Annotated in this window: 62 protein-coding genes (1 of these 62 running past the window's edge); 30 read left to right on the top strand and 32 right to left on the bottom strand. The window is 45.0% G+C overall.

Annotated features, from left to right (window positions below; genetic code table 11):
* The 19 genes from miaB to BUB85_RS08430 form a co-directional block, all read left to right on the top strand.
* Positions 1-634, top strand: partial view of a tRNA (N6-isopentenyl adenosine(37)-C2)-methylthiotransferase MiaB gene (miaB, locus tag BUB85_RS08520; RefSeq protein ID WP_084533968.1) — the 3' end only. The gene continues 815 nt to the left of window position 1, outside the view; only the last 634 of its 1,449 coding nucleotides appear in the window; its start codon lies beyond the left edge, outside the window; the stop codon is at positions 632-634.
* A 63-nt stretch (positions 635-697) separates the two neighbouring features.
* On the top strand, positions 698-1,267 hold the full coding sequence (locus BUB85_RS08515) for a CDP-alcohol phosphatidyltransferase family protein (protein WP_073108518.1): 570 nt from the start codon (positions 698-700) through the stop codon (positions 1,265-1,267).
* A gap of 58 nt (positions 1,268-1,325) precedes the next feature.
* Entirely contained in the window at positions 1,326-3,980 is a 2,655-nt protein-coding gene (gene mutS / locus BUB85_RS08510) for a DNA mismatch repair protein MutS (RefSeq protein ID WP_330392261.1), read from the top strand.
* Positions 3,981-3,992: 12 nt separating this feature from the next.
* Entirely contained in the window at positions 3,993-6,065 is a 2,073-nt protein-coding gene (gene mutL / locus BUB85_RS08505) for a DNA mismatch repair endonuclease MutL (protein WP_073108510.1), read from the top strand.
* Between the two features lie 12 nt (positions 6,066-6,077).
* Positions 6,078-7,049, top strand: coding sequence for a tRNA (adenosine(37)-N6)-dimethylallyltransferase MiaA (gene miaA, locus BUB85_RS08500; RefSeq protein ID WP_073108506.1), 972 nt, complete (start codon positions 6,078-6,080; stop codon positions 7,047-7,049).
* A 120-nt stretch (positions 7,050-7,169) separates the two neighbouring features.
* Positions 7,170-8,453: a methionine gamma-lyase family protein gene (locus BUB85_RS08495; RefSeq protein ID WP_073108501.1), complete on the top strand. Its 1,284-nt coding sequence runs from the start codon at positions 7,170-7,172 to the stop codon at positions 8,451-8,453.
* A 48-nt stretch (positions 8,454-8,501) separates the two neighbouring features.
* Entirely contained in the window at positions 8,502-9,719 is a 1,218-nt protein-coding gene (locus BUB85_RS08490; RefSeq protein WP_073108498.1) for a BaiN/RdsA family NAD(P)/FAD-dependent oxidoreductase, read from the top strand.
* Positions 9,716-11,302, top strand: coding sequence for an NAD(P)/FAD-dependent oxidoreductase (locus tag BUB85_RS08485; protein ID WP_073108495.1), 1,587 nt, complete (start codon positions 9,716-9,718; stop codon positions 11,300-11,302). Before BUB85_RS08490 ends, BUB85_RS08485 begins: the two co-directional genes overlap by 4 nt.
* A gap of 178 nt (positions 11,303-11,480) precedes the next feature.
* Entirely contained in the window at positions 11,481-12,176 is a 696-nt protein-coding gene (gene radC / locus BUB85_RS08480; RefSeq protein ID WP_073108492.1) for a RadC family protein, read from the top strand.
* A gap of 41 nt (positions 12,177-12,217) precedes the next feature.
* Entirely contained in the window at positions 12,218-13,240 is a 1,023-nt protein-coding gene (locus BUB85_RS08475; protein ID WP_073108488.1) for a rod shape-determining protein, read from the top strand.
* Between the two features lies 1 nt (position 13,241).
* Positions 13,242-14,120, top strand: coding sequence for a rod shape-determining protein MreC (gene mreC, locus BUB85_RS08470; protein WP_073108485.1), 879 nt, complete (start codon positions 13,242-13,244; stop codon positions 14,118-14,120).
* 12 nt (positions 14,121-14,132) lie between these two features.
* Positions 14,133-14,651 (top strand): rod shape-determining protein MreD, encoded by a 519-nt coding sequence (mreD, locus tag BUB85_RS08465; RefSeq protein ID WP_073108482.1) that lies wholly within the window; start codon positions 14,133-14,135, stop codon positions 14,649-14,651.
* Positions 14,644-17,508, top strand: coding sequence for a penicillin-binding transpeptidase domain-containing protein (locus BUB85_RS08460; protein ID WP_073108479.1), 2,865 nt, complete (start codon positions 14,644-14,646; stop codon positions 17,506-17,508). The genes mreD and BUB85_RS08460 overlap by 8 nt, the downstream gene beginning before the upstream one ends.
* 16 nt (positions 17,509-17,524) lie before the next feature.
* Positions 17,525-18,169, top strand: a complete 645-nt coding sequence (locus BUB85_RS08455) for a septum site-determining protein MinC (protein ID WP_073108475.1) — start codon at positions 17,525-17,527, stop codon at positions 18,167-18,169.
* A 23-nt stretch (positions 18,170-18,192) separates the two neighbouring features.
* Complete coding sequence (gene minD / locus BUB85_RS08450; RefSeq protein ID WP_073108471.1) at positions 18,193-18,984, top strand: septum site-determining protein MinD; 792 nt, start codon at positions 18,193-18,195, stop codon at positions 18,982-18,984.
* 11 nt (positions 18,985-18,995) lie between these two features.
* Positions 18,996-19,214 (top strand): cell division topological specificity factor MinE, encoded by a 219-nt coding sequence (locus tag BUB85_RS08445; RefSeq protein WP_073108466.1) that lies wholly within the window; start codon positions 18,996-18,998, stop codon positions 19,212-19,214.
* Complete coding sequence (locus BUB85_RS08440; RefSeq protein WP_073108461.1) at positions 19,211-20,341, top strand: FtsW/RodA/SpoVE family cell cycle protein; 1,131 nt, start codon at positions 19,211-19,213, stop codon at positions 20,339-20,341. The genes BUB85_RS08445 and BUB85_RS08440 overlap by 4 nt, the downstream gene beginning before the upstream one ends.
* Before the next feature lie 13 nt (positions 20,342-20,354).
* Complete coding sequence (locus BUB85_RS08435; protein WP_073108457.1) at positions 20,355-20,750, top strand: methylglyoxal synthase; 396 nt, start codon at positions 20,355-20,357, stop codon at positions 20,748-20,750.
* The gene (locus BUB85_RS08430) at positions 20,734-21,705 is read left to right on the top strand and encodes a D-alanyl-D-alanine carboxypeptidase family protein (protein WP_073108451.1); all 972 of its coding nucleotides are present in this window, start codon (positions 20,734-20,736) and stop codon (positions 21,703-21,705) included. The genes BUB85_RS08435 and BUB85_RS08430 overlap by 17 nt, the downstream gene beginning before the upstream one ends.
* A 107-nt stretch (positions 21,706-21,812) precedes the next feature.
* On the opposite strand, the gene BUB85_RS08425 is transcribed toward BUB85_RS08430, so the two are convergent.
* On the bottom strand, positions 21,813-22,019 hold the full coding sequence (locus BUB85_RS08425; protein ID WP_073108444.1) for a DUF378 domain-containing protein: 207 nt from the start codon (positions 22,017-22,019) through the stop codon (positions 21,813-21,815).
* Between the two features lie 104 nt (positions 22,020-22,123).
* Here BUB85_RS08425 and BUB85_RS08420 point away from each other — a divergent pair, with 104 nt between their 5' ends.
* The 6 genes from BUB85_RS08420 to BUB85_RS08395 all read left to right on the top strand — a co-directional run bounded on the left by BUB85_RS08420 (position 22,124) and on the right by BUB85_RS08395 (position 27,214).
* Complete coding sequence (locus tag BUB85_RS08420) at positions 22,124-23,518, top strand: HlyD family efflux transporter periplasmic adaptor subunit (protein WP_084533966.1); 1,395 nt, start codon at positions 22,124-22,126, stop codon at positions 23,516-23,518.
* 67 nt (positions 23,519-23,585) lie between these two features.
* Positions 23,586-24,281: a YggS family pyridoxal phosphate-dependent enzyme gene (locus tag BUB85_RS08415; protein WP_073108430.1), complete on the top strand. Its 696-nt coding sequence runs from the start codon at positions 23,586-23,588 to the stop codon at positions 24,279-24,281.
* A gap of 54 nt (positions 24,282-24,335) precedes the next feature.
* Complete coding sequence (locus tag BUB85_RS08410; RefSeq protein ID WP_073108425.1) at positions 24,336-24,857, top strand: cell division protein SepF; 522 nt, start codon at positions 24,336-24,338, stop codon at positions 24,855-24,857.
* 210 nt (positions 24,858-25,067) lie between these two features.
* Positions 25,068-25,571 (top strand): signal peptidase II, encoded by a 504-nt coding sequence (lspA, locus tag BUB85_RS08405; protein WP_073108422.1) that lies wholly within the window; start codon positions 25,068-25,070, stop codon positions 25,569-25,571.
* A gap of 5 nt (positions 25,572-25,576) precedes the next feature.
* On the top strand, positions 25,577-26,491 hold the full coding sequence (locus BUB85_RS08400; RefSeq protein WP_073108418.1) for an RluA family pseudouridine synthase: 915 nt from the start codon (positions 25,577-25,579) through the stop codon (positions 26,489-26,491).
* Positions 26,492-26,572: 81 nt separating this feature from the next.
* The gene (locus tag BUB85_RS08395) at positions 26,573-27,214 is read left to right on the top strand and encodes a cytidylate kinase-like family protein (protein WP_073108413.1); all 642 of its coding nucleotides are present in this window, start codon (positions 26,573-26,575) and stop codon (positions 27,212-27,214) included.
* A gap of 74 nt (positions 27,215-27,288) precedes the next feature.
* Here the strand turns inward: BUB85_RS08395 and BUB85_RS08390 are convergent, their stop codons facing one another.
* Positions 27,289-28,020: a tRNA 2-thiocytidine biosynthesis TtcA family protein gene (locus BUB85_RS08390; RefSeq protein ID WP_073108409.1), complete on the bottom strand. Its 732-nt coding sequence runs from the start codon at positions 28,018-28,020 to the stop codon at positions 27,289-27,291.
* A 163-nt stretch (positions 28,021-28,183) separates the two neighbouring features.
* Here BUB85_RS08390 and dtd point away from each other — a divergent pair, with 163 nt between their 5' ends.
* The 3 genes from dtd (at position 28,184) to BUB85_RS08375 (ending at position 29,847) form a co-directional block, all read left to right on the top strand.
* Entirely contained in the window at positions 28,184-28,630 is a 447-nt protein-coding gene (gene dtd, locus BUB85_RS08385; protein WP_073108406.1) for a D-aminoacyl-tRNA deacylase, read from the top strand.
* A 50-nt stretch (positions 28,631-28,680) separates the two neighbouring features.
* Positions 28,681-29,325 carry an HAD family hydrolase gene (locus BUB85_RS08380; RefSeq protein WP_073108403.1) on the top strand — a complete coding sequence of 215 codons (645 nt, stop codon included), beginning with the start codon at positions 28,681-28,683 and terminating at the stop codon, positions 29,323-29,325.
* Between the two features lie 315 nt (positions 29,326-29,640).
* Complete coding sequence (locus BUB85_RS08375) at positions 29,641-29,847, top strand: hypothetical protein (protein WP_073108400.1); 207 nt, start codon at positions 29,641-29,643, stop codon at positions 29,845-29,847.
* Between the two features lie 74 nt (positions 29,848-29,921).
* Here BUB85_RS08375 and BUB85_RS08370 read toward each other — a convergent pair whose 3' ends face one another.
* Entirely contained in the window at positions 29,922-30,998 is a 1,077-nt protein-coding gene (locus BUB85_RS08370; protein WP_073108397.1) for a tyrosine-type recombinase/integrase, read from the bottom strand.
* A gap of 366 nt (positions 30,999-31,364) precedes the next feature.
* Positions 31,365-31,727 carry a LysM peptidoglycan-binding domain-containing protein gene (locus tag BUB85_RS08365; protein ID WP_073108394.1) on the bottom strand — a complete coding sequence of 121 codons (363 nt, stop codon included), beginning with the start codon at positions 31,725-31,727 and terminating at the stop codon, positions 31,365-31,367.
* Positions 31,728-32,024: 297 nt separating this feature from the next.
* Between BUB85_RS08365 and lexA the strand changes: the two genes are divergently transcribed.
* Entirely contained in the window at positions 32,025-32,639 is a 615-nt protein-coding gene (gene lexA, locus BUB85_RS08360) for a transcriptional repressor LexA (RefSeq protein ID WP_073108391.1), read from the top strand.
* 152 nt (positions 32,640-32,791) lie between these two features.
* On the opposite strand, the gene BUB85_RS08355 is transcribed toward lexA, so the two are convergent.
* The 28 genes from BUB85_RS08355 to BUB85_RS08220 all read right to left on the bottom strand — a co-directional run bounded on the left by BUB85_RS08355 (position 32,792) and on the right by BUB85_RS08220 (position 57,109).
* Positions 32,792-33,970: an alanyl-tRNA editing protein gene (locus BUB85_RS08355; protein WP_073108387.1), complete on the bottom strand. Its 1,179-nt coding sequence runs from the start codon at positions 33,968-33,970 to the stop codon at positions 32,792-32,794.
* Entirely contained in the window at positions 33,957-34,535 is a 579-nt protein-coding gene (locus BUB85_RS08350; RefSeq protein ID WP_073108382.1) for a GNAT family N-acetyltransferase, read from the bottom strand. The genes BUB85_RS08355 and BUB85_RS08350 overlap by 14 nt, the downstream gene beginning before the upstream one ends.
* 59 nt (positions 34,536-34,594) lie before the next feature.
* Positions 34,595-34,945, bottom strand: coding sequence for a ribosome silencing factor (gene rsfS, locus BUB85_RS08345; protein WP_073108377.1), 351 nt, complete (start codon positions 34,943-34,945; stop codon positions 34,595-34,597).
* A gap of 13 nt (positions 34,946-34,958) precedes the next feature.
* The gene (yqeK, locus tag BUB85_RS08340; protein WP_084533964.1) at positions 34,959-35,570 is read right to left on the bottom strand and encodes a bis(5'-nucleosyl)-tetraphosphatase (symmetrical) YqeK; all 612 of its coding nucleotides are present in this window, start codon (positions 35,568-35,570) and stop codon (positions 34,959-34,961) included.
* Positions 35,554-36,192 (bottom strand): nicotinate-nucleotide adenylyltransferase, encoded by a 639-nt coding sequence (gene nadD / locus BUB85_RS08335; RefSeq protein ID WP_073108367.1) that lies wholly within the window; start codon positions 36,190-36,192, stop codon positions 35,554-35,556. The genes yqeK and nadD overlap by 17 nt, the downstream gene beginning before the upstream one ends.
* A gap of 19 nt (positions 36,193-36,211) precedes the next feature.
* Entirely contained in the window at positions 36,212-36,502 is a 291-nt protein-coding gene (yhbY, locus tag BUB85_RS08330; RefSeq protein ID WP_073108364.1) for a ribosome assembly RNA-binding protein YhbY, read from the bottom strand.
* Positions 36,503-36,604: 102 nt separating this feature from the next.
* Positions 36,605-37,888 (bottom strand): GTPase ObgE, encoded by a 1,284-nt coding sequence (obgE, locus tag BUB85_RS08325; RefSeq protein WP_073108360.1) that lies wholly within the window; start codon positions 37,886-37,888, stop codon positions 36,605-36,607.
* A gap of 160 nt (positions 37,889-38,048) precedes the next feature.
* Positions 38,049-38,333, bottom strand: a complete 285-nt coding sequence (gene rpmA / locus BUB85_RS08320) for a 50S ribosomal protein L27 (protein WP_073108357.1) — start codon at positions 38,331-38,333, stop codon at positions 38,049-38,051.
* A 4-nt stretch (positions 38,334-38,337) separates the two neighbouring features.
* Positions 38,338-38,670, bottom strand: a complete 333-nt coding sequence (locus BUB85_RS08315) for a ribosomal-processing cysteine protease Prp (protein ID WP_073108354.1) — start codon at positions 38,668-38,670, stop codon at positions 38,338-38,340.
* A gap of 12 nt (positions 38,671-38,682) precedes the next feature.
* Complete coding sequence (rplU, locus tag BUB85_RS08310; RefSeq protein ID WP_073108351.1) at positions 38,683-38,991, bottom strand: 50S ribosomal protein L21; 309 nt, start codon at positions 38,989-38,991, stop codon at positions 38,683-38,685.
* Positions 38,992-39,092: 101 nt separating this feature from the next.
* Positions 39,093-39,899 carry an amidohydrolase family protein gene (locus BUB85_RS08305; protein WP_073108348.1) on the bottom strand — a complete coding sequence of 269 codons (807 nt, stop codon included), beginning with the start codon at positions 39,897-39,899 and terminating at the stop codon, positions 39,093-39,095.
* 58 nt (positions 39,900-39,957) lie between these two features.
* The gene (locus BUB85_RS08300) at positions 39,958-40,377 is read right to left on the bottom strand and encodes a CBS domain-containing protein (protein ID WP_073108345.1); all 420 of its coding nucleotides are present in this window, start codon (positions 40,375-40,377) and stop codon (positions 39,958-39,960) included.
* A 15-nt stretch (positions 40,378-40,392) separates the two neighbouring features.
* Complete coding sequence (locus BUB85_RS08295) at positions 40,393-41,712, bottom strand: aspartate kinase (RefSeq protein ID WP_073108342.1); 1,320 nt, start codon at positions 41,710-41,712, stop codon at positions 40,393-40,395.
* A gap of 27 nt (positions 41,713-41,739) precedes the next feature.
* The gene (locus tag BUB85_RS08290; protein ID WP_073108339.1) at positions 41,740-42,972 is read right to left on the bottom strand and encodes a ribonuclease E/G; all 1,233 of its coding nucleotides are present in this window, start codon (positions 42,970-42,972) and stop codon (positions 41,740-41,742) included.
* A 59-nt stretch (positions 42,973-43,031) separates the two neighbouring features.
* A complete protein-coding gene (locus tag BUB85_RS08285; RefSeq protein WP_073108336.1) occupies positions 43,032-43,736 on the bottom strand; it encodes a TIGR03936 family radical SAM-associated protein in 705 nt (234 codons plus the stop codon).
* Positions 43,720-45,585 carry a TIGR03960 family B12-binding radical SAM protein gene (locus BUB85_RS08280; RefSeq protein WP_073108332.1) on the bottom strand — a complete coding sequence of 622 codons (1,866 nt, stop codon included), beginning with the start codon at positions 45,583-45,585 and terminating at the stop codon, positions 43,720-43,722. Before BUB85_RS08280 ends, BUB85_RS08285 begins: the two co-directional genes overlap by 17 nt.
* 282 nt (positions 45,586-45,867) lie before the next feature.
* Positions 45,868-47,103 carry an FtsW/RodA/SpoVE family cell cycle protein gene (locus tag BUB85_RS08275; protein ID WP_073108329.1) on the bottom strand — a complete coding sequence of 412 codons (1,236 nt, stop codon included), beginning with the start codon at positions 47,101-47,103 and terminating at the stop codon, positions 45,868-45,870.
* Between the two features lie 3 nt (positions 47,104-47,106).
* Complete coding sequence (locus BUB85_RS08270) at positions 47,107-47,436, bottom strand: PadR family transcriptional regulator (protein WP_073108326.1); 330 nt, start codon at positions 47,434-47,436, stop codon at positions 47,107-47,109.
* Between the two features lie 152 nt (positions 47,437-47,588).
* Positions 47,589-48,482, bottom strand: a complete 894-nt coding sequence (locus BUB85_RS08265) for a hypothetical protein (RefSeq protein WP_073108323.1) — start codon at positions 48,480-48,482, stop codon at positions 47,589-47,591.
* A 91-nt stretch (positions 48,483-48,573) separates the two neighbouring features.
* Entirely contained in the window at positions 48,574-49,566 is a 993-nt protein-coding gene (locus BUB85_RS08260) for a PHP domain-containing protein (RefSeq protein ID WP_073108320.1), read from the bottom strand.
* A 29-nt stretch (positions 49,567-49,595) separates the two neighbouring features.
* Positions 49,596-50,600, bottom strand: a complete 1,005-nt coding sequence (locus BUB85_RS08255; RefSeq protein WP_073108316.1) for an ABC transporter ATP-binding protein — start codon at positions 50,598-50,600, stop codon at positions 49,596-49,598.
* A gap of 25 nt (positions 50,601-50,625) precedes the next feature.
* Entirely contained in the window at positions 50,626-51,423 is a 798-nt protein-coding gene (locus BUB85_RS08250) for an ABC transporter permease (RefSeq protein WP_073108312.1), read from the bottom strand.
* Positions 51,423-52,268 carry an ABC transporter permease gene (locus BUB85_RS08245; protein ID WP_073108310.1) on the bottom strand — a complete coding sequence of 282 codons (846 nt, stop codon included), beginning with the start codon at positions 52,266-52,268 and terminating at the stop codon, positions 51,423-51,425. Before BUB85_RS08245 ends, BUB85_RS08250 begins: the two co-directional genes overlap by 1 nt.
* A gap of 126 nt (positions 52,269-52,394) precedes the next feature.
* On the bottom strand, positions 52,395-53,498 hold the full coding sequence (locus BUB85_RS08240; protein ID WP_073108565.1) for an ABC transporter substrate-binding protein: 1,104 nt from the start codon (positions 53,496-53,498) through the stop codon (positions 52,395-52,397).
* A 264-nt stretch (positions 53,499-53,762) separates the two neighbouring features.
* Positions 53,763-54,995, bottom strand: a complete 1,233-nt coding sequence (locus tag BUB85_RS08235) for an ABC transporter permease (protein ID WP_073108306.1) — start codon at positions 54,993-54,995, stop codon at positions 53,763-53,765.
* A complete protein-coding gene (locus BUB85_RS08230; RefSeq protein WP_073108304.1) occupies positions 54,992-55,864 on the bottom strand; it encodes an ABC transporter ATP-binding protein in 873 nt (290 codons plus the stop codon). Before BUB85_RS08230 ends, BUB85_RS08235 begins: the two co-directional genes overlap by 4 nt.
* Positions 55,836-56,597 (bottom strand): hypothetical protein, encoded by a 762-nt coding sequence (locus BUB85_RS08225; protein WP_073108301.1) that lies wholly within the window; start codon positions 56,595-56,597, stop codon positions 55,836-55,838. The genes BUB85_RS08230 and BUB85_RS08225 overlap by 29 nt, the downstream gene beginning before the upstream one ends.
* A complete protein-coding gene (locus tag BUB85_RS08220) occupies positions 56,597-57,109 on the bottom strand; it encodes an RNA polymerase sigma factor (protein WP_073108298.1) in 513 nt (170 codons plus the stop codon). Before BUB85_RS08220 ends, BUB85_RS08225 begins: the two co-directional genes overlap by 1 nt.
* 200 nt (positions 57,110-57,309) lie before the next feature.
* On the opposite strand from BUB85_RS08220, the gene BUB85_RS08215 reads away from it, so the two are divergent.
* A complete protein-coding gene (locus BUB85_RS08215) occupies positions 57,310-57,666 on the top strand; it encodes a BlaI/MecI/CopY family transcriptional regulator (RefSeq protein ID WP_073108295.1) in 357 nt (118 codons plus the stop codon).
* The last annotated feature ends 5 nt before the right edge of the window (positions 57,667-57,671 follow it).

The following is a 57,671-nucleotide window of genomic DNA, read 5'->3' as shown; positions in this document are numbered from 1 at the left end:
TGAGCGGATCCGTTTCATGACCTCTCACCCGAAGGATCTCTCTGATGAACTGATCGAAGTCATGAAGAACTCGACCAAGATCTGCAGACACCTGCATCTTCCCATCCAGTCCGGAAGCACCCGGATTCTTGAGAAGATGAACCGACGCTACTCAAAAGAGCAGTACCTTGAGCTGGTAGATAAGATCAAGACTGCAGTTCCGGATATTTCCCTTACTACCGATATCATCGTCGGATTTCCAGGGGAGACAGAGGAAGATTTTCTGGAGACCATGGATGTCGTGAAGCGCGTGCGGTATGACAGCGCTTTTACCTTTATTTATTCTAAGAGAACCGGAACACCGGCTGCTGTCATGGAAGAACAGGTATCGCCCGACGTGATCAAAGACCGCTTTGACCGCCTGCTGACAGAAGTGCAGAAGATCTCCGCAGAAGTCTGTGCCGTCCATGAGGGCACCGTGGCGGAGGCACTGATCGAGTCGGTGAATGATCACGATCACAGGTTGGTGACCGGAAGACTCAGCAACAATCTGCTGGTTCACCTGCCGGGAGATGCCAGTATGATCGGAAAGCTTCTTCCGATTCATCTGAAAGAGTGCAAAGGCTTTTACTATATTGGTGAAGCTGTACAATAAACAAAAGAAACCAACTGCTTTATGTGGAGCAGTTATAAGATCAATAGACAGGAGGAAACTATTATGCAGGAACATCCGGAAAAACGAATTTTTACGATTCCAAACATCCTGAGCATGTTTCGATTTGTTCTGGCATTCTGGTTCGCATGGGTTTATCTTCACGCCCAGACCGTGGCGGACTATTACTTTTCTGCGGTTCTGGTCGTTATCTCAGGCTTTACCGATGTGATTGACGGACAGATCGCCAGACATTTTCACATGGTGACGGATCTCGGAAAGATACTTGACCCGGTGGCGGACAAGTTTACACAGGGGATTCTGGCGCTGTGTCTGATGTCACGCTACCCACTCATGCGTGTCCTGTTTGTGATGTTCCTGCTGAAGGAAACTTACATGTCTATTCGCGGCATCACCGTCCTGAAGGTCAGCGGTGTGAACCGCGGGGCACTGTGGTTCGGCAAAGTGAACACGGTCGTCCTCTACGGCGTCATGTTTTTTTTGATCGTTCTGCCCAACCTTGAGATACATATTGTGAATGTGCTGATCCTGTTCTGCATGGCTGTCATGCTGTTTGCATGGATCATGTACGCAGTGACCTATCATAAAATTATAAAAGAAAGCAAAAAGAAATAGTCTGCGGACGGTGTCTGCCGGCAGAAATGCGGACTATATTTTACAGAGGAGAAAAACAGTGGCTGAGTTAACACCAATGATGCAACGATATGTGGAGACAAAAAAAGAATACAGTGACTGTATCTTGTTTTATCGTCTGGGAGATTTTTACGAAATGTTTTTTGACGATGCGATCACAGCATCAAGAGAATTAGAGATTACACTGACCGGAAAGAGCTGCGGTCTGGAAGAGCGCGCCCCCATGTGCGGCATTCCCTACCATGCAGTGGAAGGATATCTGAACAAGCTGGTCGGGAAAGGCTATAAAGTGGCAATCTGTGAGCAGGTGGAGGATCCGAAGCTCGCGAAGGGTCTGGTAAAGCGTGATGTTGTCCGCATTGTGACACCGGGTACGAACATCGATGGCCAGTCCATGGATGAGACGCGCAATAATTATATTATGTGTATTGTATATATCGCAGACCGCTACGGACTGTCCATCGCCGATGTTTCCACCGGTGATTATTTTGTGACGGAACTGGAGGACAGCCTGAAACTGAAAGATGAGCTGAGCAAATTTATGCCGTCGGAGATCATCTGCAATGAAGCATTTTATATGAGTGGAATGGATCTTGATGATTTAAAACAGCGTCTCGGCATCGCAGTTTACTCCTTGGATGCCTGGTACTTTGATGATGAGCTCTGCAAAAAGAAGATTCTGGAACATTTTAAGACTGCCTCGCTGGATGGTCTCGGACTGCAGGATTATGACTGCGGAATCATCAGTGCGGGAGCACTCCTGCAATATCTGTATGAAACCCAGAAAAATTCCCTGTCTCATCTGACACATCTAACCGGCTACACGACCGGAAAATTCATGATGATCGACAGCTCCACAAGGCGAAATCTGGAGCTTTGCGAGACTCTTCGCGAGAAGCAGAAGAGAGGGTCTCTGCTTTGGGTTCTGGACAAAACCAAAACCGCTATGGGCGCAAGAACGCTGCGCACCTATATCGAGCAGCCTCTGATCAATAAACAATCGATTCTCGACCGTCTGGACGCCGTGGAGGAACTGAAGAACAATGCCATCGCCAGAGAGGAGATGCGCGAATATCTTACCCCGGTTTATGATCTGGAGCGTCTGATCACACGTATCGTGTACCAGTCCGCCAATCCACGGGATCTGAATGCATTTCAGAGTTCGCTCACCATGCTGCCGCATATCCGGTACATTCTGAGCGAGATGAACAGTCCCCTGCTCAAACAGATCTGTGAGGAACTGGACCCGCTGGAGGATCTCTGCAAACGGATCGGAGATGCCATCACCGAGGAACCGCCCATCGCTATGAAAGAGGGAGGGATCATCCGGGACGGCTACAACGAAGAGATTGACCGACTGCGCCATGCCAAGTCCGATGGGAAATCCTGGATTGCCAAGCTGGAATCCGATGAGCGGGAGAAGACCGGAATCAAGAGTATGAAAGTAAAATACAACAAAGTATTTGGCTATTATCTGGAAGTGACCAACTCCTTCAAGGATATGGTTCCTGATTATTATACCCGGAAACAGACGCTGACCAATGCCGAGCGTTACATCATTCCAGAACTGAAAGAACTGGAGGATACCATTCTCGGTGCGGAAGACAAGCTCTACGCGCTGGAATATGATCTCTACTGCAATGTCCGCAATGCCGTTGCGGCCGAGGTGGAGCGGATCCAGCTCACAGCCAAGGCGATCGCAAAGCTGGATGTATTCGCCTCCATGGCGTTGGTAGCCGAGCGCAACAATTATGTACGCCCCAAAATCAACGAGAATGGTGTGATTGACATTAAGGATGGCCGTCATCCGGTTGTGGAAAAGATGATTCCCAACGACATGTTTATCTCCAACGATACCTACCTGGACGATAAAAAGCAGCGGATCTCTATTATTACAGGGCCGAATATGGCGGGAAAATCCACATATATGAGACAGGCAGCCCTGATTGTGCTGATGGCACAGATTGGCTCCTTTGTTCCTGCATCCAAAGCAAATATCGGTCTGGTCGACCGCATCTTTACCCGCGTGGGCGCTTCTGATGATCTGGCATCCGGTCAAAGTACCTTCATGGTGGAGATGACAGAGGTTGCCAACATCCTGCGCAATGCGACCAGCAACAGTCTTTTAATTCTGGATGAGATTGGCCGTGGTACCAGTACCTTTGACGGACTGAGTATTGCCTGGGCTGTGGTGGAATACATCAGCGATAACAAGCTGTTGGGCGCAAAGACGCTGTTCGCGACGCATTATCACGAGCTGACCGAGCTGGAGGGTAAGATTGAGAATGTAAACAACTACTGTATTGCTGTCAAAGAGAAGGGCGATGACATTGTATTCCTGCGTAAGATCGTCAAGGGCGGCGCAGATAAAAGCTACGGAATCCAGGTGGCCAAGCTGGCCGGTGTTCCGGATATTGTGATTGACCGCGCCAAAGAAATCGTGGAAGAACTGAGCGATGAGGATATCACGACAAGAGTAAATGAAATCTCCGTAAAAACGGCACAGACAAAAAAAACAAAGACCAAAAAATATGATGAGGTGGACATCGCACAGTTCTCACTGTTTGACACGGTCAAAGATGATGATGTTCTCGAGGAACTAAAGGAGATTGATGTCAGCAACCTGACTCCGATGGACGCGCTTAACACGATTTACAGATTGCAGAATAAATTAAGAAACAGATGGGGAAGCTAGGAGGAAAATTCAATGGCGAACATCCATGTATTAGATCCCATCACAATAGACAAGATTGCAGCCGGCGAAGTAATTGAACGACCGGCTTCTATTGTGAAAGAATTAGTAGAAAATTCAATCGACGCCGGTGCAACCGGCGTTACGGTCGAAATTCAAGACGGCGGAATCTCGTTTATCCGGATTACCGATAACGGAAGCGGCATTGCGAGAGACGATGTACAGAATGCATTTTTACGGCATTCTACCAGCAAGATCCGCGGCATTGATGATCTGGTTCATGTCGCTTCACTGGGGTTTCGCGGGGAAGCTCTGTCCAGCATTGCCGCAGTTGCACAGGTCGAGCTGATCACCAAGACAGCGGAGGAGACCTTCGGAACCAAATATCAGATCAATGGTGGGAAAGAACAGTTTTTAGAGGAGACCGGCGCTCCCAACGGTACCACATTTATGATTCGGCAGCTTTTTTATAATATGCCGGCCCGCAGAAAATTTTTAAAGACACCCATGACCGAGGCAAGCCACATCAACGATTTACTGATGCATCTCAGCCTGTCTCATCCGGAAGTGTCTTTTCGTTTTTTGAATAACGGACAGGAAAAGCTGCGAACATCCGGAAACGGGAATCTGAAGGATGTTATTTATAATATTTACGGAAGAGAAGTAGCGGGAAATCTTATACAGATATCCTATGATAGAGACAATCTTCGCATCACAGGCTTTTTGGGCAAACCAATCATAACGAGAGGAAACCGCAATTTCGAGAATTTCTTTTTCAATGGGCGTTATGTAAAAAGTGCTATGGTATCCAAGGCAGCTGAAGATGCATACAAGGATTTTGTGATGCAGCATAAATTCCCCTTTCTGGTTCTGCACTTTACAATGGATGGCGAAGATCTTGACGTCAATGTACACCCAACAAAAATGGAACTGCGTTTTCACAAGCAGCAGGAAGTTTACAACTGCGTGTATGAAACAGTGCACCGCGCTCTGCTGGAACCGGAACTAATTCCGCAAGTGGAGCTTCCGGATGCTCCTAAGACTGTAGTGAAAGAACCGAGTCCTTTTCTTCTGAAACCCAGAGGTTCGGAACCGGACCCGGAAATCTTGACAAAAACCGACACAACCCCAGTAAATACAAGGGGTTCAGAGACTTCGGATGTGAATAAGTATGTGAATAATGGGAATAACGAAGAGTATTTTATGCAGAAAATGAGAGAACGAGTCCTCTTGAACTTTGCAGATACTCCAAAAGCAGAGCGTGCTCTGGAAAGTGTTCAGCAGGACGGTGAGGAAACAGAGCGCGCTCTGGAAATTTCCACCCGAGATTCCAATAAAACAGAGCGCACTCTGGAATTTCATTCTGAAACAGAGGCTCCGAAACACTCGATTAGCACTGATAAAGTCGAAAATAATAGATCGCATACTACCAATGTATCACCAAGCCAGCCGTTAAAAAATGAGCAGCTGGATCTGTTTGAGGAAAAGCTTCTGACGAAGGAGGCACGTACCGAGTATACAATTATCGGTCAGCTTTTCGACACGTACTGGCTAGTGCAGTTTCGCGACAATCTCTATATCATTGATCAGCACGCTGCGCATGAGCGGGTCTTGTATGAACGCACGCTACGGGAGATGAAGACTCGTTCTTTCACCTCCCAGAACCTCAGCCCTCCAATCATATTGAATCTCTCTATGGCCGAAGAGCAGGTACTCAATGAACACATGGATCAGTTTGCCCGCATTGGTTTTGAAATCGAACCTTTTGGAGGAGATGCATATGCTGTGAGAGCCGTCCCCGATAATCTCTTTGGGATTGCCAGCCAGGATCTGCTGACAGAGATGCTGGATGGACTCGCCGACGGAATCACGACCAATATGAAACCGGATCTGGTAGATGAGAAAGTGGCCTCCATGTCATGTAAGGCTGCAGTTAAAGGGAACAACCGCCTGTCTATGACAGAGGTAGATACGCTGATCAATGAACTGCTGGAGCTGGAAAATCCATATCATTGTCCGCATGGCAGGCCGACCATCATTGCCATGAGCAAGCGGGAACTGGAAAAGAAATTCAAACGAATCGTGTAAAGGAGAACAGCTATGACATCGAAACCTATGATTATTCTGACAGGCCCCACCGCGGTCGGAAAAACAAAAGCGTCGATTTCTCTTGCCAAAGCCATCGGCGGTGAAATTATTTCCGCTGATTCCATGCAGGTGTACCGCCTGATGGACATCGGCTCCGCGAAGATTACGCCGGAGGAGATGGATGGCGTCCCACATTATCTTGTAGACGTGCTGGATCCGACCGAGGATTTTAACGTGGTTCGTTTTCAGCAGATGGCCAAAAGTGCACTGGATCAGATCTATGCCAATCATCATATCCCAATCATCGTCGGCGGAACCGGATTTTATATTCAGGCGCTGCTCTATGACATCGACTTTACAAGCAACCCATCCGACACCTCCTATCGAACAGAACTGGAGGAACTGGCTCAGGAGAAGGGGGCCGGTTATCTGCACGACCAGCTTCGCCTCGTGGATCCAAAGGCTGCCGATGATATTCACGAAAACAATGTAAAGCGGGTTATCCGTGCGCTGGAGTTTTATATGCAGACCGGAACACGGATCTCGGAGCACAACGAACAAGAACGAAAACGTACCGCTCCATATAATTTTGCATATTTTGTCCTGAATGATGAACGAAGCCATCTTTACGAACGAATCGACCGACGTGTGGATCAGATGATGGAGCAGGGACTTGTAGCGGAAGTGGACCGCCTGCGTTCCATGGGAATGAACCGGCAGATGGTTTCCATGCAGGGACTGGGGTACAAAGAAATCTTGACTTATCTGGATGGAGAATGTACTCTTGATGAGGCCGTCTATATTATCAAGCGGGAGACGAGACATTTTGCAAAACGCCAGATCACCTGGTTCAAGAGAGAAAAGGACGTTACCTGGATCAATAAACAGGACTACGATTATGATGAGACAACGATTCTCCGGGCGATGCTGGAGATATTACAGAACAGGAAGATATGCGGCATCGCAGAAGACAGCAAAATATGAAAGAATCAGACTTAAAGAATCAGACTTAAAGAACCAGACTTAAAAAAGCCAGAATAAAAAGAACGTAAATAAAGAGGACTAAAACAAGAAAAACATTTCAAGAACAGAAAGGCAGATACCATGTCAGATATCAATCACATGTACCAGACACTAGGAATTTCCGGGGAAGTCTATTCTTTCGGACAGACAATTGAAAAAACGCTCAAAGAGCGATTTCAGGAAATTGATGAAAATGCAGAGTTTAATCAGATGAAGGTTATTGCAGCTATGCAGGAAAACCGCGTCAGCGAAGCATGCTTTAATTACGCCAGCGGATATGGCTACAACGACCAGGGGCGTGACACGTTGGAAAAAGTCTATGCCAGTGCGTTTCATACAGAAGCGGCACTTGTACGTCCACAGATCACCTGCGGAACCCATGCACTTGCACTGGCTCTTGCCGCCAATCTCCGCCCAGGCGACGAACTGCTGTCCCCTGTCGGAAAACCCTACGATACGCTGGAAGAAGTCATCGGAATCCGTGAGTCCAACGGGTCTCTCGCGGAGTATGGAATCACCTACAGGCAGGTAGAGCTGTTAGAAGACGGATATTTTGACTATCCTGCAATCAAAAAAGCAATCTCAGATAAGACAAAGCTGGTGACGATCCAACGCTCCAAAGGATATCAGACGCGGCCGAGCTATTCCGTAAAAAAAATCGGGGAACTGATTGCGTTTGTAAAAAGTATCAAGCCGGACGTCATCTGTATGGTAGACAACTGCTATGGTGAGTTTGTTGAGCGGCAGGAACCGAGCGATGTAGGTGCGGACATGGTGGTTGGCTCACTGATCAAAAATCCGGGCGGCGGACTCGCGCCGATCGGCGGCTACATTGCTGGCCGGAAGGACTTGATTGAAAATTGCGGCTATCGCCTGACCTCCCCGGGACTCGGTGCAGAGGTTGGCGCCTCCCTCGGTGTCATGCAGTCCTTTTACCAGGGCTTCTTCTTAGCACCGACCGTGGTTTCCGGTGCATTAAAAGGCGCAATTTTTGCCGCCAGCATCTACGAGAAACTTGGATTCGGTGTTGTTCCGAACAGCAGGGAATCCAGACACGACATCATCCAGGCAGTGGAACTTGGAACCCCCGAGGGGGTCATCGCTTTCTGCAAGGGCATTCAGGCTGCGGCACCCGTGGACAGTTACGTCTCACCAGAGCCGTGGGCTATGCCCGGATACGACAGCGATGTCATTATGGCCGCGGGGGCCTTTGTACAGGGATCCTCCATTGAACTGAGCGCGGATGGGCCGATCAAGCCGCCGTATGCGGTATATTTTCAGGGCGGACTGACCTGGGCGCATGCCAAGCTTGGGATTTTAAAATCCGTTCAGTTCCTGTTGGATGCAGGGCTGATTACATTATAACCTTACAAAAGATGTTACGCAGTGAATGCAACAGAAAGGAAACGAATCATGAAAACAGTAGGAATCATCGGTGCAGGTGCATCCGGCATGATGGCCGCGATTACCGCGGCGAGGGCCGGTGCAGCGGTTTTGCTGATTGAACACAGGCCCCAGATTGGGAAAAAGATTTTATCAACGGGAAATGGGCGATGCAATTTCACAAACACCTTTCAGGATCCTTCCTGTTACCGTTCAGATAATCCGGATTTTGCGAAGACAATCCTGTCTCAATTCACATCTCAGGATGCCATTGCTTTCTTTTTGAAGCTTGGAATTTACTCCAAAAATCGTAACGGATACATTTACCCATATTCCGATCAGGCAAGTGCGGTGCTTGAGGTTCTGCAGCAGGAACTGGAGCGACTACAGGTGACGATACTGACGGAGACGGAAACACGTTCTGTCAGCTGCGGAAAAAAAGGGTTTTCGATTCAGACCGGTCACGAGATTTTGCACTGCGACCGCCTGATTCTTGCAGCGGGCGGGAAAGCCGCCTCGGTCACAGGCTCCGATGGCTCAGGGTATGACCTTGCAAAACAGCTGGACCATCATCTGGTTCCGGTTCTCCCGTCTCTGGTGCAGCTTCACTGTGCGGAAACCTGTTATAAACAGCTTGCAGGGATCCGGGTGCAGGGCAGTGTGGCCATTCTGGTGGACGGAATTATACAAGGACAGGATACTGGTGAAATCCAGCTCACGAAATACGGAATCTCCGGAATCCCGGTCTTTCAGGTCAGCCGTTTTGCGGCCCGTGGTCTTTATGAACGAAAAAAAGTAGAAGCCGTACTTGATTTCATGCCTGATTTTTCGGACGAAGGGCTGACGGCATTTCTCGGTGTCCGGATAAAAAATCAGCCAGAAAAGACAATGAAACATTTTTTTACCGGACTTTACCACCCGAAGCTTGCCGGCACTTTTCTCCGACTATGCCGCATTCCGGAGACCAAAAGAGCATGTGAGCTTACCGGCGTCGAGATTGCTTCACTTACGGAGAAAATCAAACATTTTTGCACGGTGATCACAAAAACCAATCCATTTGAGAATGCCCAGGTCTGCGCCGGAGGGGTCGACACCGTCGAGATCAACGCGGAAACCATGGAATCCAACATCGTTCCAGGTCTGTTTTTTGCGGGCGAGCTGGTCGATGTAGACGGAATCTGTGGAGGCTACAATCTGCAGTGGGCATGGTCCAGCGGATACGTGGCGGGAAGAGAGGCAGCTAAATGATACGAATCAGTCAATTGAAATTAAAATATACACACACACCGGAAGAACTGGAGCAGAAACTTTTGAAGACGCTTCGCATCGGAACATCTGAGCTGATTTCCTACCGGATATTTAAGCAGTCGGTCGACGCAAGAAAAAAACCGGATATCTTCTATGTATATACAGTGGATGCCGCAGTAAAGCAGGAGCAGACTGTGCTGAAAAAATGTAAGAGTGCAGTGCGGATTGCGCCCAAATCCTATCAGGTTCCAGAAAGTGGAACCGAAAAAATGAAGCACAGACCAGTTGTCATTGGAAGTGGACCGGCTGGTCTTTTCTGCGCGTACCTGCTTGCGAGAGAGGGGTATCGGCCCATTTTGGTGGAGCGTGGTGCGCCGGTGGAGGAACGGATGACCGATGTGCGGAAATTCTGGAATACCGGCATCCTGAACCCGACTTCTAATGTACAGTTTGGTGAGGGCGGCGCAGGAACTTTCTCCGATGGAAAGCTGAATACACTGGTAAAAGATCCGGTTGGAAGAAACCGCTTCGTGCTGGAAACCTTCGTCCGGTTTGGCGCACCGGAATCGATTCTTTATGAGAATAAGCCTCATATTGGCACCGATATATTGACCGGTGTCGTCCGCAATCTGCGTGATCAGATCATCGCATGGGGCGGGGAAGTGCACTTTCACAGTCAGGTGACAGACCTTCGGCTGGATGACGACGGAGCACTGTGCGGGCTGGAGATCAACGAGGAGCAGATTCTGAATACCCGGACTGCAGTGCTTGCCATCGGTCATAGCGCAAGAGATACTTTTTTCATGCTCCACGAAAAAAAGGTTCCCATGACTGCCAAGTCCTTTGCGGTGGGCGTCCGTGTCGAGCATCCACAGACTATGATCAACCATTCCCAGTACGGAATGGAGCATCCCGAGAAACTTCCAGCTGCATCCTACAAACTCACCGCCACAGCGGCTAATGGAAGGGGCGTCTATTCTTTCTGTATGTGTCCCGGCGGATATGTGGTAAATGCCTCCTCCGAGGAGGGCCTGCTGGCCGTCAACGGAATGAGCTATCACGGGCGGGCAGGAGAGAACGCAAACAGTGCGATCATCGTGACCGTGACGCCGGAGGACTATGAAGACGACCACCCGCTGGCTGGAATCGCATTCCAGCGCCGTCTTGAGCAGCATGCCTTTGAGACCGGCGGTGGAAAGATACCGGTTCAGCGCCTGGAAGACTTCTGTGCGAACCGGACAACCGTAAAAACCGGGCATATCATTCCTAATTCCAAAGGGGATTACTGTCTGGCAAATTTGCGGCCCATATTCCCAGATGCCATCAGTGATGCCCTTGAGGACGGTATCCATCAGTTTGACCGGAAGATAGCGGGCTTTTCGGATCTCGATACCATCCTTTCCGGCGTGGAGAGCCGCACCTCGTCCCCGGTGAAAATTCCGCGGGGGGATACCCTTGAGAGTGGGGTGCGGGGACTGTATCCCTGCGGCGAGGGTGCCGGATATGCGGGAGGAATCACCTCTGCGGCAATGGATGGTATCAAAGTTTTTGAAGCCATTGCCATGCGCCATGCCCCTTTATAACTTGCAGAAACTGCTGCTGGGAAACCGCAAAGCAGATTTCTGATATCCGCCTGATTACAGCGTGTAAATGAACGTCCCACGGCTGGTTTCACTAAATTTTAATAGATTAGTCCTATACACTTTTTTTGAAATATGATAAGATAAACGTTGTATTGTATTTCAAAAGACAAGAAGAAAAATGAATCAATATCATACGATGAAAGAACTTCCAAGGGACGAACAGCCCTATGAAAAGTGCGAAAAATATGGCACAGGTAATTTGAGTAACACCGAATTACTTGCTGTTTTGTTGCGAACCGGAAGTAAGGGAATCTCCGCCATGGAGCTTGCCCGCAGAATTCTAAACCCAATCTCGTCAGCAGAGGGAATTCTGAATCTGCATTCCTGGACAATGGAAAAGCTGTTGAAGGTTCGGGGAATCGGCAAAGTAAAAGCAGTCCAGATACTTTGTATCTGTGAACTGGCGAAGCGGCTTGCGAAGGCATCCGCAGGGGAGGGGCTCCGGTTCACGTGTTCCGGTTCCATCGCCCAGTATTACATGGAAGAGATGAGACATGAAAAGCAGGAAAATCTTAAGCTTCTGCTTTTAAATACAAGAATGAAATTAATCGGAGAGAGTAATATTTCCAAGGGGACGGTCAATATGGCGATTATTTCGCCGCGGGAACTGTTCGTGGAGGCTCTTCAGAAGAATGCCGTCGCGATTGTTCTGCTGCATAACCACCCCAGCGGAGATTCGACTCCCAGCAAAGAGGATGTCCTGACCACAAGGCGCATCCGGGATGCCGGAGCGCTGATTGGCATAGAACTGCTCGATCACATTATTATCGGTGACAATGAATACGCGAGTATGGCAGAACACGGGCTGATTTGAGCTTCGATTGAGGAAGTCTGAGAGAAAAGAAAGGTATAACTATGGCCAGAAATGTTTACGGTCTGGATTTAGGGACTTATGAGATAAAGGTTTTCGATAAAAATAAGAATGAAATATGGAAAGAAAAAAACGTCATTGCCATGAAGGATGAAAAATACATTTTCTCTGTCGGCGATGAGGCATATGAGATGTACGAAAAAGCGCCGGATAATATTCAAGTTGTATTTCCGATGAAAGAGGGCGTGATCTCCCATTTTGATGACATGCAGTATCTGCTGCAGAATCTGCTGAATAAAGAGCGACAGTTCGCACGGGGATCCGAGTATGTAATCGCGGTTCCCACCGATGTAACCGAAGTGGAAAAACGTGCATTCTACGATCTGCTTATGCATTCCTCCGCTAAAGCCCGAGAAGTGAAGATCGTGGAGCGCGGAATCGCAGATGCTGTCGGACTCGGACTGGATGTGGAACGTGAAAAAGGTATTTTTATCGCCAATTTTGGCGGCGAGACCACAGAATTATCGGTTCTGTCATCCGGTGGTATGGTACTGAACAGGCTGGTGAAAATGGGCGGGGTTCAGTTTGATCTTGCCGTCGCAAATCTCGTGCGCCGGAGCAAGGACTTTCTGATCGGACGCCTCACAGCAGAAGTACTGCGGAGAGAGTTTGGAGTTTTCGACCAGGAGAACGATGCAACACTGAAGGTTGCCGGCCGGAATCTGATTACCGGTGTCCCGCGGCAGAAAGAGATTCCTATCGGTCTGGTCCGCGCCGCAATTAAGGATCCGTTGGAAGAGATTGTGCGTGCGATTCAGGAAATGGTCGACAGACTCCCTCCCGACATACGCCGAATTATTGACGTGGAAGGGATTTTCATTACCGGAGGACTCGCAAATCTCCGTGGTCTTGATACATATCTGCGTGAAGTCACGGGACTGCGCGTACGCAAGGCAAAGCGCCCGGATGTCTGTGCGGTGGAAGGAATCCGAAAGATTATTCTGAACAAGGAACTGAAGCATCTGGCATATTCCATGCTGGATGAAGATTATAGGTGGTTACGATAGTATGAAAAAGAAAAATCAATCTTCATTATCAAACAAATACTGGCTGCTCATCTTATCTGGACTCTGTGTCCTTCTGATGTGCCTTTCCCTCTTGTCGGGAAGTACCGGGACTCCGTTTCGCGGAGTTGCGAATCTGACGGTGATTCCCATGCAGAAAGGAATCAACCAGATCGGTATGTGGCTCAGTGATCTCAGCAGTAACTTCGAGACGCTGCAGGCCGTAAAAAAAGAAAATAAGACTCTGCAGGAAAAGGTGGATGAACTGACCATCGAGAACAACAATCTTCAGCAGGAGAAATATGAACTTGAGCGTCTGCAGGAATTATATAAGCTGGATCAGAATTATGCCGATTATACAAAGATTGGCGCCCGTGTGATCGGGAAGGACTCTGGAAACTGGTTCAGCACTTTCACCATTGACAAGGGCTCCAATGATGGCCTGAAAGTGGACATGAACGTAATGGCGGAAAACGGGCTTGTAGGAATCATCACCAAGGTTGGACCGGACTGGGCAACTGTCCGCTCCGTTATCGATGATTCCAGCAATGTCAGTGCCATGGTTCTCTCCACGTCGGACAGATGTATGGTGCGGGGGGATCTCTCTCTGATCTCCGACGGCAAGATCCGCTTTGAGCAGCTTGAGAACAATGACAACAAAGTGGAAGTGGGAGAGCAGGTTGTCACCTCACACATCAGTGACAAGTATCTGCAGGGAATTCTGATCGGCTACATCAGCGAGATCAATGTGGATTCCAACAATCTGACACGCTCCGGCTATATCACTCCGGTGGTGAATTTCAAAAATTTGCAGGAGGTGCTTGTCATCACAACCACCAAGGCCGATAAAAACGGCACAAACAAAGATGGAACGGAAGAGTAGAGGTGTTCCGATATGAAAAGAAAAATAATAACAGGTGCCGTGATTATTGTATGCTTTTTACTGCAGTGCACGATATTCAATAAGCTGGCACTCGGCTCTATCAAGCCGAATCTACTGATTATTCTCACTTCCTCATTTGGATTTATGCGCGGTCACAAGGACGGAATGGTCGTTGGCTTTTTTTCCGGCCTTTTGATCGATATTGAGTTTGGAAATCTGATTGGCTTTTATGCGCTGATCTACACATTGATTGGCTTTATTAACGGATTCTTCAGTCAGATCTATTACGATGACGATGTAGAACTCCCGCTGTATATGATAGCCGGAAGTGAATTTGTCTACGGACTCACCGTATACATCTTTATGTTCCTGATGAGAAGTGAATTTGATTTTATACATTATCTCGGCAAGATCATTATTCCGGAACTGATCTATACAATGGTCATTACACTTGGATTGTATCCGCTGACATTATATATCAACCGCAAACTGGAAGCAGAAGAAAAAAGGAGTGCAAGTAAATTTGTTTGATCGAATAAAAGATGCTCTCTATCAGGTTGTGAAATCCCGGCTATTCGTTGTTTTAATCGCGTTTTGTTTTTTATTTGCGATTCTGATTTACCGGTGTTTTTACCTGCAGATTGTAAAAGGACAAGACTATTTAGATAACTACAAATTACAAATCAAAAAAACACGTGAAATTCCCGGTACAAGAGGCAACATTTATGACAGCAACGGGAATCTGCTGGCATACAATGAGCTGGCTTATTCAGTTACGATTGAAGACAACATCAATGCAGATACAATTGCTGAGAAGAACAAGATCTTAAACGGAATCCTTGACGATATCATCTCAATCGTAGAATCTCACGGGGATTCCGTGATCAGCAGCTTTGGAATCGTACTGGACTCCAACAACAACTACCAGTTCACGCAGACCTCCCAGACGTCAAAGCTTCGTTTTCTTGCCGACGTCTATGGGTATGCCACCATTGATGAACTCTCGGATAAGCAGCGAAAAACTTCGGCAGATGATCTGATCGAGTATCTTTGCTCCGATGAACTCAACGGATATGGCATCAACCAGAAAAAGCTGGAGAAATCCTATGTTCTGAAGTTGGTGAACATGCGCTACGCAATCAATCTGAACGGCTTTCAGAAATATATTCCGACAACACTGGCCTCTGATGTCAGCGACGAAACGGTTTCTGCAATCATGGAAAATATGGACGCACTGGATGGTGTCAATATTGCGGAAGATTCACTCCGCAGGTACACAGACAGCAAGTATTTTGCATCAATTATTGGTTATACCGGCAAGATATCCCAGGAAGAATACGATGCGCTGGACAAGAAACAGAAAAAGACCTATGACCTGACGGATATCGTCGGGAAATCAGGTATCGAGAAAACTATGGATGAGGTACTTCAGGGAACCAAAGGCGAGGAGACCGTCTACGTGGACAGCGTCGGCAAGGTTGTAGAGACAGTCAGCTCCACGGAGGCAAAGCCCGGCAATGATGTTTACCTCTCAATCGACAAAGATCTGCAGAGTGCAACCTACCAGATCATCGAGGAAAAACTTGCAGGTGTCCTCCTTTCCAAATTAAGGAATGAAATGAACTATGACCCCAGCCAGACCTCTGATGCGAGCCACATCATCATTCCAGTGGATGACGCTTACAATGCTTTCATTGGAAATGACATACTGGACTCCACGCATTTCAATAGTGCCCAGGCCGGTGCGGTAGAACAGCAGGTCTATGCGGCATACAGCGATCGGCTGGAGACCGCGATCGGTGAGATCGTATCCTATATGCAGGATCCGAACGGTGCAGCATACAAGGATCTTAGCAGGGAGATGCAGGCCTATATCAATTATATTGCCACCTCTGTGCTGGAAACGGACACCGGGATTCTGATCAGTAATTCCATTGACACGAATGATGCGACCTATCAGGCCTGGACAAATGATGAGAGTATCAGCCTCTACACATATCTGAATTATGCGATTTCCCAGAACTGGGTGGATACATCCGTTCTCGGAACAGACGTTCAGGGTGGGAAATACTCGGATTCCAGTGAGGCATATCAGGGGATTATTACTTATCTGAGCGAATATTTGCATTCGGATAGCGATTTCGACAAACTTTTATACAAATATCTTATAAAATCAGGAGGTATAAGCGGAGCACAGATTTGTGCCATAACTTATGAGCAGAATATTCTGCCAATGGATGAAGCCTCTTACAATGGATTGATATCCGGAGATCTCGATGCATATGAATGGCTGCGTGAGAAAATCACGAATCTGGAGATTACACCGGGGCAGCTTGCACTGGAACCGTGTACCGGCTCTGCCGTTGTCAGTGATGTGAACAGCGGACAGGTTCTGGCATGTGTATCCTATCCGGGGTATGACAACAACCGGCTGGCCAACACCATGGACTCAGTTTATTATAATAAGCTGGTCACGGGCCTGTCCCGTCCGTTTTATAATAACGCCACACAGGAAAAGACTGCTCCGGGATCTACATTTAAAATGCTTTCATCGGTGGCAGGCCTCACAGAGGGCGTGATGAACGGATCCACATTATTCACCTGCGCCGGAGCTTTTGACAAGGTCGTTCCAAGCCCGAAGTGCTGGGTTTCCCCCGGTGCACACGGCAGTCTGGATGTAGTCAGTGCGCTGGAGGTTTCCTGCAACAACTACTTTTATGAAGTGGGCTATGAACTTGGCACCGCAGAAGACGGATCCTATTCCAGTGATCTTGGTATTGAGAAACTCCAGAAATATGCAAAAGAGTTTGGACTGAGTGAGACTTCCGGACTGGAGATTCCCGAGTCAGATCCACAGGTGTCTGACAGCGATTCCGTTCGTTCTGCAATCGGTCAGGGTACCAACAACTATACCGTCAGCCAGCTGAACCGTTACGTATCCACTGTTGCAAACGGTGGTACTGTTTACAATTTATCTCTTCTGAATAAAACGACTGATTCAAACGGTAACGTAATTAAAACCTACGAGCCTACCGTTTATAATACAATGGATGATGTGAGCGATGAGACCTGGAGTCTGGTACATCAGGGAATGGCGGCAATGGTGGCCTCCTCATCTACATTTTCGGGTATGAATATGGCAATGGCAGGAAAGACTGGTACCGCACAGCAGAGTGATGTGCATCCGGACCATGCACTGTTTGTGGGATATGCTCCGGCAGATTCACCAGAAATCTCTGTCGCCGTTCGAATTGCAAATGGATACAGTTCCTCCTATACCGCAGAAATCGGCAGAGATATCGTACAATACCGCTACCAGCTTGTGGACAGCGGTCAACTGATCACCGGTTCTGCAGCGGCACTCGGAACTGCAGCAGCAGGGGATTAGAAAGTGAGGGGAATTTATGGACAATTTGGTAAAAATCAAAAGTAGTAAATATGGATTAGAAGTCTACCTGAACGCAGAGGTTTCTTTTGAGGATCTGCTTCTGGCTGTTCATTCCAAATTCCAGGATGCCGCCAAATTTTTCAACGGAGCAAAAATGGCTGCCTCTTTTAGCGGACGGGTCATGACCAGCGAGGAAGAACAGCAGCTGATCCAGGTTATATCCAAAGCAGCCGACATCGATATAATATGTATCATCGATAAGGATGAGGAGAATGACCTCATATACCGGAATCTGCTGGATACCTGTTACGAGACAAAAGACAGAAGAGAGGGCCAGTTTTATAAAGGCACATTATACAAAAGACAGGTGCTGGAATCAGAAACCAGCATCATTGTGCTGGGGGACGTGGAACCCGGTGCGAAAATTGCTGCAAAAGGGAATATCGTTGTGATCGGTAAGCTGTATGGATCTGTACACGCGGGAATTACCGGAGACCGGTCGGCATTTGTAGTCGCACTGGACATGCAGCCCAAACATCTGAAAATCGCAGATGTGGAGGCAAAGCGTCAAAACGTATACCAGGAAAACAGCGAGATAGATGGACCGAAGATAGCAGTGCTCGATCGGAGCCATATTTATATCGATCCACTGGTATATTAAGTAAACTTGGAGGAATTAATAAGATGGGTGAAGTTATCGTTATTACATCAGGGAAAGGCGGTGTCGGAAAGACAACCACAACCGCAAACATAGGAATAGGTCTTGCAAAAGAAGGAAAAAAGGTACTTGTTATCGATACAGATCTCGGGCTGCGTAACTTAGATGTAGTTCTGGGTCTGGAAAACCGAATCGTCTATAATCTTGTGGATGTGATCAACGGAAACTGTCGTCTGAAGCAGGCACTGATTTCCGACAGCCGGTTCCAGAATCTGTTTCTTCTTCCTTCGGCGCAGACAAAAGACAAAACCGCAGTCTCTCCGGAACAGATGAAGAAGCTGACCGGCGAGCTGAAGGAGGAGTATGACTACGTTCTGCTTGACTGCCCGGCCGGAATCGAACAGGGATTCCAGAACGCGATCGCGGGAGCCGACAAGAGTATTGTGGTGACAACGCCCGAGGTGTCGGCCATCCGCGATGCGGATCGAATTATTGGTTTACTGGAAACCCACGGAATACGGGACAATCATCTGATTATCAACCGGCTGCGTGTCGATATGGTCAGACGGGGAGATATGATGTCTGTAGAGGACGTAACAGAGATTCTCGCCATCGATCTGCTCGGTGTCATTCCGGACGATGAGCAGGTGGTGATTGCCACCAACCAGGGCGAGCCGGTTGTCGGGGAGTCCTCAGCTTCCGGGAGTGCATACACCCGAATCTGTCAGCGGCTTATGGGCGAAGAGATTCCGATTGAAGATTTTAATCGCTCGAATGGTATCTTTTCAAAAATGTCTCATTTCTTTAAGAAGAATTAGGAGGCTGTCCCATGAGTGTACCTTCTGTTTCAATTGCCAAAGACAGACTAAAAGTACTGATTACAGCAGACAGAATGCAATGTGCACCCGATATGATAGACAAACTTACCAAAGATATGTATCTGACCCTCTCAAAGTATGTAGAAGTAAAACCAGAGATCTTTCAGATACACGTCACACATTCTGATATCCATATCCGGTATTCAGAGATAACAGGAGAAAAGAATTGAATTTAAAACAGATTTTTAATGTAAAACGTTATAAACTAAAAGATGTACGGTTCAGTCTGATCGCGCTTGTGATTGCTGTCTCGGTTCTTGGAATTTTTGTCGTTGGAAGCGCGCAGAAATCCGTCCAGGGACGGCAGATCATCGGTGTTATTATCGGCGTTATCGTCATGGCTGTCATCGCGGTTCTCGACTATCAATGGGTATTAAATCTTTATTGGGTCTTGTACATTATCAACATTCTTCTACTCGTTGCAGTACTGCTGTTCGGTATTGAGGTTAACGGAGCTCAGAGATGGCTCAGTCTTGGATTTACCAATTTCCAGCCATCTGATTTGACAAAGATCATCACCATTTTGTTTTTTGCCAAGTTTTTGATGGAGCATGAACAGGACATCAATGAGAAAAGAACGATTATACAGGCTGTTGCACTGATTCTTCCTTCTTTATTTTTGATATACAAGGAGCCGAACCTGTCCAATACGATCTGTCTCGCCGCATTGTTCTGCGTGATTATGTATCTTGGCGGGCTGAGCTACAAATTTATAGGAACGGTGCTGGCCATCGTCCTCCCGGTATCGATTATTTTTATCAGTATCGTGGTGCAGCCAAATCAGAAACTGCTGGAGGATTATCAGCAGAAGAGGATCCTTGCCTGGCTGGAACCGGAAGAGTACGCGACCGATGAAGCCTACCAGCAGCTAAATTCTGTTATGGCAATTGGCTCTGGGCAGTTGACCGGAAAAGGGCTCAACAACAATACCACTACCTCCGTAAAAAACGGCAATTTCATCTCAGAACCGCAGACAGACTTTATTTTTGCAATTATTGGGGAAGAATTGGGATTTGTGGGTTGTTGTATTGTCATAATTTTGTTATTATTAATTGTAATCGAATGTATCATCATTGGATTAAAGGCGAAAGACACCGGAGGCAAAATCATCTGCACCGGCATGGCCACACTGATTGGCGTGCAATCGTTCATCAATATCAGTGTGGCGACACAGATTTTCCCGAATACAGGAATATCTCTACCCTTTGTTAGTTACGGTCTCACCTCCGTTGTATGCTTTTATATCGGGATTGGATTTGTACTTAACGTAGGTTTACAACCGAAAAAATATCAGTAAGGAGAGCAATCGCATGAACATTGGATTAGTTGCACATGATGCAAAGAAAAAATTAATGCAGAATTTTTGCATAGCTTACAGAGGCATCTTAAGCAAGCACAATTTGTTTGCGACAGACACCACGGGAAGATTGGTGGAAGAAGTGACAAATCTTAACATTCACAAGTATCTGGCAGGACATCTTGGAGGAAAACAACAGTTAGGGGCTCAAATTGAGCATAATCAGATGGATGCATTGATTTTCCTGCGCGATCCGCTTGCACCCAAATCACACGAACCGGATGTCAATGATATCGTAAAACTATGTGATACATACAATATACCAATGGCAACGAACATCGCAACTGCGGAGATTCTCGTTCTTGCCTTAGATAGAGGAGATTTAGACTGGCGTGAAATGTATAAATAAAAAGAAAATCTGCGTGCTGACTGCTCTTGTACTCACCACCGGGAGTCTTCTCGGCGGCTGCGGGCAGGCTAAAACGTACGCAACGGATTATGAAAAGACACAATATAATAAATCACTGGTCAAAAGTGACGGCTTTGCAAAAGATCTCTGTGTAACCAACACCAACGTTGAGCTTGCCAACTACACGACTGATGAGAATCTCCATGCTGCAGGACTATTCGACATTTCCAATGCTCAGGTTCTTTATGGTGACAGACTGTTTGACCAGATCTACCCGGCCAGTACCACCAAGGTCCTGACTGCCTATGTAGCCTTGAAGTACGGCAATATGGATGACATTGTCACCGTCTCTGAAAATGCAGTGAATTTTGATGCGGATGCTCAGGTGTGTGGTCTGGAACCAGGAGACAAACTGACAATGTATGACCTGATGAACGGTCTTCTGCTGTATTCCGGCAACGACGCCGCCATTGCGATTGCGGAGCATGTTTCCGGCAGTGTTGATGCATTCGTGAACCAGATGAACGAAGAAGCCAGGGCACTCGGTGCAACACACACGAACTTCGTCAATCCACACGGACTGCACGAGGAGGATCACTATACCACAGCCTATGATTTATATCTGATGTTCAATGCCTGCTGTAAGGATCAGCGGTTCATCGATATTATTTCGCAGACTTCTTACAATGCAAACATTACCAATTCAGCCGGTGAACTGCGGACAGTCGTATGGGAACCCACCAACTACTATTCAACCGGCGTAACACAGATGCCGGACGGTGTTCGTGTTCTGGGAGGTAAGACTGGAACAACCGACGAAGCCGGATCCTGTGTGATTCTTTACAATCAGGATATGACTAATGCGCCATACATTTCTGTTGTGATGGGCGCTGACAGCAAGGAGCAGCTTTATGCGGATACATCGGAACTGCTGACGGCCGGAATCGTAAAATAACTTTGAATGGATTTTAATGGTATCCTTCCCAAAAAATGCAGGGGGGTCTCTTATGAGATCCCCCTGTTTTTATGGACTGGTTACTGCATTTATAATATGCCTTATTTCTATGATTCGGACATGCTATGGATTCTGCCAAACAGACTGAACAGATACAGACCACACAAACCGACAATGGTATAAATAATTCTGGACATCCAGCTTAAATTGCCGAATAGAAATGCAACCAGATCAAACCGGAAAATCCCGACCAGAAGCCAGTTGATTGCCCCAATAATAACAAGTGAAAGAGCTGTATTATCGAACCATTTCATGATATTACCTCCTTTACTATCAATAATATACAGTGTTTCCACACAGAACTGGAAATATACAACAAAAAATGTTATACTTGAAAAAGTGTCAGGAGGAAAATATTTTGGCAGCGAAAAAGAATAATTCAGTCAACATTAAAAAATATAGAAACCGCCAGGAGATTAATATCGGCATCTTCGTGTTTGCCATCGTATTTGTCTATCTGGTTATAACACTTTTTACCTATCTCACCTCCAAGAGAGTCTCGATCTACGAAGTGCGCGAGGGAAGTATTCTGCGCAACAACACTTACACAGGTCTTGCACTGCGCAGTGAGTCCGTCGTGAATACGGACAGCGCCGGCTACATCACTTATTTTGTATCAGAGAACAGCAAGGTGCGCAACGGTGAGAACCTTTATACAGTTTCCAAAAACAAGCTGGATTCTGAAACGACAACCGCAAAGGATGTCTCTCTTTCCACAAAAGAACAGTCGAATATCATCCGTTCCATTCAGAGCTTCAATGAGGGCTTCAACGGAACAGATTTTTCGAAGGTTCATACCCTGGCAAATGAGATTACAAACACACTTCAGAAGGTAACCAGCCAGACAAAAGCCGCGCAGTTGAATGCGATTCTGGCATCCGCAGATGCATCCGGAATTAATGTAACTACCGCACCAACCGATGGTATTCTCTCATTTAATGTGGACGGATACGAGGATATTACAATTGATAACTTTACCAAAAAAGATCTGGATTCAACCACCCATGAGAGCAGTTCGCTGGAAGATGGAAGTCAGGTTTCGGCTGGAGCGCCGGTTTGCAAGCTCATCACGGATGAGAGTTGGTACGTCATCGTCGAGCTGGATAAAGACAGTGCGGTTGAACTGGTCAATACAACATCCGTCAAGACACATCTGGATAATCACACAGAATCTGTCTGGGCGAATTTATCTGTCGTATCAAAGGATGGCACAAACTATGCAATTTTAAGCTATGATAATTCCATGATTCAGTATTGTTCGGAACGCTTTGTAAATGTTGAGCTGATTCTGGAAGACCAAAATGGATTAAAGATTCCCAAAACCTCTGTTTTGAAAAAAGATTTTTATGTGATTCCGAGCGATTATATAACCTATGGTGGTGACAGCAGCGCATCTGGCGTTCTGAAGCAGGTCTCCGGCAAGGGCGGGGCAAGCAGTTCTGAGTTTGTCGAAGCAGACATCTACTATCAGACAGAAGATGGCATGGTTTATATTGATCCAGAACTTTTTAAGCAGGGCGATGTCCTGATTAAGCCAGAATCCGGAGATACCACCGCGCTGACTGAGCGCAAGCGGCTCCGTGGCGCGTATAACATCAATAAAGGCTATGCCATTTTCCGCCCGGTGACAGTTCTCTGTGAAAGCGATGAGTATTATATCATCGACAAGTCAGATTCCTATAGTCTGTCGAATTATGATCATATTGTTCTGGACAGCAGTACGGTAAAAGAGGGCGAGGTTGTATTTCAATAAATAATGATTTTTATCACTGTCCGGCTTCTGCCCGATAGTAATGCTAAAATAGAAAGGTCTGATATATATGTTAGAAAAACAATTAAATGAAGTAGAAGAGCGCATCAGCGATGCCTGCAGACGCTCCGGGCGTGATCGAAGCGAGGTGACACTGATCGCTGTGAGCAAGACAAAGCCGGTCTCTATGCTGCAGGAGGTATATGATCTGGGAATCCGCACCTTTGGTGAGAACAAAGTGCAGGAGATGTGCGACAAATACGAGGCAATGCCCCAGGACATCAAATGGCACATGATTGGCCATCTCCAGCGGAACAAGGCAAAATATCTCATCGGGAAAACGACTTTGATTCATTCAGTGGACTCCGTCAGGCTTGCTGAGGCCATCGAAAAAGAGGCTGCAAAAAAGAACTGTGTCGTTGACATTTTAATGGAAGTCAATGTGGCTCAAGAAGAGAGTAAGTTCGGACTATCCACGGAAGAGGTTCTTCCAATGGTGGAAGAAATTGCCGAATTTCCTCATATTCACATCTGCGGACTAATGACAATTGCTCCATATGTGGAAAATCCCGAAGAAAATCGCGAAATCTTTGCTGGTTTGCGCAAATTATCTGTTGACATTACTAACAAAAACATTGATAATGTTAATGTGAGTATACTTTCTATGGGTATGACCAATGATTATGAGGTTGCCATCGAAGAAGGCGCAACCATGGTTCGGGTAGGAACCGGAATCTTTGGTGTTCGCGATTATAAGAATGTGTAGGGTAGACACAAAGTATACTTGAGATAAATACAACATCAGATAGGAGAGTAAAATATGGGTGTGTTTGATAAGTTCCTTGATATTATGAAACTGAACGACGAAGATGACTACGATGACGATTTTTATGACGATTATGATGATGATTTTGAGGACAAGCCTCGAAAGAGTTTTTTCAACAAAAAGGAGAAAGACGATTTCGATGACTACGATGCTCAACCGGAAAAGAAATCGCACCAGTCTAACAAGGTAACTCCAATGCGCCAGCCCTCCGGCAAGCGTGCAGCAGGAATGGAAGTATGTGTGGTAAAACCGACATCGGTGGACGACGCAAGAGAAATCACCGAGACTCTTTTGGACAGCCGTACCGTCATCCTCAATTTAGAAGGACTGGATCTTGAGATTGCACAGCGGATCATTGATTTTACATCAGGTGCTACATTTGCGATCAGTGGAAATCTTCAGAAGATTTCAAATTATATTTTCCTTGTTACACCTACAAATGTTGATATTTCCGGTGATTTACAGGATTTGCTCGGCGGTTCCATGGACATGCCGGCAGTTAGAAACAGATTCTAATCTCTGAATCTGGCTGAACTTAATATCTTACATACATTACCAAAGCATTTTTACAGTACTTTCGGTGGATATGGATAAACAGAGCGTCAGACGGTGGATTTTCTCCCTGATGCTCTTTCTTAGTGGTTGCACAGACTTCCTGTTGAGACGGATACTGTTTGAACCGCGACATTTCCATCAATATTACACAAAATATTATGAGGATCACAAATGGAAAAAAAGACTTCAATTTTCACGAAATATTTTACTATTATTTTTTCAGTTGCTGTGCTGGTTGGCTTCGATCAGTTCACCAAATATCTGGCGGTGGAGCATCTGCGCAATCAGAACCCGCTGGTACTTATCAAAGGGGTATTTGAGCTGTTGTATCTTGAAAACCGCGGCGCGGCTTTCGGAATGTTCCAGAACAAACAAATCATATTTGTAATTGGTGCCATCATCATCTTAATTGCCGGGCTATACTTCTGGCAAAAGATGCCCTGGAGCCAAAAATATCTCCCGCTGCGTATCGTCTGTGTTCTGATCTGTGCCGGAGCCATCGGCAATCTGATCGATCGCTTATCCCGCAACTATGTCGTAGATTTTTTCTACTTTAAACTGATTGACTTCCCGGTTTTTAACGTAGCGGATATCTATGTTACAGTCGCTTGCTTTTTATTTATCATATTGCTCTTCTTTTTTTATAAAGAAGAGGATTTATCTTTTAAGGGGTAACCATTATGGAACAATTTCTTTTTACTTCCGAACTGAATCATGAACGAATCGATAAGTTTCTGGCAGATAAGATGCCGGAAACTTCTCGTTCTTATATCCAGAAAATCATCAAGGATTCGCTCGTTACTGTCAACGGAAAAAATGTCAAATCGAATTATAAAGTGAGTGCCGGAGATCAGGTTTCTCTTCAGATGCCGGAACCGGAGGTCCCGGATATTGTTCCCGAGGATATTCCTCTGGATGTTCTCTATGAGGACAGTGACATTCTCGTTGTAAACAAGCCAAAGGGGATGGTTGTACACCCATCTGCCGGTCATTTTAGTGGCACGCTGGTCAATGCAATTCTGTTCCACTGCAAGGATAATTTATCCGGAATCAATGGTGTCATGCGTCCGGGCATCGTACATCGTATCGACATGGATACCACGGGATCACTGATCATCTGTAAGAACGACATGGCGCATCGCGCCCTTGCTGACCAGCTGAAAGAGCATTCCATCACCCGTAAGTACCACGCAATCGTGCATGGGAGCATTACCGTGGAGGAGGGAACCGTGGACGCTCCAATCGGACGACACCCCGTTGACCGGAAGAAGATGAGTGTTGTTGCCAAAAATGGGAAAGAGGCCGTCACGCATTACAGAGTTCTGGAGCATTTCCAGAATTATACGTATATTGAATGTCAGCTGGAGACGGGACGTACACATCAGATTCGTGTACATATGTCCAGTATCGGGCATCCAATTCTGGGCGATACCGTATACGGTCCATCTAAATCCCCATATCATCTGCAGGGACAGACGCTTCACGCAAAAGTACTCGGGATCATTCACCCACGGACGGGAGAGTACATGGAGTTTGATGCTCCGCTGCCGGAATATTTTCAGAAACTGCTCCGGAACTTCAGAAATCAATTGTAAATTATATTTGTAAATCCAATCACAATCCTTTATAATAGAGATAACAAACATGTGTCCTATCACAAAAGGAGAGTGACTTATATGAGTATTAATTCTATTATTACAATCGGCAGAGAGTTTGGAAGTGGCGGAAAAGAGGTCGGTGCCAAATTGGCCGAAAAGTTCGGAATAAAGCTTTATGACAAGGAATTGCTTACAGTTGCCGCAAAAGAGAGTGGTATCTGCGAGGAGATTTTCGAGACGCACGATGAAAAACCAACGAACAGTTTTCTCTATTCCCTCGTAATGGATACGTATTCTATGGGCTATTCCGGAAGTACATATTCCGATATGCCAATCAACCACAAGGTATTTCTTGCGCAGTTCGATGCAATCAAAAAAATTGCAAATGAAGGTCCCTGTGTTATGGTTGGCCGTTGTGCCGACTATGCGTTGGAGAATTACGATAATGTGGTGAGCGTCTTCATTCACGCGGATCTTGATGCCAGAATCAAACGAATTGCAAGAACCTTTGATTTGACCGACGCCAAGGCAAAAGATATGATTTCCAAGACAGATAAAAAACGTTCCAGCTACTACAATTATTTCACAAACAAACGCTGGGCAGATGTACAGAGTTATGAAGCAAGCTTTTCAACCTCAGCACTGGGCATCGACGGTGTTGTTCAGGCAATTGCAGACTATGTGCAGCTGAAAGAAACAATCGAGAAACCGATTTTGTAGTCCTGCTGTGAAAACGAAAGAGAGCGCAGACAATAAATAATATTGTCTGCGCTCTCTTTCATTTTCCTGTTTTCTCATTTTCTCATCATCCGTTCCGGCCATCCGGCGATTTCTCCATTCAATATTGCCGTAAACATCCGCTCCCTTGCCCCGGGATTTTCCAGGTTCAGCTGTTTTACAAGCTCCTTCACGTAAGCTCGTTTTGTGTGTCCATCTACGGGACATCTGCTCTTTACAACCGGAAGATCATATTTGTGCTGGAATCCGATTACATCCATCTCATCAACATACATGATCGGACGGATTACAGTCAGTTCCATACGATCCAGATATGTTTTCGGTGAGAAGGAATAAAAACGGCCTTCGAATATAAGAGAAAGCAGCATCGTCTCGATAATATCATCCTTGTGATGTGCATAGGCAACCTTGTTACACCCCATCTCCTTCACAGCATTGTTTAACGCCCCTTTCCGCATCTTTGCACAGAGAGAGCAGGGATTTGCCTCCTTGCGCAGATCAAAGAGAATATGGGCAATATCTGACCTTACAATACGGTATGGAATCTCAAGTTCACGGCACAGAGCTTCAATCGGCTCCAGATTAAATTTTTCATAGCCGAGATCAACAGTCACAGCACTCAGTTCAAAATTTTTCGGATAAAAACGCTTGAGTCCGTGCAGGGCATAGAGAAGCGTCAGGCTGTCTTTTCCACCCGAAATTCCGACCGCGATATGATCCCCCTCCTCAATCATTCCATAGTCCTCCACGGCACGCCGTGTATAGCTCAGTAATTTCTGTAATTTCATTCATATTTCCTCCTGCATATATTCAGCTTACACGAATCCACGGAGATTTTCAATGACTCTTTTTCCGCTCCGGCATAACATTCTGCTTGGTTTGGAATAGTTCCCGTGTTATAATATGACCTGAGCTTATTCTATAATACATTTACAAAGGAGAATATTAGATATGAGATTTGTGATTCAACGAGTATTGTCTTCATCTGTGTCCGTGGATGAAACGGTGATTGGTTCTATTGATAAGGGATATATGGTTTTAATCGGTGTGTCTAATGAAGACACGAAAGAAACTGCTGATAAAATGATTCGCAAGATGATCGGTCTGCGCATTTTTGAAGATGAAAACGGAAAAACTAATTTGTCACTCGCTGATGTGGATGGCGCGCTTCTTCTGATTTCCCAATTCACATTGTATGCCAACTGTAAAAAGGGAAACCGCCCGAGCTTTATCGAAGCAGGCGCTCCTGACTATGCAAGTGACCTGTATGAGTACATTATCGAGAAATGCAAAGCATCTGTCGAGACGGTCGAGAGAGGGGAGTTTGGCGCAGACATGAAGGTCAGCCTGGTCAATGACGGACCATTTACCATTGTTCTGGACTCAGATAATTTATAATTCTGAAGCGGATTTCGGACGTCCGCTTTACCCAAAACAGGAGAAAACATATGTACCAGAATATTTTATTTGATCTTGATGGCACGCTGACGGATTCCGGTCCGGGTATTGTAAATTCAATCATGTATGCGCTTCAAAGATTCCAGATTCCGGTAGCCGATCGAAATGAACTCAATAAGTTTATCGGTCCGCCACTGATCCAGAGTTTTCAAAAGTTCTATGGTTTCACGGAAGAGAAGGCCAATCAAGGTGTTTCGTATTTTCGGGAGTATTACACAGAACGCGGGATACGCGAAAATTCCTTATACCCCGGAATTGAGGATGCTCTCATCAGGCTGAAAGATCATCAGAAACATCTTTTTGTAGCCACATCAAAACCAGAACCATACGCGAGGCAAATTATTGAGTATTTTCATCTGGACACTTACTTTGATTTTGTTGGCGGCAGCACCATGGATGAGACCCGTACTGCCAAAGCTGATGTGATTGCCTATGTACTGAATCGCGCAGGAATCCGGGATAGTTCCACGGTCCTTATGATCGGAGACCGCGAACACGATATTTACGGTGCAAGAAGTACGCATATCGCATCTATGGGAGTCTTGTATGGATACGGAAGTCTGGAGGAGTTAAAAAAAGCAGGAGCGGATTACATCGCGGAAACAGCAGCAGACATTCCGAAGATCATTCTGTAAAAATGCATGGCTTATGAATACGTGCCGTATAGATGATCGGCTTATAAATGAGCAGAAAGCTGAAAAGAATTTGTTTAAGAATAAATTCTCTTCAGCTTTTAAATTATTACTAAAAACCGTGTGAATTTTTATACGAAAAACTGACAACATTTTGCATAATTTTCTGATATAATGAGAGAAAGGATAATTTGTTCGCAATTTTTATAAAAATGTAACAAAAATAGATGTGCAAAATTCCGGATATGGAGGTGTGTTTTAAATCAAAAAGAGTAGTGGCAGCGTAACTTATAAATAAATCAAATGGGGAGGCAAGGAATGGAAAATCTTAACAACAATATTAACAATGTTGAAAATACGGTACCAAAAATTAAAGCTCACGACAAGGTACTGCACGAAAAATTTGGAGAGGGAACTGTCAAGAAAAAAACCGGAAAATCGCTTGTCGTTTTATTTGAAGATGGAGAAAAATTTTTTCAATATCCAGAAGCCTTTCTAGGTGGGTTTCTCCAAAAAATGAAATAAACAATTGTTTAAAGCCCCCTGTGAGATCTTGTTATTCCACAGGAGGGCTTTATTTGTACTTTACCATTTGTTATTTATGATTCTCGCAGCTTCACCGCAGAAGCCGCCTGTTTTCTTCGATTTTCATCGATGGCCGCATAGTGTTTCTTCGTTGTATTGACATCCTTGTGCCCCAGAACATCTGCCACGAGATAAATATCACCGGTTTCTTTATATAGCGCAGTTCCATAGGTGCTCCGAAGCTTATGGGGGGTAATTTTCTTGTTGGGCGTTACTTGTCTGGCGTATTTCTTCACCATATTCTCGACGGCCTGAACACCCATCCGTTTTTTCTGCGTTGATAAAAACAAAGCATTTTCATGACCGGGAAGAGGTCTCATCAGGTTTCTGGTATTATCGAGATAGCGCTGGATTGCACCGCGAACTTCTTCACCAAAATAAACCACCATTTCGTTTCCGCCTTTTCGAGTCACTTTGATGCCGTTGTTCTTAAAATCCACATCCAGAACATCGAGTCCAACGCACTCAGATACACGGATTCCGGTGCCCAGGAGCAATGTAAGGATTGCCAGATCACGGTATTTGGTTTTTTCATAATATACTTTAGCCTGTCCGGTCAGTTGATCCCCGCAATTCTCCACAAAATCAAGCAGCAGGGCAACCTCATCTGTATCGAGGCGTATGATGGCCTTTTCATGTAGTTTCGGCATATCTACAAGCAGCGTAGGATTTTTTTCGATAATCTGGCGTTTATAGTAATAAGCATAAAAGCTTCGCAGCGCCGACATCTTTCTTGAGAGGCCTTTTTCACCGTTTGTAAGCATCTGATTGTCGTCAGATCTATAAACCTTAAGAAACTCCATATATTCCTCAATATCAACCGATTCCAGGCGTTCCAGATCCTTTACTGTAAAATCATCCATCGCTTTGTTCTTATAGTACGGGTTGTTATCTAATAGAAAACGAAAGAACACCCGGATGTCATACGCATACGATATTCTTGTTTTCGCTGACGTAGTCGGCTCGATGGCTCGAAAGAAGTCCTTGGAAAATGATGGCAGCGTCGCGATAATTTCGCGCAGCCGGACCGTATTGTCTATGTATAATTGTTCCTGATATGTCTTTATCTTATCACTGGAATTGTTTCCCATCTGCAAACCTCCTGAAATGCTGCAAACAGCATAAAAAGCCATTTGAACGTTGTATTTACTGCAATTGTATCATATTTGTATTTTCGCGTCTACATCTTTTGGAAAAATTGGTATTTCTCGTATAGATTCATCCATTAATTTGAATGTACTGCTTTAACAATACTTTATAGTTGAATTTCGTATACGGAAAATATATTTTCGAATCTACCCACAAAAAAAGTGCCTCTAAACCGGGCACCTCTTTTGTGGGTAGAAAACCAATACCGGAAATTCCGAATATTGATTTTGGGTGAGTTGTATATCAATACATAATATAATGTAAAGATAACGATGATCAATGGATCTTCTATTTTAATTACTTCATTGTTACTTCTTGAACTGTGTATCGTAATATGCAACGGTCAGGTACTGATCTTCATGAATCTCTTCTGAAGATAATGAATTAATCGATTTTAACTCTTCAACATAATCACCAACCGAACTGTATTCGTCGGTCATGTAAGTTTCTGCAATACTCCATAAGGTATCACCTGACTCTATCTCTATACTTTTATAATACTTATAGTTTACAGGCTCTTCAGAGCGGCTCCCATGTGCCGAGGTAAGAAGTCCGCCGAATACACTGCTGCACAAAATTATGAGTGCAATTGCGGCAATAATCAACATTACTTTCTGTTGTAAAACCTGTGCGCTTCTCTTCCTCTTACTTATCATCTGTTCCCTGCTCATAGTCCATACCCCTCTCTTTGCGACACTCGCCATACTTTCATTGGAATTTAAAAATTTATTCAAGCTTTCATTTAACACTCAAGCCTGTTACGCACCCCATGATCATGCACTTAAACTTCAAATCCTGTTCGGCTGTCGCGAACATCCGTTCTTGATATTTATTATAGAATGCAAACAAATGTTTGTCAAGCGTTTTCGCAACAAAAATCGAACATATTTTCGCAACAAGCGTTTGCTTTTCTTTTTCCCATATGATACAATACTTGTAATAATCAATGAGTATACGAGGAGGTTCTTATGGCACAGGGCAAGATAAGCAAGAAGCAACAGGAAATATTAGACTATATTAAGGGACAGATTTTGGAGCGTGGTTTCCCTCCTGCTGTTCGTGAGATTTGTGAAGCTGTGAATTTAAAATCCACATCTTCTGTCCACTCTCATCTGGAAACGCTGGAAAAGAACGGTTACATTCACCGCGATCCGACCAAACCGCGTGCAATTGAAATTTTGGATGACACATTTAATCTGACGCGCCGTGAGATGGTGAATGTGCCCCTTATAGGACGTGTCGCTGCCGGTGAACCGATTCTCGCGCAGGAGCACATAGAGAATTATTTTCCGATTCCGATAGAATATATGCCGAACAAACAGACATTCATGCTCACAGTCAAGGGCGAAAGTATGATTAATGCCGGCATTTTGGATGGCGATATGGTACTTGTCGAGGAAGCTGACACCGCACATAATGGAGAGATGGTTGTTGCTTTGATCGAAGATGGTGCTACTGTAAAAACATTTTATAAGGAAAATGACTATTTTCGTCTGCAGCCTGAAAATGATACAATGGAACCAATTATCGTTAAAGAAGCCGCTATCTTGGGAAAAGTAATTGGTGTATTTCGTTTTTTCTAGTATATTCTGATGTGCTGGATAAAGTTTTTACAAACAAAAGTGCAATCACTTTTTCGAAATAATCATTCGCTTGGTGATTGCACTTTGCACTATTTTCTATCCTTGAAGAACTTGCATTCATTATCTGCTATAAACACGTTCATCCAGGATTGCTATTCCTGTTGTAAAATCCAGCTTTTTATCGCTTCTGCCGGTGCATGAACCTGTCCCTGTATCATGTCAGATGATCCACCGCCTTTTGCCTGAAATTCTTCTCTTAACTGCTGCGCAAGTATTTTGGCATCCTGCGCCTTACTTCCGATAACAAAACGATATCCATCCTCGTCTGAACCAGACAATGCTGCACAATAACCGCTGTGATGATTCATCATTTCATTTACAGCCGTGCGCATTACCTCTGGATCCAGTTCGCATTCCAACAGGCATACATTCTCATACTCTTGCGGCAATGTCCGTACTTTTTCCAGAATCCTCTCCTGCTGCATTTTTTTCAGCTGAACTTTTAAAGAAGTCATATCATTCTGCAGTTTTTCTACTGCCGTTACGACTTCCTCCTGCGGAACGGATAACATATTGGAAAGATTCTTTACCGCAGCCAGCTTCTGCCGGTAGTCAGACAGTGCACGCAACCCGCACAATATGCTGATTCGCACGCCGCCTTTATAATTCTGTATACTTTGTACCTTCAGACTTCCTATTGCGCCAGTGGCCTGTACATGCGGTGCACAGCATGCACATACATCGTAACCGGGGATGGTGACTATGCGGACCGCACCGTCTATCTCAATTTTACTCCGATAGTCTAATTTTGTTAAGATATCTTTCTCTGGAAAAGAGATTTCTACCGGAATGTTTTTTGCAATGCAAAGATTTACTTCATGCTCAATTTCGCGCGCATCCTCTTCTGTCAGCACACCGCTGAAATCCATAGTAACAACCTGGTCACTCAGATGAAAACCGACATTGTCATATCCAAACTTCGCATGTACCAGCCCTGAAAAAATATGCTCTCCAGTATGCTGCTGCATGTTGTTGAACCGGTGCTCCCAATCGATCTCCCCATGAACATTTTGTCCCGGCTCGATCCGCTCCGACAGCGTATGGGTTATGATTTCATTTTTAATCTGCACATCCAACACATCTATGCCGTTCAGGACTCCACGGTCTGCGCTTTGTCCTCCCTCTTCCGGGAAAAACAATGTCTGATCAAGAACAATCTGATATGTAACATCCTTCTTACTTTTTTTCTCCTCACAGGAAATTACAGCAGCATCAAAGGAAGTCTGATAGGCATCTGCATCATATAATTTTCTTGTCTTACTCAGAATCATGCCTTTTTCCTCCGGAGATTTTATCAATCGGGATGAAAGAGAACGGCTCACTATTGTGATCTCCAAGTTCTTTCTCCATCCAGATAACATCATGCCATTTCTTCTGCTTATATCCGCATTTATTAAAATGTGCTGCTTCATGAAAACCCATGTACTCATGGAATCCGATACTGCGTTCATTTGGATATGTGATGCAGGCATACAGATTCACCACATTCTGCTGTTTCAGCATCGTCTCAAGAAATGAATACAATGTAGATGCAATTCCGTGATGTTGGTTCTCTTCTTTTACATAAATTGATACTTCTACAGACCAATCGTATGCTGCCCTGTTTTTTAACTGTGATGCATATGCATACCCTACGATTTTTTCGTCAATCACTGCAACCAGAAATGGATATTTCTTTTGAATGCGATTGATTCTTCTCACGTATTCCTCGACTGTAGGAACATCATATTCGAAAGTAATCGATGTTTCTTTTACGTATGGTTCATATACTTCTATAATTCCATCAACGTCATGTTCCGTGGCCATTCTGACCGTAAAATTCCCCTTATCTATCATAACTGCTCACCTCAAAATACTTATGAATCACTCTATACTTCTTATACGCTATAATACTTTTACAATGTGGAAATATCCACTTTTTTTCCATCACGCCAGATTCTCTCCAGATCATAGAACAGACGATTCTCCTTGTCAAATACATGCACAATAATATCGCCGAAATCCATGAGCACCCAGCTGCTTGATCCGTAGCCTTCCTTCTGTTTGACTTCATATCCGGCTCTTCCAAGTTTTTCCTCGACGCTCTCTACCAGTGCTTTCACCTGACTGTCATTCGTTCCGTTTGAAATAATAAAGTAATCTGCCATCACGGATACTCCCGAAATGTCGATCACCTGGGTATCTTCCCCTTTTTTATCATCCAATGCCTCACACGCGAGGCGTGCCATCTCTCTTGCTTTTTCCATTATTCTTCTCCTATCACTTGTCCTGATACCATCTTCTCTTTTTATGGTTGTATGACTGCTTTTTATTCTTATAATACTGATATGTTTCTTCGGTCGAACCATCCACTTCTCTGCCGGTTCTTTTAAGGAAATCCAGCGTTGCTTCTGAAACCATTGCCACGGCTCTGTCGAGGTTTGTAAAAGCCATTTTTCGAATAGCAGGAAGTCTTGAATCGCGGTCTCTCCCCGGCTCTATATAATCTGAAATATAGAGGATCCGCTCCAGCTTGGTCATATTGGCCCGCCCTGTCGTGTGGCAGACAATGGCATTCAATATCTCCCTGTCCTCTACGCCGTACTTATGTTCCGCCAGATATGCACCCAGCTTTGCATGAATCAAAGCCGGAATTGCACGCTCGGCGTCCGTAAGTTCTATTCCGTATTCCTGGGCAATCCGGACCTGGTCTTTGTTCGGCGCATATTTCCCGCAATCATGAAGCAGCCCTGCAAGCAGTGCCTTATTTAGGTCCACCTCATACAGCATTGCGAGTGATGCGGCAGTGTACATTACGCCAAGTGTGTGTTCATAGCGGTCTTTCTTTAAAATAGTTTCCAGCTCTAATCTTATCTTATGAATATCTGTCATGACTATCCTCATCTTTATCGGTCTTGTATAAGCTTTGTTTCACAATATAATCAGCAACAGCATCAGGAACCATGTAGTGTACGGTAAGTCCCTTCGCCGCTCGCTCACGGATTTTCGTTGAAGAGATCTCAAGAAGCGGTGCCCTCAGCAGCTCTATCCGGGCTCCATAAGTCTCTCTCAGATAGGCAATCTGATGTTTCATATCCTCAATATCCTTGTCATCACGCATTGCTGCCAAAATTGTACAAGTCGGAAAAATCTCTTTGAAATACTTCCATTGTTCAATGGAGAACAAAGAATCCGCACCCAGAATAAAATAAAATTCTGCATCCGGATACATCTCACAGAAAGTCCCCATTGTCTGGTAGGTATAGGAATGTACCCCGATCTCTGCTTCATGAAGCGAAACCTTAAAATAAGGGACACTCTCTGTTGCAAGTTCTACCATCTTTATGCGGTGTTTCAGTGCTTCTTTTGTAATCTCTGCCTCCTTATGAGGAGGATTCCCATTGGGAAGGTACCACACCTCATCCAGGTCAAATGCCTCATATGCAAACTCCCCGAGCAGCAGATGACCAATATGAATCGGATCAAAGGTACCTCCCATAACACCAATCTTCATGTTTCCTGTCTCCTGTACTTTATGGTAACTCTATCTTTTTCTTATCGTCTTTTCCTTCTTTGTACAGCACAATTTTTTTACCGATCACCTGAACAACCTGGGAACGGGTTCTCTCTGCTATAATCTGTGCAATCTCCTTCGGATCATCTGCACAATTTTGCAAGACACTGATCTTAATCAGTTCTCTCGCATCGAGTGCCTCCTCTATTGCAGCTGTCAGACTGGGAGACATACTCCCCTTTCCAACCTGGAAGATCGGATCCATCGTCATTGCAAGACTCTTTAAATAAGCTCTCTGCTTTGTCGTCATATTATTTTCCTCTTTCTATCTGTATCAATCTGTATCAATTATCTGTATCCTGCACGAATTCATCTGTTTCGGCATCTGCTCATTCCCGCCTTTACTTGTTATCTAGCGGTAATAATCAAACTGCCAGCCATACATCTTGACTGTATCGCCCTCTTCAATGCCAGCTTTTTCCAATTCATCCAAAATACCAGAGCTTTTCAGAAAACGCTGGAAGAATGCAAATCCTTTTTCAGAATCCAGGTTTGTATAACCCAGCATCTTCTCAATCTTTGGACCTTCCACGACATACATGTTCTCTTCCACTTCAATTGTATATGGAAGATTCTCATATGGCAACTCTTCATCCGGGAAATATTCCTGTTCAAACACAATCGGCTTGCTGTCCAGATCTTTCAGCATATCGCCTACATAATATAATAATTCTTTGACACCCTCTCCTGTTACGCCGGAAATAGCAAACACCCGGATTCCCTTCGGCTCAAATTCAGCCCGGATTTTTTCTACCGGATCTTCATCGCCTTTGTAAATCAGGTCGGTTTTGTTTGCCGCGATCACCTGTGGTCTCTTTGCAATCTCTGGATTGTAGGCCTCAAGCTCAGCGTTAATCTTCTGGATATCATCAATGGGATCACGTCCCTCGGTTCCGGCCGCATCCACCACATGAATGATGACCTTTGTGCGCTCGATATGACGCAGAAACTCATGGCCAAGACCAACGCCCTCAGACGCGCCTTCTATCAGTCCTGGGATGTCAGCTATCACGAAGCCATTGCCGCCGTCCAGATCCACTACCCCGAGGTTGGGATTCAAGGTTGTGAAGTGATAATTGGCAATCTTCGGATTCGCATTTGTCACGCGGGAAAGAAATGTGGATTTTCCAACATTCGGAAATCCAACCAGACCTACATCCGCTATCACTTTCAATTCCAGAGATACTTCCAATTCCTGTGCCGGCTGACCCGGCTGTGCATATTTCGGAACCTGCATTGTAGCTGTTGCAAAGTGCATATTGCCTTGTCCGCCTCTGCCGCCCTTCAATATGATCTGGCGTCTGTTATCTCCGGACATGTCCGCAATCACCTTTCCGGATTCGGCTTCTTTGATGATGGTTCCCTCTGGAACCTTCAGTACGACATCGTCTCCATTAGAACCATGACAACGCTTTTTTCCGCCCGGCTCACCGTCTTTTGCGACGAATTTTCTCTTGTGACGATAATCCTGAAGGGTATTCAGACCCTCGTCCACTTCAAATATAAGGTCTCCGCCTTTTCCACCGTCACCGCCGTCAGGTCCGCCGTTTGGCACATACAATTCTCTTCGGAAACTCACATGGCCATCTCCGCCTTTTCCTGATCTTATATAAATCTTTGCTCTGTCTGCAAACATAATATTCCTCTCCATACATTTTAATATAGTAATTCAGGCAGACAACTGCCCATTTTACATCCACAATACACCGGACATCGACAACACTACATTAAAATAATCAGCTATATATCAATATAGGCCTCAAACCATATGATTTGAAGCCTACTCGTCTTACATCTTATTCTGCTACAGGAACGATAGAAACTTGTTTCTTATCTCTTCCTTTTCTTTCAAACTTTACAACGCCATCTACTAATGCAAACAAAGTATCATCTCCACCACGTCCTACGTTAGTACCCGGGTGAATCTTTGTTCCGCGCTGTCTGTAAAGAATGTTTCCAGCTTTTACAAATTGTCCATCGGCTCTCTTCGCGCCCAGTCTCTTGGATTCGGAATCTCTACCGTTCTTGGTAGAACCCATTCCCTTTTTATGAGCGAAGAATTGAAGGTTTAATTTCATCATGGTTTTACACCTCCTCAAATCTTATCGTAATATAATCTTCATAGTTTTTGTCGTTCGCCAGCTCCTCAATTCCGAGAATCATGGTATTCAACAACAAATCTGCATCATGTCCTGGTACATCCTTCAAGCGGTAATCAATCAGTGCTTCATCCTCATTGGAAACCTCCGAGGCTCTCTCATCTGTGAAATGTTCTATCGCATTGATCGTATTAATCATAAGGACCGAAGCTGCAGCACAGACAATGTCCTGCCCTTCCTCGGCATATCCCGCATGATTAATCGCATTGAACCCCATACATACATGCTCTTCATTCTTATAAATCGTTACATGAATCATTCAGACACCTGACTAAGCGTTGATTTTTTCAATCTTAACAGCTGTGAAAGACTGTCTATGACCATTTTTCTTATGATATCCAGTTTTTCTCTTATACTTGTAAACGATGACTTTTTTGTCTCTACCGTTTCCAACTACAGATCCTGTAACAGTAGCTCCTGATACTGTTGGGTTTCCAACAACCAGTTTGTCATTGCTTACTGCAAGTACTTGGTCAAATGTAAAAGACTCTCCAGCTTCTACACCAAGCTTTTCTACTTTAATGATATCGCCTTCGGCTACTTTGTACTGTTTACCACCTGTTGCTATAATTGCGTACATATGGCACCTCCTATTATCATTACTCGCCGACTATGGTGTCCTTCTTGAGGACTTCAAAACCTCGTCGTGCGGCATACCGTAGTATAATATCACAATGTATTCTATAAAGTCAAGAGCTTTGCTGCATTTTCATGAAAGATTTTCTGTCTGTCCATTTCTGCAATCGGCAGTGTACTCATGTATTCCACAAATTCACTCTGTCCTGCCCACGGAGAATCTGTCGCAAACAGTATTTTGTCGGAGCCATGCTGCTCTATAATCCGTTGTAAGGTATCTTTCGGCATTTTATCTAAAACAAGTGCCGTATCCAGATAGACATCTCTTCCCAGCAGATACTCTTCCATCTCCCGCCAGCCAAGAGACCCGTCTGCCTCTACATTGTATCCGCCCATGTGCGCAAGCACAACCTTTTCAGGGGTTACATCATCCAGCATTTTTGCTGCGCGGCTGGGAGCACAGTGTATGAGTTCAGGATACCCCGGATCATACCCGGAGTGGATAACGACAACCAGCCCTAACTCCGATGCGCGGTCAATAATCCGTTCATATTTTATATCATCAATAAATGTCCCCTGATAATCCGGATGTAGTTTGATTCCTTTTAGCCCCGATTCTGCGATAAAATTCAATTCACTTTTATAGTCAGATGTTTCCGGATGAATCCCCCCAAAGGACAATAAGCGTTCAGACTGTACCTGCAGTGCGAACTCGTTGATTGACAGAAACTGTTTCGGCTTTGTCACCACCGGCAGCACGACCGACAAATCCAGTCCCGCCTCTTTGGTTGAATCCGAAAGACCGGAGGCTGTCCCGTTTGTAAACGGATCGACTCCGCATTTTTCACCTAAAAAGTCCAAGGTTCCTTTCGCTATTTTTTCTGGAAATATATGTGTGTGAAAATCAATCATCCGGCCACTCTTTCTATAAATATCGTGTTTTTACTTGATGAGGTTAAATTAATTTCGCCTATTTTTTTTCAGTCAATTCTTTTAATATATTATAGCAGTACTCAATAATACTTTTTCTTGTAATAATTCCTATAAAATACCCCTGATCGTCCACCACCGGAACAAAATTCTGATTCATCGCTTTCTGAATCAGATCTTCCATGTCCGATTCGGCAGACACTGCCTCGTAATCGGCTTTTCTTGGAAAATCAGCTATGAAGATATTCTCTGCCACCTTTACATTCAGATTATTTCTCTTTTTCACTTCCCACAGGATATCGCCTTCTGTGATAGACCCCACATACTTCCCCGCACGGTTGATCATCGGGATAGACGAATATTTGTGATGTTCCATTGTTTCCAGAACCTGCCTGAGCGTACAGTGATCGTACGTATAAGCAACTTCGATTTTAGGCTTTAGGAAAAATAAAATATTCAATTTGATTTACCACCTTTATAATTGTGTCAGCACAAAAATCTCGTAAAGTGCCTGAATTGCGTTTTTAAAATCATCATGTCTGACTCCAACGATAATATTAAGCTCGCTGGAACCCTGATCGATCATCTTGACGTTGATATTCGCATGCGCCAGTGCAGAGAAGATTCTTCCAGCCGTTCCTCTGGTCGCTTTCATTCCGCGTCCAACGATAGCAATTAATGCCAGATTCGCTTCCAGCTCGATGTGATCCGGATCCACTGCTTTGTGAATTTCTGTGATGATTTTCTGTTCTTTTTCTTCAAAATCCTTCTTGTTGACAAAAATCGTCATTGTATCAATTCCAGAAGGCATATGTTCAATGGAAATGTCGTTCCCCTCGAATACTTCCAACACTTTACGACAGAATCCAACCTCGGAGTTCATCATGGCTTTTTCCACCGTGACAGAAGCAAATCCGTCTGTGCCGGCGATACCGGTAATCGTATATTTGGGCTGACGGCATGTGCTCTCGACAATCAGGGTTCCCTTCTCTTCCGGAGCATTGGTGTTGCGGATATTGATCGGGATTCCCACCTTGCGGACCGGGAAAATAGCTTCGTCATGCAGTACCGTAGCCCCCATGTAAGAGAGCTCGCGGAGTTCTTTGTAAGTGATGGTCTCGATAGATTTCGGATTTTTCACAATTCTTGGATCTGCGATCAAAAATCCAGAGACATCCGTCCAGTTCTCGTACAGATCCGCACTCACAGCCTTAGCCACAAGCGATCCGGTTATATCAGATCCCCCGCGGGAAAATGTAGCAATCGTTCCATCTGGCTTTCCACCATAAAAGCCCGGAATCACTGCATACTCTGTGTCACTCAGCCTCTCGCCGAGCAGTGTGTCTGTCAGCTCCGCATCGAATCGTCCCTCTGCATCGAACTTGATGACTTCTGCAGCATCAATAAACTCAAATCCAAGATATGCTGCCATCACTTTACCATTCAGATATTCTCCGCGTGAAGCTGCATAGTCACGGCCAATCTTTGCACCAAAATTTTTGCGGATCACTTCAAAATCTTCATCCAAAGATAAAGTGAGCCCAAGTCCCTCGATAATCTCCTCATACCGCTCTTTTATCTCTCTTAACAATTCAGAAAAGTTTTTCTCTCTGACAGCAGCCCCATAACAGGTGTACAGCATATCTGTAACCTTCGTATCAGTTTTGCTTCTTTTTCCCGGAGCCGACGGAATCACATATCTGCGTGACTTGTCTGCCCTGATGATCTCTCCGACCTTTTTAAACTGTCCTGCGCTTGCCAATGAACTGCCACCAAATTTTACAACTTTCTTCATTTGTATTTCCTCCACTAATTTTATAACTTACGATATTATATCGCTTTCCTTCATATTCGTAAAGTTATTTTTCACACTTTCGTGCAAAGGTTTGCGAACCTTTTTCCGGGTCACCTCCACCAGCTGCAGCTTTGTCACATCCACCAGCGTCGCCTGAACCGGGTCTTTTATCAGATATTTCCGAAGGGTATTCAGCAGTTCATTCATTGCTTCTTTCTCCTCGAGATTGATAAAATCAATCAGAATAATTCCGGAGAGATTGCGCAGCCGCATCTGTTTTGCAGCCTCCGCAGCCGCTTCGAGATTGATTTTCCGATAGGCATCCTGCGCTTTTCTGCCGGAAATACTCTTCCCGGAGTTCACATCAATCACCGTCAGTGCCTCCGTGGGCTGAATGATGAGATATCCGCCGGTCTTAAGCCACACCTTCTCCCGCAGTGCCCTGCCAAGAACTGTATCTATGCTGTAGAGCTTGTGCAGTGGAAGCTGTCTGTCCTGATACAGGCGGAGCTTTTCCAGATTCTCCGGCTGTTCCTGCCCGAGATATTCCGCAATCTGGCTGTGCAGCGCGGTATCTTCTACCACATATTCTTTCAGCCCCTCCTGGTAAAGGTTCTTCAGATCCGTGAGATATGCCTCCGGTGCCTGATAAAGACAGGAAAAGCAGGTGCGCATACCCGCGGTCTCCCTGAGATGCCGATATACTTTTATAAGCCGCTCTGCTTCGCAAACAATCTCCTCATGCGGGGCATCCTTCGCATTGGTACGGACCACAAATCCATATTCCTCATTTCGGCATGGTTCCATCAGGGCAATCAGCTCCGCTCTTTTCTCTCTGCCGATTTTGCCGGAAACTCCGATTTTCGGGTTTCCCATGCTGAGTACCACATATCTTCCCGTCAGGCTGACCGCGGATGTCACTGTCGGTGCTTTGGTCTTGACAGCCTCCTTACTGATCTGCACCAGCATTTCATCGCCGATGCACAGCGGCTTTTTCCCGATCTTGCGGGTAAAGAAAGGCTGCGGGTTTTTGTCCAAAGCATAATAGCATTCGATTCCCGGCTCAATCTCAATAAAAGCGGCTCCTATATTCGCCACGATATTGCGAACTCGACCGATGTATACATTGCCAAGAATATGGCGGCTGCCTTTCGATTCCACCGGATCATCACTGCAGTGAATTTCCACGATCTCGCCATCCTCCATAATCGATGTCAGAATCTGCTTATTAAGTTTTGTGATGATCACTCGTCTCTCCATGTTTTCTTTCCCCTACTTATTATCTATGATCGATGTCTGTTAAGAATCCTTCTGAAATTCTATAAAATCTCGTTCCCAAGGGCTGCAAGCGGAACCAGTTTCCGCTTGCCATCCCCGCCGCCATCTGCGTACAGCTCCAATCTGTGATGCGCGAATGACACCGACTCCTTCTCGATGCCGAGATAGCTGCAAAATGCTTCCACCACAAGCCCCGGCTTGAGATTTTCCACACTTCCCGTTGCCACCTGCATAAACACCGCATCACCACGGACTTCCATGCGGTAAATCATAGGGCGGATATCCACCTCTTTTTCGCTCCGCTTCGTTTTCTTTACAATCAAAATCTGTTCCTGCGCAAGGAACGGGTCCACCTGATCTTTCCAATCGGCAGGCAATGCCCCCTTTTTCAGAGAGGACAGGTAGTCTGCACCCGCCACGATTGCCATACCTGTTGCCTTTTTCTCCTCCGCAATCTGAACAAATTCGGTGACTTCCATTCCCTCAACCATGGCTTTGTTAATCTGTACGATAGCCTGCTTTGACGGAATCGGTTCTGTCAGCTCCATATCAAAATACTCACCATCGCTGGTCAGTCCCACTCCCAGTGGATTAGCAAAGGACATGATCATATGCGGGCTGAAGCCCTTGGAGAAAGCCGCTGGAATATCGGCACGACGCATGGCCTTCTGGAAATAACGCATGACATCCAGGTGCCCGATGTAACGCATAGCTCCATTTTTTCGAAATTTAACTCTTACCTTCAATACAGACACCTCCTCCGAATGTTCCTGCTCCACAGCCGGAACACTGCTCACGACAGTTCTTCGTCACCGTGCCTGCCATGGCATTGTTCCACTCTCTCTTCAAAAATGCTTTCGTCACGCCGATGTCGATGAAGTCCCATGGGAACAGCTCATCCAGCTCACGTTTTCGCATAATATAAAAATCCATATCCACATTCGTTTCCGCAAATGCCTGCAGCCACTTTTCGTTGTCAAAGGACTCGCTCCACGCATCGTACAGGCAGCCAAGCTCGTAAGCCTTCTCAATGACCGTTCCAACTCTGCGGTCTCCGCGGGCAAACACACCCTCCAGCGGCGTCACATCCGCCTCATGCCAGTTGTACTTCAGGCTCTTGCGGTTCAGCTGATCCTGAAACTCATGCTTTACAATGCACGCCCGACGGATATACTCCTCGGCCGGATACATGGTTGCCCACTGGAACGGGGTGAACGGCTTGGGAATGAAAAAGCTGGAACTTGCCGTAATCTGGCATTTTCCGTTCCGCTGCTCTTTCGGAATCTCGTAATACCGTCTTGCAATCCGGTCGGAAAGACGGGCAATCTCTTTCATGTCTTCCTCCGTCTCTGACGGAAGCCCAAGCATGAAATAAAGCTTCACTTTATTCCATCCGCCCTCAAACGCCCGCCCGGCGCCTTCCAGAATCTCCTCCTCGGTAAGCCCCTTATTGATCACATTGCGCATCCGCTGGGATCCAGCCTCCGGTGCAAACGTAAGACTTCCTTTTCTCACATCCTGCACCTTACTCATGACATCCAGTGAAAACGCATCGATACGCAGGGACGGCAACGAAATATTGATAGCCTGTCCCTGAAATTCGTCGATCAGGAAATTGACCAGTTCTTCCAGCTGGGAATAATCGCTGGAGCTCAGGGAACTAAGAGAAATCTCTTCATGTCCGGTATTCTTCAGCATATTTCTCGCGTACCCTTTTAATTTTTCCACGTCCCGCTCTCTGGTCGGGCGGTAAAGCATGCCCGCCTGACAGAAACGGCACCCGCGGATACATCCACGCTGAATCTCAAGGACCACCCGGTCCTGAGTCACCTTTATAAAAGGGACGACGGGAGCCTGCGGGTAGACCGCCTCCGTGACATCCAGCACCATCTGCTTTCGGATGGTTTCCCTGGCATGCACATTGTTTGGTGTAAATGCTGCAAGCGTTCCATCTTCATTATAAAAAGCATCATAGAACATCGGGACATACAATCCTTCTATCTGAGCCGCAAGTTCCAAAAATTCCACTCTGGTTTTTCCAGATTGTTTCCATTCTTTATATGCGTCCAGCAATTCATCGTAAACGGTCTCGCCCTCGCCAATATAGAAAATATCAAAAAACTCTGCCAACGGTTCTGGATTGTAGACACATGGGCCGCCTCCGATCACAAAAGGATCCTCCATGCTCCGATCCTTGGCGTGAAGGGGAATCCCGCTCAGATCCAGAACCTGCAGAATGTTGGTGTAGCACATCTCGTACTGAATTGTAATCCCGAGAAAATCAACGGATCTTACCGGATCCTGAGACTCCAATGTAAACAGCGGAATCTTCTGCTCCCTCATAATCTTGTCCAGATCAAGCCACGGTGAATATACCCGCTCACACCAGGTGTCCTCCCTACGGTTAAACATATCATATAAAATCTGGATTCCAAGATGAGACATTCCAATCTCATAGACATCCGGAAAGCACATGGCAAACCGTATGTCGATCTCGTCCAGATTTTTCATCACTGAATTTACTTCATTTCCAATATAACGCTCCGGCTTTTCTACCGCCATCAGCACATCATCGGACAACGCTAATTTTCGCATCCTGTACCTCTCTTTTCGTGTAATCTGCTCATACTTTTTCCATTATACGCATTAACCGGGAGAACTTCAAGCATAAAACCAAACAAAGAGTTTCGCATGCGAAACTCTCGCGCCGAAGCGCGGTCACGCCAGTGACCATATTCTTCTTGCGTGCAGTGCGCATCCCCCGGAGGGTTTTATGTAATAGGAAAGTTCAGCGAACTTTCTTATTACATAAAGAAAGCCCTGCGTGTACCGCAAGGCTCCGTAAGGACAATATTATTTTCTGGCGAAAATGATGTGTCAGGCTGAAATCACACTCTGATATCTGTGAATGCTTAAGACCAGCCCCAATATATAATACGTCATAGCCGTGCCGCCTGCCCCATAAGAAAGCAACGGCAGATACGAAATCATTCCTCCACTGACAATTCCGAAATTGTACAGTGTATATCCAAGGACCTGCGCACCGAGTGACAGACCACAGCCGATTCCCATCATCATACCCAGCTGGTTTTTCTGCTTTGTAGAAATCCTGAATATCTTATAAATCAGAAATGCCATGGCGGCAACCAGAAGTATCCCTGCCAGCATGCCATAGTACTGTGTCACATAGGCAATCACATACTGCGTGGAATTTTCCTGATTATAGACCTCGCTCAATCGTGGAATAGTTCCATTACCCGCGAACACCCCTGAAGTAAAGTATCTTTGTATTCTTTCTGTCTGATAGGGGGCCAGTCTTCCAGACAAATAGATTCCACCGAGGAAGATTCCCGGCAGCCCAACGGCGCAGTTCCATAATATAGCCAGTTTTCTGATTCGGTTTCCCAGAAACCATCCCTTGAGCAGCGCGACAGATAACATAAGCATAAGAATCATAAACAGACTGAAGGCCAGCGACAGACAGGGCAGCCATGCTGCGAAGGCTGTCGGAATGGCAATCAACAACAGGGCCTTCCATAAATTTCTGCCGTTGTGGTGTCTCAGGGAATATAAATACGCCCCATAAATTGGCGGGTACAAGTGTAATACATTCCACATCGATATCCTGATATTTCCAATAGAAAAATACATCAGCGATCCCCTTATCTCTCCTCCGAAAAAAAATAATGCGAGACCACATAAAATCAGGAATCCAAATGTAAAAAATGCTGCATGCTTTCCGACAATACTATAGTCAAAGAAATAGACACCCAGCATGATCAGTATTCCAAATCCGGTGTAAAGAGGGGCTGTTATCCGTGCCCCCCAGAACAGCTGCATACACATTCCGATCAGCCCGATCCCCACGGCCAGCAGTAAAAACCGCCATTCCATCTGTGGTCTGTGGACTCGGTCCAGCGCGATTCCCGTGTCCACAGGATCTCCCATCTCGCACACCGCCGCCTCGATTGCCGCGGTTCTCGACATCCCGCTCTCCTCGAAGGCGACAGCCTGATCTTCAATGTGATCTTTGACCTCTGATGCGACCAGCTCACGCGCTTTCTTACAGCGGATCTGTTCCTGAAGGATTTCCAGATATTCCTGTTCATTCATCGGCTACACCTCCAGACTCAGCACATGGGCGACAGCGCTTGTGTATTCCTGCCATTCGTTCTGTTTAAGTGTCAGATGTTTCCTGCCCTCTTTTGTGATTGCGTAGTACTTTCGCGTCCTTCCATTGGCCGGCTTCTCATAGGACGTCAGAAGCTTCTGATTCTCGAGTGTATGAAGCAGTGGGTAAAGCGTTCCCGCTTTTAATTGAAATACATTCTGGGAGCGCTGATCCAGTGTATCAATGATCTCATAGCCGTACATATCCTTGTCGGACAGCAGACGCAGGACCAGCATGGACGTACTGCCGGATACTAAAGATTTATCAAGTGCCATAATGAATGTCTCCTTTCGGAACTTAATGAGGTTTTACAAGGTTACATATATAGACCGTCTACACATACATTATATGTAGACGGTCTATATATGTCAAGTGAATTAAGAATTGATTTTCCGCAGAGCAAACATCCACAGAAACAATTTCATTCTTATTTCGCCTCCAGCATATGATACCATTCCTCTGTCTGTTCCGCCTTCTGGCTATTGATGTAAACCGTATAATCCGGCAATTCGATTTTCAGCACAGGGGAATGATCCCGATAAACGTAGATTCTGCTGTCCCCGCTCTCACTCCCGCGAAATTCCCCGACAAGCTGCTGGTTGTCGGAAAGTCCGTTTGTTTTTCGAAGAGATTCATCCGGCATCGCATCCAGAAGTTCTGCACGCTTCACATCATCCTTTGAAAAAGAGATTGCGTACATCGTAGAAGATATGCTGACTTTTCCATTTGAAATCGCCAGCTCCCACGGTATAAAGTCTACTCTCAGGAACATTACATTCAGCCAAACCAGCAAGGCCAGCGTCAGCCCGATTCCGGACAGCACCACGATCTTACCGGCCTTTTTGCCCATGTTCATTGTATAATTTGCCGCGCAGAACCGGTCCGGTACAAGCAGCCTGTTATCCTCCGGATTGTCATACCATCCATTCTTCCAGTAGCAGTCGCCATCGTAGTCCCCGGTTCCCCATCCGCGTCTCACCTTCATCTCATACAGCTTTCGGTTCGCCCCATACAGCATCCAGAACGCCCCCGCAATCAACTGAATCAGCCATAAACTCCAGACAATCATAAAAATCGAGAGATGCCAGAATAATAGAAAACAGACAGCCCCCGACGCTACAATGTTCAGATAATAAAACCATTTATTCCTTTTCCGATAGTCTGCCATAAAGGCCTCTACTTCCAGATCCCTCACCGCTGTTTCCGGAACATGAACCCCCAGAAGCATTCCATTCTTATATCCGCGTCTTCCACCGTAAACAGCCATGAAAACCACAGAAATAAATATATCCGTCAAAAAAAATATTAAAAAACCTATCATAGATATCTCCTTCCCGCAGAAACTTTTGTAATTTCATTATACAGCAACCGTTCCGGCAAAGAAAGAGATTCTCTACACTTTTTACCACATATTATTTTAAGTACAGTGGATTGCTCCACGCAGTCTTTCCGTATTTATCCGTACATTTCACACGCACGTAGGACTCATGTCCTTTCAGTTCAAACTCGGCATCCGACATCGTCTCCTCATAGGAACCGCACATTTTAGTGATTCCGTCATTGACGACATTTCCCGCAATGAAATCAATGCGGTATACCGGACTGCATTCTACATATGCGACACCATTACGGATACCCCAGTCATAGATTTCCGGACCAGATGAGGAATAATAATTTCCCGTCAGCATATTTGTCACAATGTCCTCATGTGTCAGGTTTTCTGCCTTCACTACGATATATCCGCCGCAGGCATCATCAAACAATCCCTCGTTATGGTTATCGTCGGATGCAAAGGCATTCATGCAGATTCCTTCCCGCAGCATGATATCCCAGTAGGTCTCATCATATCCGGTGTTGCTCTCGTTTACAGTATTGTAATTGAATATTTCCAGTGCCCAGATATTCTCCGTGTGAATAAATTCTTCCTCGCGCACACGTGACCAGATCGGGTGATTGTATGTGGCAATCAGTCCATGAGCCGCCATCTCATCCGCCAGCTCCTGCGCCACTTTCGCACCGTCCCAGTCCCCGTAATATTTTGGAACCGTATGGATATCGTTGTTCTGATACAGTGGAAGTTCCGCGTTTTTCTGCATTTCCTCTGTCCCCAAAATCCCGTGAATATGGTGCACCTTCATGCGCAGACCGGATTCTTCTGAATCATACAGATTCGCGGAGGCTTCCAGTCCCGGCAGAATGATAAAGTCCTCACAGTTGAATGTCTCACGGTAATCGGTATATTTGTCATGTTCCGAGAAACACAGGAAATGATATCCGTGTTCTTTAAACAGCTTCACCGACTCTTCCGGTGTCAGAATGCCATCTGAATTGACCGTATGACTGTGCAGATTCCCTTTATACCAGTTTCCTTTTTCCGTAAATCCATGCATCGTAATTTTTGTCATATCTGTCTCCTTCGATTTATTACAACTTCTTACAAGCGTACACAGTTGTGATCCGCGAGTGCCATGAATGCGGTGTCTCCGATTTCATACATTGATGCGCTTCTGAATAATACATCCACATGTACATCAACATTGTTTGTGCGGACTTTGTAACGAAGAACGTTTCCTCTCGGTACACGGTCAAGAATTACGCCCTGCATTTTGTAGCTTTCTCCAGTGGTGATCTGCTCACGTGAAATGCGCAGTGTCTCAGGACGGATTGCAACGTCTCCGCTCCAGTCTTTTCCGGTCAGCTGCTTCATATCCTTCTTATCTAAGATATTATAGTTTCCGATAAATCCTGCTGCAAAAGATGTCGCAGGTTTTGTATAAATGTTGACCGGATTTCCAGACTGCTCGATGATACCGTTGTGGAACAGATGAATGACATCTGACATTACCATCGCCTCATCCTGATCGTGGGTAACGAATACGGAAGTCAGTCCCAGTTCCTTATGAATCTCGCGGATACTTGTCTGCAGTGATTTTCTCAGTTTTGCATCAATGGCACTGAGCGGCTCATCCAGAAGCAATACCTTCGGGCGCATGACGATTCCTCTTGCGAGTGCGACTCTCTGCTGCTGTCCACCGGAAAGATTGGATGGATATTCATTTTCTTTTCCGATCAGCTCGACCATCTCGACCGAATCCTTTACACGCTTTTCGATTTCATCTGCCGGAAGCTTCTGCAGCTTCAGACCAAATGCAAGATTCTCTTTTACTGTCATATTCGGGAACAGGCTGTACTGCTGGAATACCATTCCGATATTTCTGTCCTTCGGATCCTTCTGCGTGATATCCTCACCATCCAGAATGATCTGTCCGCCTGATGTCTGCTCTAATCCGGCAAGACAGCGCAGCAGCGTACTCTTTCCGCATCCGGAAGGTCCCAGAAGAGTAACAAAATCTCCCTGTTCTATTTCAAGGTTAATCCCCTTTAGCACGTGGTTCTTCCCATAAAATTTATCAATATCTTTAAATTCAATATAAGCCATTTTACTTATCCTTTCTCTCTCGAATCTACTTTACTTTTTTATTTCCCTGTTTTGACTGCAGAACAAATGCAAAACCGGAAATCAACAAGGTTACGACAAATAATATAATGATAACCGCGCAGGTCCGCTGTCCGGATTTTTTCATGACATCATACATATACATCTGTGCTGTCATAAAATGACCACCAGCCAGCGTGTTGATGATAACAAAATCTCCAAATACGATTGCCATGGCCAGCATAACGGATACGGTAACACCACTCATGATGTTTGGAATGACCACTCTGAAAAATGCATACAGCTTACTTGCACCAAGCATCTGCGCCGCCTCGATCATTCTCCCCGCACCGACACCGGCGATGTTGTTGCGGATCCCCTGATATACATAGGGAAGAATAACAACCATGTAAGTCGCCACCAGCATTACCATACGATTGTTCAGCGGCTCCGGCGCGCTTGTATAAAGAGAAAGCACACAGATTGGAAGGATAACCCCCTGAATCGCATAGGGAATGGTACATAAAATCTGCATAAAACGGTCCCATTCCGGATGATAGATTACCACCACATACATTGCCAGAAGGACAAACACGGTACACAACGCAATCGGGATAACCGATATGATCACGGTTCTTCCAACAGACTGCCAGAATGCCGGGTCTGTGAAGAGTGCTACGTATGCCGAAAGTGTGAATCCAGTCGGAACCACGTCGATCCATTCTTTGAACAATGAGTAGATCAATGTCATAATCAGCGGCACCAGCAAATAAGCAATCACAATAATTACGATGATCCTGGCGCCGATATTTTTCTTTTTCTGCATTATCGTTTTCCTCCTTGCTTTGGTGTCACTTTATCCTGAATCACGATTGCAATTACCATGAATACCATCATGACAACAGCGATCGCACTTCCAAATTCTGGTCTCTGCTGAATATCTCCGACAAACTGCTCGGACAGACGGATCGGGAGCAATGTAACATTGTTCATAAGAAGTGCATATGCAGAAGCGTAAGCCGCCAGCGCATTTGCGAAAAGCACGGAAAATGTACCTAAGATACTTGGAAGAAGCACCGGAATGCCGACCTTTTTCCAAAATGTCATCTTGTTTCCACCAAGCAGTGCCACTGCCTCTTTCCATTCATTTCGAATTGACTCAAATGCAGGAATGAGAAGCAGGGTCGCAAGCGGAATCTGAAAATATACGTAGATCATCAGCAGTCCCCAGACAGAATACAGCGGAAAGTTCGCAAGAACTTCAATTCCATAATTTTTACCGACCATTGTCATGACACCGATATTTCCGAGCATGATGATATATGCAAATGCAAGTGGTACGCCGGAGAAATTGGATACCATGTTCAGAATACTCATAAATGTCTGGCTCAGCTTTCCAACTCCGTCATGGACTGCCTTTGCCCCGATAAATGCAACGATAATGCCGATCAGTGATGACAGTATGGAGATCATCAGACTGTTTGTAATTGCTTTCTTATAAAGCATTGTTGTAAAAATGTACGTGAAATTATCCAGTGTGAATCCCAGAGCGCCGCCCTCCGGCATGAATCCTCTGATCACCGTGTAGATTACCGGAATAATTTCAAACAATATGCATAATGCCAGGAACGGAACCATGGCAAATAAATATGCTTTCTTTTTTGATTTCATCCTTTTTCCCTCTTTTTGGAATTTTTTTAGATTCTTTTTTCAAAAAGGAGACTGCTGCATCTGCAGCAGCCTCCTCCATGTTTACATTTGTAGGATAGATAGCCAAACTATCTGCTTTGGTCGTCTTTATTTTGCGTAAGCGACAACCTGCTCCTGCCATAATGAACCGATTGTTTTTGCAGTTGCATCCCATGCCTCCTGGTCTTCCACCATTCTCGCATTTTTATACTGGCTGTCATCCAGCAGCTTGGATGCTACGTCTTCCGGAAGTTCTACGTCACGTACCGGTTTTGCATATCCTTTCGCAAGGTTAATCTGTCCCTGATCACTCAGAATATACTCTCTTGCCGCTGCTGCTGCATACGGTCTTTTTGTGAATGCATTGATAATGGTACAGTAACCACTCTGGATAGATGCCTCAGAAGGAATGCACACATCAAAATCTGCTGCTGCATTGTTTGCGACAAACTGCTCACGGTATCCGAGCGCATTGTAATCCCAAAGGAATGCGATTCCAACTTCACCTTTTTCAATACGCGCCTGTGTAAATTCACCTAAGTCAAGTCTTCCCTGCTCAGCAAGCTTTTTGAAATAGTCTAATCCAGGCTGAATATTAGACTCATCTCCACCGTATGCGATTGCTGCCGCTAAGACTGCGTACTGTGCCTGTGTTGCTGATGCGACATCACCAACAGCTACCATGTAATCACCTTTTAAGACATCGTCAAATGAAGTCGGTGCTTTGTCCACGATTTTGTTGTTTGTGATGATGGACATTGTTCCATAATATCCGATGATCCAGTCACCATCATCATCCTTTGCCCAATCCGGAATGGTATCCCAGTTGCTTGTCTTATACTTTAATGTAACACCTTCTTTTTCTGCCACCGGTCCGAATGCCTGACCAACATCACCGATATCCTTTGTTGCGTCCTTACCCTCTGTCTTGAATAATGAAATCTCTTCTGCAGAAGACATATCTGTATCCGTATGGGAAATGCCGTATGTATCTGTGATTCCCTTCCATGTCTCACCCCAGTTTGCCCATGTGTCCGGCATTCCTACGGATTCAACCGTTCCATCTTCTGTTGCTTTTGCTGCGATTTCATCTACGGTCATACTATTTAAGTCTACTGTCTCTTGTGCTGACGCTTTTGAACTACCACATCCGGCAGCCATCGATGCCACCATTGCGCTCACCAATAATACGCTGATAATTTTCTTCTTCATTCTTTCTCCTCCGACATACTTTACTTCTTTTTTGATTTTTTTGTGCATTGTGTGTGTCAGTCCTGTGACCCTAGCACTTGACCAGTATAGCAAAAGAGAAAATCCCGTTCTAGTTCCAATCAGTAAACTCTTTGTTAAGCTTTGGAAAAGAAAAATGGCTTTTATTTTACTTTCTTTCAAAAAGATTTAACTTTTCATTTATTATTGTTACACAGTAACTGGCATGTTGGCGGAGCGGGCAGGATTGAACACAATCTGTCCTCTTTACCTATTTACCTCATGCATTCTGAACTTCTGATACGCTGCTCCCATGAACAACACACAGAGAACTGCGTAGCTGATGATTAAGGTTGTCAGATGCTCCAGCACAAAGCCGCCCATCGAATACGTTATATAATCATCATATTTGAACTCGGTTATTTTTGATGGGAACAGCGCCAATATATGCTGCCATAAATATCCTCCCATACTGAAGTATAAAAATGACGGAATTACAATCAATAAAAAATCAACGATAATGACCGTATATGAGCTTTTGAATACCGATGACATAAATAATGTCACACACACCATAAGCAGCACCGCTGCATACATTAGCAGCAGAAATAGAATAACCGCCTGCTTGATTGTGAGATTATAGCTGATCGGATATGTATTGATCAATTGCAGCGGCAGATCTCCTCCTTCGGCTCCCAATATGAGCAGATAAGCCAGAGAATAACTCAGCACAATCCCACAATACACCAGAGTTGCGTACAACAGAGAAGCCGTCAGTTTCGCCTTTATAAGTTTATTTTTTCCATACTTTAAGGATAATAACAGGGAATCCGATTTCGTCTGGTATTCGCCTGCGAAAACCGGCGCAGTTCCAATACAGATTACAATCATAATCAAAATCAGCCAGCTGGAGCTGTTTAAAATATCCTCCCAGCCTTTATAATATCCATATACATATGTTGGAACTCCGGCATCTTCCTCCAGCCAGTATTCTTTCTCTATGCCCTTCAAAAGTCCTCTCCTTTCTTTCATCTGAAGCCACTCTTTCACCCGCTCTTTCCTCGCGGAATAAAAATCCGTATTCATACCGGCTTCAAAGGATTCTTTCAGACTATAATTTTCACCCAGAGGAGTGTAAACGGAAGAAATCAGAGTCAGCAGGTCCCTGTTTGGCACGTAATATTTCAGATACATTTCTTCCGTCAAATATTGAAATTTCTCCTGATCAGATGAAGTCTCCGGATGCGCTGTATAGTCTAAATATTCAGAAATAATTTCTTTGACTCTGCGCTCGTCCAACACTTGTTCAGGTCTCGTTTCTTTTAATACCGCTGCTCCCTGAAGTCCAGAGTGCACCGCACCATTTAAATCAGTCGCACTTATCTGCGCTATGCTTGAGTAAAAACAGAACACGATAAAAACGCAGCAGCCAATCAGTGATAATTTAATCAACTTTCCCATCCAGATGCGTTTCCACTCGAAATAAACTAATTTTTTCATTCTGCCTCCTTTGTGCGAAATATATTGATATAGACATCTTCCAATGTCGGTTCCGCCTCTTTAAAATCTATCGACGGTTTTTTATCAGCAATGAGCCGGATATAGGTTCTTTTATCTGAAAAATGTGAATTGACCACACTATATTTTTCACTGTATTTGCCGACATCCTTTTCCGCTACATTCCCCTCCCACACTTTTCCTGTCAAAGTCTGAATCAATGCACGCACACTCCCTCTGGATTCAATTTTCCCGTCCTTCATAAAAATGATTTCATCGGCTATATATTCAACATCAGATACAATATGGGTAGACAAGATAACAATCCTGTCTTTTGACAAGTCTGAAATCATCCCTCTGAAATATGCTCTTTCTTTTGGATCAAGGCCCGCTGTAGGTTCATCTAATATCAGTACTTTCGGATCATTCAGAAGAGCCTGTGCAATCCCGAGCCTTTTCTTCATTCCGCCGGAAAATGTTTTTATTTTTTTATCCGAGGCTTTTTGCAGGTTGACTTTCCCCAATAGTTTTTGTACAGACTCTTTTGCATAATGTGCGGGAAGGCCTTTAACTGCTGCAATATACAGCATAAATTTTTCTGCCGTAAATTCCGGGAAATATCCAAAATCCTGCGGCACATATCCCAATATATCTCTATATGCCTCGCCTAAGTCCATTATATTTTTCTCATTAAATCTTATTTCTCCCTCCGTGGGCGATAAAATCCCACACAACATCTGAATGAATGTCGTTTTCCCGACACCGTTGGCACCCAAAAGTCCATAGACTCCTTCTTTCAACTCGATACTTAAGCCATCTACTGCTGACTTGTTTTTAAATTGTTTAGACAAATTGCTGACTGTTAATTTCATGTTCCTGTAATCCTCCTAACATATTACTTATTTCCGTCAAAATCCGCCAGATTGTGAGTGCAATGATCAATAACAGAATCATATTTTCCTTACCCGCCACTAATTCAGCAAACGTATTTTTAATGATCAAATTCATGGTAATCAGACTGACGCCCCAGACAGAACAGGCGAAGACTGCATTTGTTTCCCTGATGTGATTTATAATATAAATGCAGCCCATACACATCAAATTGTAGAGCATAATGACATACAGCAAGTCATTCCACCCTGCATATAAGTCCGCAAAAAAAGCAGCTCCCGCAGTTAATAACAAAATCAGGAGATCGATCACCCCAAATATGAGCAGCCTGATTAAAATAATTTTTTTCATTGAGTAACGAACGGTCAGAAGCAGACTTTTCAATTCCGGCTGCATAATATTGCATATTTCATTTGTACCCGTCAGACACAGCAAGGGAATACATATCGATATTATCATCCACAAACTCGCATTTCCCACCTGTGTTTCAACCAGAATACCTGCGTTCAGAAGACATGCTATGGCGAACTTCCCCGCCCATGCTTTCATCGGAATGAATTTTATCTGCGCTAATATACTTTGTACCTCGGTCATCCTTTGTTTCTCGACTCCATAATCGATGTTTTTTGAAAAAGTCATTGTTCTTTCCAACGCTTCAGCATCATATTCCGGGACACTAAAATTTAATGCCTTTTTTATTTTATAATTTCTCATCAGTACTCTCCTTTCAGTCTATCCCCGATTTTCTTTTCTAATTTCTTCAATGAATATTTTACTGTGGACATCGGCTTGCCTATAATTCGGGAAATGTCTGCAAACGTCATATCCTGATAATATCGTAAAATTATAAGTTCTCTCTCCTCTTCTTCCAATGAATCTAAAATACTTTTTATCTCTAATTCCAATACTGTATTTTCCATATTGCTGACGATTGGCTCTGCATTCGAATACGACAGGCATCTCCGATCTTGTTTTTTCAGATAATCTCTAATTATATTTTTTGCTATAATATATAAATAATTTTTCAGCTTTCCCGTATGCTTGTAAGATTCCAGATTTTTCAAAAAACGCAAAAAGGTTTCCTGAGTGATATCCTGTGCCATATGCTTATCAAACAAATGCTGATAGCAATAGGCATAAATATCCCCATAATACTTCTGTATTAGAACCTCCACGTACTCTGTTTCACCGGTCAAAATATTTTTCACTGTTTTTCTGTCGTTCACTGCTGCTCCTCCGTATATGATATATAACGAAATTCTTTCACAAAAAGGCAACCTTTTCTGCTTTTTTTATTATTTTCATATTTGACATTCATCCTAACAGCATTTATAATATATTACATATGTAAGAGTTCGAAAAAAATGCAAACGCACTAAACGATACACCGCTTATTACTTGAACTTGTTCAAAGGAGGTTTTCAATATGTCAAAGCTGCCACAGATATCCGAGGCTGAATTTGAAGTGATGAAAATCGTATGGAAATATGCGCCGATCAGCACAAATGACATAACCGATCGGCTGACCCGTACGACAGCCTGGAGTCCCAAAACCATACAGACCCTCATCAAACGTCTCGTAACAAAAAAAGCGCTCACCTACGAGAAGCAGAGCCGCGTATTTATCTACACGCCTCTGGTTGCGGAAAGCGAATATATCAGCCAGGAAAGCAACACCTTTTTAAAACGTTTTGTAACTGTTCAGAACCCCCTTGGGGAACTAATTAATTTTTGTACAAAACAGAGAATTTTTAAAACCTGTTTTGCGATATTATTTCGGTAATTGGT

It is taken from the genome of Hespellia stercorisuis DSM 15480 (assembly GCF_900142165.1).
Classification (GTDB): domain Bacteria; phylum Bacillota; class Clostridia; order Lachnospirales; family Lachnospiraceae; genus Hespellia; species Hespellia stercorisuis.
Note: the sequence above shows the minus strand (reverse complement) of the source record. Positions and strands in the feature narration are given on the sequence as shown.

Excerpts from the sequence above, each read along its gene's own strand:
- BUB85_RS08515 (WP_073108518.1), top strand. The coding sequence starts at position 698 with ATGCAGGAACATCCGGAAAAACGAATTTTTACGATTCCAAACATCCTG.
- mutL (WP_073108510.1), top strand. The coding sequence starts at position 3,993 with ATGGCGAACATCCATGTATTAGATCCCATCACAATAGACAAGATTGCA.
- miaA (WP_073108506.1), top strand. The coding sequence starts at position 6,078 with ATGACATCGAAACCTATGATTATTCTGACAGGCCCCACCGCGGTCGGA.
- BUB85_RS08495 (WP_073108501.1), top strand. The coding sequence starts at position 7,170 with ATGTCAGATATCAATCACATGTACCAGACACTAGGAATTTCCGGGGAA.
- BUB85_RS08490 (WP_073108498.1), top strand. The coding sequence starts at position 8,502 with ATGAAAACAGTAGGAATCATCGGTGCAGGTGCATCCGGCATGATGGCC.
- BUB85_RS08485 (WP_073108495.1), top strand. The coding sequence starts at position 9,716 with ATGATACGAATCAGTCAATTGAAATTAAAATATACACACACACCGGAA.
- radC (WP_073108492.1), top strand. The coding sequence starts at position 11,481 with ATGAATCAATATCATACGATGAAAGAACTTCCAAGGGACGAACAGCCC.
- BUB85_RS08475 (WP_073108488.1), top strand. The coding sequence starts at position 12,218 with ATGGCCAGAAATGTTTACGGTCTGGATTTAGGGACTTATGAGATAAAG.
- mreC (WP_073108485.1), top strand. The coding sequence starts at position 13,242 with ATGAAAAAGAAAAATCAATCTTCATTATCAAACAAATACTGGCTGCTC.
- mreD (WP_073108482.1), top strand. The coding sequence starts at position 14,133 with ATGAAAAGAAAAATAATAACAGGTGCCGTGATTATTGTATGCTTTTTA.
- BUB85_RS08455 (WP_073108475.1), top strand. The coding sequence starts at position 17,525 with ATGGACAATTTGGTAAAAATCAAAAGTAGTAAATATGGATTAGAAGTC.
- minD (WP_073108471.1), top strand. The coding sequence starts at position 18,193 with ATGGGTGAAGTTATCGTTATTACATCAGGGAAAGGCGGTGTCGGAAAG.
- BUB85_RS08445 (WP_073108466.1), top strand. The coding sequence starts at position 18,996 with ATGAGTGTACCTTCTGTTTCAATTGCCAAAGACAGACTAAAAGTACTG.
- BUB85_RS08435 (WP_073108457.1), top strand. The coding sequence starts at position 20,355 with ATGAACATTGGATTAGTTGCACATGATGCAAAGAAAAAATTAATGCAG.
- BUB85_RS08425 (WP_073108444.1), bottom strand. The coding sequence starts at position 22,019 with ATGAAATGGTTCGATAATACAGCTCTTTCACTTGTTATTATTGGGGCA.
- BUB85_RS08415 (WP_073108430.1), top strand. The coding sequence starts at position 23,586 with ATGTTAGAAAAACAATTAAATGAAGTAGAAGAGCGCATCAGCGATGCC.
- BUB85_RS08410 (WP_073108425.1), top strand. The coding sequence starts at position 24,336 with ATGGGTGTGTTTGATAAGTTCCTTGATATTATGAAACTGAACGACGAA.
- lspA (WP_073108422.1), top strand. The coding sequence starts at position 25,068 with ATGGAAAAAAAGACTTCAATTTTCACGAAATATTTTACTATTATTTTT.
- BUB85_RS08400 (WP_073108418.1), top strand. The coding sequence starts at position 25,577 with ATGGAACAATTTCTTTTTACTTCCGAACTGAATCATGAACGAATCGAT.
- BUB85_RS08395 (WP_073108413.1), top strand. The coding sequence starts at position 26,573 with ATGAGTATTAATTCTATTATTACAATCGGCAGAGAGTTTGGAAGTGGC.
- BUB85_RS08390 (WP_073108409.1), bottom strand. The coding sequence starts at position 28,020 with ATGAAATTACAGAAATTACTGAGCTATACACGGCGTGCCGTGGAGGAC.
- dtd (WP_073108406.1), top strand. The coding sequence starts at position 28,184 with ATGAGATTTGTGATTCAACGAGTATTGTCTTCATCTGTGTCCGTGGAT.
- BUB85_RS08380 (WP_073108403.1), top strand. The coding sequence starts at position 28,681 with ATGTACCAGAATATTTTATTTGATCTTGATGGCACGCTGACGGATTCC.
- BUB85_RS08375 (WP_073108400.1), top strand. The coding sequence starts at position 29,641 with ATGGAAAATCTTAACAACAATATTAACAATGTTGAAAATACGGTACCA.
- BUB85_RS08370 (WP_073108397.1), bottom strand. The coding sequence starts at position 30,998 with ATGGGAAACAATTCCAGTGATAAGATAAAGACATATCAGGAACAATTA.
- BUB85_RS08365 (WP_073108394.1), bottom strand. The coding sequence starts at position 31,727 with ATGAGCAGGGAACAGATGATAAGTAAGAGGAAGAGAAGCGCACAGGTT.
- lexA (WP_073108391.1), top strand. The coding sequence starts at position 32,025 with ATGGCACAGGGCAAGATAAGCAAGAAGCAACAGGAAATATTAGACTAT.
- BUB85_RS08355 (WP_073108387.1), bottom strand. The coding sequence starts at position 33,970 with ATGATTCTGAGTAAGACAAGAAAATTATATGATGCAGATGCCTATCAG.
- BUB85_RS08350 (WP_073108382.1), bottom strand. The coding sequence starts at position 34,535 with ATGATAGATAAGGGGAATTTTACGGTCAGAATGGCCACGGAACATGAC.
- rsfS (WP_073108377.1), bottom strand. The coding sequence starts at position 34,945 with ATGGAAAAAGCAAGAGAGATGGCACGCCTCGCGTGTGAGGCATTGGAT.
- yqeK (WP_084533964.1), bottom strand. The coding sequence starts at position 35,570 with ATGACAGATATTCATAAGATAAGATTAGAGCTGGAAACTATTTTAAAG.
- nadD (WP_073108367.1), bottom strand. The coding sequence starts at position 36,192 with ATGAAGATTGGTGTTATGGGAGGTACCTTTGATCCGATTCATATTGGT.
- yhbY (WP_073108364.1), bottom strand. The coding sequence starts at position 36,502 with ATGACGACAAAGCAGAGAGCTTATTTAAAGAGTCTTGCAATGACGATG.
- obgE (WP_073108360.1), bottom strand. The coding sequence starts at position 37,888 with ATGTTTGCAGACAGAGCAAAGATTTATATAAGATCAGGAAAAGGCGGA.
- rpmA (WP_073108357.1), bottom strand. The coding sequence starts at position 38,333 with ATGATGAAATTAAACCTTCAATTCTTCGCTCATAAAAAGGGAATGGGT.
- BUB85_RS08315 (WP_073108354.1), bottom strand. The coding sequence starts at position 38,670 with ATGATTCATGTAACGATTTATAAGAATGAAGAGCATGTATGTATGGGG.
- rplU (WP_073108351.1), bottom strand. The coding sequence starts at position 38,991 with ATGTACGCAATTATAGCAACAGGTGGTAAACAGTACAAAGTAGCCGAA.
- BUB85_RS08305 (WP_073108348.1), bottom strand. The coding sequence starts at position 39,899 with ATGATTGATTTTCACACACATATATTTCCAGAAAAAATAGCGAAAGGA.
- BUB85_RS08295 (WP_073108342.1), bottom strand. The coding sequence starts at position 41,712 with ATGAAGAAAGTTGTAAAATTTGGTGGCAGTTCATTGGCAAGCGCAGGA.
- BUB85_RS08290 (WP_073108339.1), bottom strand. The coding sequence starts at position 42,972 with ATGGAGAGACGAGTGATCATCACAAAACTTAATAAGCAGATTCTGACA.
- BUB85_RS08280 (WP_073108332.1), bottom strand. The coding sequence starts at position 45,585 with ATGCGAAAATTAGCGTTGTCCGATGATGTGCTGATGGCGGTAGAAAAG.
- BUB85_RS08275 (WP_073108329.1), bottom strand. The coding sequence starts at position 47,103 with ATGAATGAACAGGAATATCTGGAAATCCTTCAGGAACAGATCCGCTGT.
- BUB85_RS08270 (WP_073108326.1), bottom strand. The coding sequence starts at position 47,436 with ATGGCACTTGATAAATCTTTAGTATCCGGCAGTACGTCCATGCTGGTC.
- BUB85_RS08265 (WP_073108323.1), bottom strand. The coding sequence starts at position 48,482 with ATGATAGGTTTTTTAATATTTTTTTTGACGGATATATTTATTTCTGTG.
- BUB85_RS08260 (WP_073108320.1), bottom strand. The coding sequence starts at position 49,566 with ATGACAAAAATTACGATGCATGGATTTACGGAAAAAGGAAACTGGTAT.
- BUB85_RS08255 (WP_073108316.1), bottom strand. The coding sequence starts at position 50,600 with ATGGCTTATATTGAATTTAAAGATATTGATAAATTTTATGGGAAGAAC.
- BUB85_RS08250 (WP_073108312.1), bottom strand. The coding sequence starts at position 51,423 with ATGCAGAAAAAGAAAAATATCGGCGCCAGGATCATCGTAATTATTGTG.
- BUB85_RS08245 (WP_073108310.1), bottom strand. The coding sequence starts at position 52,268 with ATGAAATCAAAAAAGAAAGCATATTTATTTGCCATGGTTCCGTTCCTG.
- BUB85_RS08240 (WP_073108565.1), bottom strand. The coding sequence starts at position 53,498 with ATGAAGAAGAAAATTATCAGCGTATTATTGGTGAGCGCAATGGTGGCA.
- BUB85_RS08235 (WP_073108306.1), bottom strand. The coding sequence starts at position 54,995 with ATGAAAAAATTAGTTTATTTCGAGTGGAAACGCATCTGGATGGGAAAG.
- BUB85_RS08230 (WP_073108304.1), bottom strand. The coding sequence starts at position 55,864 with ATGAAATTAACAGTCAGCAATTTGTCTAAACAATTTAAAAACAAGTCA.
- BUB85_RS08225 (WP_073108301.1), bottom strand. The coding sequence starts at position 56,597 with ATGAGAAATTATAAAATAAAAAAGGCATTAAATTTTAGTGTCCCGGAA.
- BUB85_RS08215 (WP_073108295.1), top strand. The coding sequence starts at position 57,310 with ATGTCAAAGCTGCCACAGATATCCGAGGCTGAATTTGAAGTGATGAAA.